This is a genomic window from Pseudoalteromonas ardens (assembly GCF_030125445.1).
GTDB classification, from domain to species: Bacteria; Pseudomonadota; Gammaproteobacteria; order Enterobacterales; family Alteromonadaceae; genus Pseudoalteromonas; species Pseudoalteromonas ardens.
The window spans coordinates 173014-230684 of the sequence record NZ_JASJUV010000007.1 but is presented as its reverse complement, the minus strand read 5'-3'; the positions used below and the strand labels follow the sequence as shown (position 1 = coordinate 230684).

Sequence of the window (57671 nt, the reverse complement as noted above, 5' to 3'; positions counted from 1 at the left end):
GGTGTTGATCTGCTCCAGCAAATCGCGCATATGCAAGCCTTCTATCGAGCGGCACGACCCCTTGATTTCGTCATTGTCACCCTGAGCAAAAATAATCGCCGGACGATGGTATTTCTCTTTCAGTCTGCCCGCCAGGATCCCAATTACCCCCTGGTGCCAGTCATCCTGATACAAACACACTGCATCTGGAATACTCTGCTGTGCTGCAACCAAACGCTCAAGTACCGCCTGCGCTTCTTGCTGCATGCCCTGCTCTATTTCTCGTCGTTCCTGGTTCAGGCTATCCAGTTGCGCGGCAATGCGCCGTGCCTGATGCTCTTCTTTAGACAATAAACAAGCAATCCCCAGACTCATATCGTCCAGCCGCCCTGCGGCATTCAACCTCGGCGCCAGTGCAAACCCAAAGTCACTGGCGTTAAGCCGGGCTGCAGTGCGATTTGCCACTTCAATCAAAGCACGGATCCCAGGCCGGGTTTGTCCTTTACGAATACGCGCCAGTCCCTGATGTACTAAAGTGCGGTTGTTGGCATCCAGGGCAACAACATCCGCGACCGTCCCCAATGCTACGATATCCAGCAAAGATGCCAGGTTAGGCTGGGTCAGGCCCTGACGCTCAAAATAGCCCGCGGAGCGCAAATGATGGCGAAATGCCACCAGCAAGTAAAACGCCACACCAACACCCGCAATCGATTTAGAGGGAAACTGACAGTCGTGGCGGTTGGGATTAACGATGGCATCGGCATTCGGCAGTTGCTCACCCTGCAAATGATGATCGGTGACCAGAACAGCAATGCCTGCCTGCTTAACGATGTCTATTCCTGCCAGACAAGAGATACCATTATCAACGGTGATCACCAGTTGTGGAGCAAGCTGAACAATTTGCTCTGCCAGTGCCGGGCTTAAACCATAGCCCAAACTAAAACGGTCAGGAACCAGGTAATCGACTTGCTGCAGGCCAAACAGACGTAGCCCCTCCATCAACACAGCGGTACTGGTTGCGCCATCGGCATCAAAGTCACCCACAATGAGTATACTTTGCTGCTGGTGTAATGCTGTTTCTAGTAACGCACAGGCTTTATCCATATCCCGGAACAAACGAAAATCCAGCAAAGTCGCTGCACTGTTATCAAGCTCCTGGGCCTCTTTTACACCCCTTGCGGCATAAATTTGTTTAATGACAGGGTGAAGATGGGCGGGTAAATGACTGTCATCGACACGTAATCTGGGTCGGATCTCTGTTTGCATAACACTCTCTGAACTACCTGATGACGTGAAGTAATACCAATTTGCTTAATTAAGTGATCTATTTTGAGGCGAGAAAATAGACTCGGTATTAAGTGAAATTGATATCAACCTCCACAAAGCAAAAAAGGCCCGCAGGCCTTTTTAGAAACGCTGAGAGTATACCTCAGATTTAAGATTTTTTGCTCGCCTGATCTAACATTTTTGCCAATGCGTCTGCTGGCTGATAGCCCGGGATCATGCTGCCATCTTCCAGCACAATAGCCGGAGTACCGGAAATGCCAAAACTCTGACCTAGCTGGTAGTGCTCAGCAACCGGAGCCTGACAATTTTTCACGTCCGGTACTTCGTTGCCTGCCTTCGCTTCAGTCATGGCTGATGCGGCATCGTCCGCACACCACACATTCATCAGGCTCTTATAACCATTGCCACTCAAACCACCGCGAGGGAACGCAAGATACTTAACGGTAATGCCCGCCGCCAGGTAATCATCCAGCTCACGGTGAAGCTTACGGCAGTAGCCACAGGTAATGTCAGTAAAGACCGTGATTTGGTGTTTCTCATTTTCCGCCTTGTACACGATCATCGAATCCTGGTACTCAGCGACACCACTTTTACGTACACCACTAAGTGCATCTTCAGTGATGTTACGACGGTTCGCCACATCAATCATGGTCCCCTGAACCAGATACTGACCGTTAGGGCTTGCATAAAATACCCCTTTGTCTGTGATCACAGTCTTAAGGCCAGAGATGGGGCTGTCTGACACACTTTTGACTGACAAGCCCAGATCCGCAAACTGAGATGCGATGGGGCTAACCGCCATTGGTGAAACTTCTTCTGTTGTCTCGGCAAAGGCACCGACACTAAAAGCGAGCGACGCTGCTAAAAGTAACTTTTTCATGTTTTTCTCGTAAAATTGCTCTTGTTAATCACTAGGACCGGATTACTGCAAATAAATTCCATCACGACCTAGGATGATGTTGCTGATGAAGCGATTTGAGTCGTTCACTGGCAACATGCGTATAAATCTGGGTTGTCGACAAATCGCTATGGCCTAACATCATTTGTACAACGCGAAGATCCGCCCCATGATTTAGCAAATGTGTTGCAAACGCATGACGCAGCGTGTGTGGCGATAACGGTGACTTAACGTCTGCCAACATAGCATAGTGTTTGATACGATGCCAAAAAGTTTGCCGGGTCATGCCGATACCGCGCTTTGAGACAAAGACAAAATCATTCGCATGCTTCACCATTTGAGCGCGTCCAACCTTTAAAAATTGTTCGACCCAATGCAATGCTTCCTCACCCATCGGGACCAGTCTTTCTTTGCCACCTTTACCACGAACCAGTAAAACAGCCTGACGCAGATTAATTTGTTCCATCCGCAGCCCCACCAGTTCGGTAACCCGCAATCCCGTCGCGTACAACAATTCCAGCATAGCTTTGTCTCTGAGACCCATAGGATCTGCCACATCTGGCGCATTGAGCAGAGCCTCAACTTCCTGCTCACTGAGGGTTTTCGGCAACGACTGTGATAACTTGGGCTGCGCGATATGTGTCAGAGGACTGGCTGAGAGCACCTGTTTGCCCACCCAATAGGCATAAAAGCGCTTGAGGGCACTCATTGCCCTTGCGGTACTGCGTGGTTTCAACCCCTGGTCGACCCGATAGGCCAGATACGCCTCCACATCTGCGCTATTGATGGCCAGCAATGGTTTATCATCCAGATTAGCCACGACATAACGGACAAACTTATCCAGGTCAGCCCGATAGGCAGCCAGGGTGTTGTCACTGAGTCCTTGCTCAAGAAAGAGCGCGTCCAGGAAAGATTCAATCAGCTCACTGTTACTATGCGTGGCTGGGTCAGATAATTCTATATCGGTCACGGGCCGCCTGTATCAATTAGTTACACCATAAGGTAGACTTCGCGCCATATGATAACAGCCAATTGAGCGAAGACTACTATGCAGATCGGGTTATTTTACGGTTCAACTACCTGCTACACAGAAATGGCAGCAGAAAAGATGCAGGAGATCATGGGTAAAGACATCCTGTCGCTCCACAATATCAAGGACGAGCCTTTGAAAAATGCAGAGCAGTTCGACTTTGTGATCTTCGGTATCTCAACCTGGGACTTTGGCGAGTTACAAGAAGACTGGGAGTCTCACTGGGACGACATCGACCAGGTCAACCTCGCCGGGAAAACCATCGCATTATTTGGCATGGGTGATCAACAGGGCTATGGACAATGGTTCCAGGACGCACTTGGGATGCTACACGATAAAATTGCGCCACAGGGTGTCAACTTTCTTGGGTACTGGCCCAATAGCAGCGACTATGAATTTGAAGCGTCCAAAGCGCTAACTGAAGACAAAAGCCAGTTTGTAGGCCTGGCACTGGACGAGGACAGCCAGTACGAAAAAAGCGATGAACGAATTGCCACCTGGATTGAGCAAATCATGACTCAATACAGCGAGTCATTGTAATTTATCCCCTCTCAGATCTGCCATACTCATTGTTGGCAGATCAAGCTCATCTCTATTACATCCATTAACAAAAAATATATACAAATAGTGCTTTATAGTTCAGTATGGATTTTGTACAGCAACTGCAATTTTGCCTTCATCGCAGCAGCTGTCGTTCATTAACTCAATTATAAAAGGACTAATCATGAAGCTTAACCTAAACAAAAAGAACTATAAGAACTTGTCTCAGCAACCGCAATCAATCAACAACAAAATGACGCCTCGCATTGGTGGTGGTCAGGGTGCATGTTCAGGCGGTGCAGCCTGCCATATGGACAAACAAATCGAAGGTGGTGGCTCTGTCTGTATCACTTGGTAAAACAGGCAGGATAACGGGACTGTAAACGTCCCGTTTTATGTTGTACTCCGTGTCCAATCCTACTCAGAAATCCTCCGTGTTCTGCTTTTGTTTGCTGAACTTTCCCGGAGAACACCCAAACCAGCGCTTAAACGCCTTATTAAATGCTGCTTGTTCGTTAAACCCTAACTCTCTTGCCAGCTCGGCAAGTGCCATGGTGCCCAGGAGGTCTTGAGTCCGCCTGAGTCGCTCTTCGGTCAGTAACTGCGAGTAACTGGTATTGCATTGCTTAAGCTGCCTTTGTACCTGACGCACCGATTTATTTAATTCACCAGCCAGCCTGTCCAGCCGACAATCACTGAGATCGCGACGGGCAGCCAGCATGATACGAAGCTGTGTCGCCACGGTATGATGCTGCTGAAGTTGTGCCAGCGCTTTGTCTGACAGACGCTGTAACGCCTCATGCATAACGCAATTCGCCCGCCTGAACGGCAAAGACAGGTAAGCGCGCTGAAACACAATCTGGTTGCAATGCTGACTGCCTACCACAGGGCAACCAAACCACAGCGCCAGCTCTGAGCTCTCAGCCCTGCTCAATGAGCAAGTTAAGTCGACCCGCTCTGGTGAGGCCTGTTGCGTTAACAAGGCACGCACTAAGGCAACCCAGGCGGTCATATTACGCAAAATCACATGACGAGAAGTTCGTGAGTTAGGCACCCAAGCAATAACAGCCCGCTCATCCTGCTGATGAAATTGCGCTTGTCCTATACTGGCCACAAGCTGGTCGTATCTGAGTAGCGCCATCAGCGCCTGATGCAAGTTTTCGCAGCTTTCAACCAGGTAGCCCAGCACGCCATAATCCGCAGACTGGATCTGCTGGCCCAGGTGAAAACCAAACAAAGGATCGTTAGTCAGCTCAGCCCCTGCTTGCAATACCTGCTCATACTCAGCCAAAGGGATCCTCGCCTCCTGCTCAGCGTCCGTGTTACTTTCGTGCCTATTGCTGTTTTCGTGCAACCAGCCTAGCTGCTCCAGGTAGTGGTGCACACTGCTGAAATAGTTTTTATCTAAAGTGTTTTCCATGTCGCATTTGGACAAAATTACGTCGCCTATTCGCAAGATTGCCAGATAATCCTCTCTTACACTAGACAAAACTGTGTATAAGGAAAAACCATGGTCAATGTTCGCTGCCAAAGAAACATCGCCGCCACGCCCCATCAGATAATGGAGACCCTGCTCGATCACCCGAGGTTAGATCGCTTTTTTAATGCCCAGTTCAAAGTCGTGCAAAGCGCTGTACATCCGGCCATTCGTGGTGGTAATGGCTGTATTCGTGAGGTGCGTATGCTGGGGCTCAGATTCTATGAACAGATCCAGCATGCCGATCCCGGTTCAATCCGCTATCAAATCGTCGGCGATTTCCCGGTGAGAAAACACCAGGGAGAGATCCGGCTGCGCCAAATCGACAATAACACCTCGACCCGGATTGATTACCACGTGCGCTTTGCTCCACCCTGGTACCTGCCAGGCTGTATTCTTCGTCGCCTGATCACCCGTGATATCAACCTCGCCCTGACGCGTCTGGAGGCCAGTTATGCTGTCCGTTGAGTGGATCTTGCTACTACTCAGTCCAGTCTTTGTGGTTGCTATAGTGCTGGAATATCACATTGCTCCCGGGCACTACCGACTTAAGGACAGTCTGCACAACGTGGTACTCGCCTTACTCCATCAAAGTGCTGACCTGTTGGCCCTGGGTGTTCTGATGCCGCTGTTTTATTGGTTGCATAAATTGGCACTGTTTGACATTCCCCTGACAGCACTGACACTGCTTGGCGCCTTTTTATTGCAAGACTTCCTTTACTACTGGTTTCATCGAGCTTCGCACAAAGTGCACTGGTTATGGTTAGCACATGTGGTCCATCATAGCTCTGCACACATGAACTTTTCGACGGCCTTTCGCCAAAGCTTGCTTTACCCCTTTGTCGGCATGTGGCTATTCTGGACTCCGATGATCTTACTGGGCTTTGTGCCTGAGCTGGTCCTCGCTGTCGTTGCCATTAACCTCGCTTTTCAATTTTTTGTTCATACTCAACTGATTGGTCAACTGGGCTGGCTGGAGCACGTGTTTAATACCCCCACACATCACCGAATTCACCACGCCAGTAACGCCTGCTATCTCGACAAGAACTTTGCAGGTGTGCTGATCATCTGGGACAAACTGTTTGGCACTTACTCGGACGTACAGCATCAAGAGCAGATCCGTTACGGTATCGTCGGCAGTGCGCCGCAAGATACGCTGCTATCCATCAATTTCCATGAGTGCCGGGTGTTGCTCAGCAAACTGAAAAAAGCTAAGGGATTCAAAGAGAAACTTTACCAACTGCTGTCAGCCCCAAGACATTTAGAGTAAACAACATCAGCCAGCCCGCATAGTTCATTCAAAAAAAGACACTTAATAGTTTACTTTTCCACCCAAAAAAGTAAACTGCACAGTGTAGTTTACTTTTGGATCACACAATGAAAAAGTGGTTTGTTATTTTCGCCATCGTGTTTGGCACTATTACAGGGGGCTGTTCTATGATCTCTAATCTTAATGCACAAGTGCCATCTCAGGGCTACCAGTCAGAGCATTTTCAAAAAGGCCGGTTTCAAAACCTGCACCCAACCGTGCCTGCCAGCCTGAGTAAAACGTTGGCGATCACCTGGCGATTTTTTACTGAAACCAAAGTTGCAGCAGAGCCTGAGCAAGCACTGCCTGTTTCATCGTTAACCCGCGCTGAGTTAAACGCTTTGCCCGATGTCGGCGTACATATCGTTAAGCTTGGTCATTCTTCGGTATTGCTCAAAGTGAATGGGGCTTACTGGCTGTTAGACCCGGTTTTCTCCGAGCGGGCATCCCCCTTTTCATTTATCGGGCCGAGCCGCTTTCATCAGCCACCTATCTCGCTTGATGAACTGCCACCCATTGATAAGGTGCTAATTTCTCACAACCATTATGATCACCTGGACAAACATGCGGTCAAACAACTCAATGCAAAAACGGCCCAGTTTTTAGTACCACTTGGTGTGGAAGGAGATTTGCGCCGCTGGGGTGTAGACGCTGAAAAAATTCATTCATTTGACTGGTGGCAAGAACAGCATGATCAGGACGTGATGGTGGCATTTACCCCCACCCAACATTTTTCCGGGCGTGGCCTGAGCGATGCAAACCGCACATTGTGGGGCTCCTGGGTCATTAAAACCAACCACGAACGCCTTTACTTTAGTGGCGATTCTGGCTACTTCCCCGGTTTCAAAGACATTGGTGAGCGCTATGGCCCCTTTGACTACACACTGATAGAAACGGGCGCTTATGATGCCGACTGGGCCGATATTCATATGACCCCAGAGCAAAGTGTGCAGGCACACCTGGACCTGCGCGGCAAAATCATGATCCCCATTCACAACGGGACCTTTGATCTGGCCTTTCATAGCTGGTATGACCCTTTGGAGCGTGTACATAGCGCAGCGCAGCAGCAAGGTGTTGTGCTCAACACACCAACACCCGGAGAAATCATCACCATTAATCAGGCCTATTTAAACCAAACCTGGTGGCAATCACTAATGGCGCAAGTGAACCGCTAAAACCAACCTGAGACCCTTGTCACTGGCACTTATTTATTCTGCGTCGTGCTTGATGTTTGGCGAGGGTTTCACCTTTTAACAAAAACAGTAACGATAGCTTGAACGCATTTGCATCACAGATATCGGTCCTTTTACAGCAATGACTGACCACACTTAGCATTAATCCCCTAGCCTACGACTAGCATGAAAATGTTTCACGCGCATTTGTGGCTAATTTATAGACAAACAACCATCCTCTCTCTCATCATAACTGCCACTATAAAAACAATAAGGAAAGCTGTTATGACACAACGCGTCTATGAACTGGACCTGCTGCGTTTTATTTGTGCGCTGGGTGTGGTGATCTTTCACTACACCTACACCGGGCATATGGAAGGGTTTGCCCCAATCGCCGACTTTGAGACAGTCCGTGAAGTCACTCGCTATACCTATATGGGTATTAACTTTTTCTTTGTCATCAGTGGATTTGTGATCTTGATGAGCCTGCAAGGGCGCACGCTCAGAGAGTTCTTAACCGCGCGTTTTATCCGGCTTTACCCTGCCTACTGGGCAGCACTTACCATCACTGCGCTGGCCACTTTGCTCTGGGGCAAAGATGTGTTTAAGGTCTCGCTTGGGCAGTACCTGACCAACCTCACCATGGCACAGGAGCTGTTTTCCGTTGCATCGCTGGATAGCGCTTACTGGACACTGTACATCGAGCTCAAGTTTTATCTGTGTATGGTCTTGCTGGTCGCATGCGGACTCATGCCCTATCTCAAAGCCATACTGGCACTGGTCCTGAGCGTCAGTTTGCTAGCGCTGTTTTTGCCCTGGAGCAGTAACATCAATATGTTCGTGGCGATGTTCCCGCACTGGAGTGGCTACTTTGCCTGTGGCTGTGTGTTTTATCTTGTACGCCGTGATGGATTGAACTGGCAAGGGGCAGGTCTGCTGGTACTATCGCTGGCATTTATGATGACACAGTCGGTGTTGTTTGGTGCGCTGATGCAAAGCTGGTTTAATATTCCCTTTCACGGACCCACCATCGCTCTCATCAACGGGATATTCTTTGCATTGCTGTGCCTGACCGCTCTGGCAAAACGTCACCCATTCAGATTTCGTCGCTGGTACTACCTGGGCATACTCACCTATCCTCTGTACCTACTCCACCAGCATTTGGGCTACATGCTGTTTAATCGTTTTGGTAACGAACACAACATTGCCATCCTGGTTGTGTTCACCACACTCGCAATGATAATACTAGCCGGGTTACTCCATTATGGGATTGAAAAACCAGTATCAAGCTGGCTGACACGTCGCACCAAACGCAGTGTTCAGCCGGAACAAGTGGCTAATCAAGTTTAATTGTAGCCACCCGCATCAGTTCAATGCGCCTAACGCTCGGCAGAATAGGGATCTTCTGCCATCAAATAGGCTCTCAGGTCGGCTTTCTGAGGATGGTTATTCAGCCACGCACGAATATCGCGTAATCGCTGGTAAGTTTCATCACCAAACTTATCCTGATAGATATCAGCAAAGTTCTGTTGGCTGGTGTCTTCGCGGATTTGCTGCTGCCACTGCTGGGTTACTAGTTGGTTCAGCGCGCCAGCCAACCCCTCAGCTTTCAGCAAGTGCCACTCTCCTTTATCAAGCCAAATACCGCCAGTGGCGACACTGTAATCTACCCGGTGTGCGCTACTTGCACTGATCCTGAATTTACGCATCAAAGTCCCCGACACTGGACAAAACAGCGCGCGCTTGCTGTCTTCTGCCTCATTGCCAAACTCAATCTGTTCTGCGAATTGATAATCAGGGTTACGCTCTTTCCAGGCGACATAATCCTCTATCAGAATCCAATCTCCCTGGCACTGGTCACAGCTATGCGCCCGAAATAAGCCTTCAATAAACCCAGGGCGCAGCTGGCCTTCACCACAACTTGTGCACTTCATTATATCTCCCGATCCATTATCCATGTGATACACGTGAGTCAGTGTAAAGCAAATAAGCACAGGCCTCAATTTGCGCATTTCGGCAAGTGCGCAAACATTATCAATCGCGCCTGATATACGCTGAGTTTCGTCGCCAACACCACTGTGTGCATCCCGAGATGCTAAACTGATTGACCTGTAACCGAAGCGAGAAAGCACCATGACAACACGTATCACCACACTCAACCACTATCAGCAGCGCCTGCTGCGAGTGATTGACTATATGTATGATCATGTTGATCAGGACCTGGACGTGAATACACTGGCTGACGTGGCCTGTATGTCCTGTTACCACTTCCACCGCATATTTCGTGAGTTTATAGGAGAACCGGTGAACGCCACAGTAAGACGTATGCGCATGTTGAAGGCGGCATCTTACTTAGTTCGCAGCACACTCACACAGCAGCAAATCGCCAGGCGAGTTAACTATGGCAGTGTTGAAGCCTTTAACCGTGCATTCAGCCGCCATTATGGTATGACCCCCAATCAATTTCGCCAGCAACAGCAAAGCGATACCCTGCAAAGCGCTGCGTTTTATCCGACTCAACCACAGGAGTACAATACCATGTACCAGGTAAAACAAACGCAACAAAACGCACTGTTCCTGATTGGCCTGGCCCATCAGGGCGACTATATGCAAATCGGAAAAACCTTCGAAAAACTCGGGATGATGGCAGGCAGCGCAGGCCTCATTAACGAGCAGACCCGTTACTTTGGCATTTACTATGACGACCCACAAACAGTAGAACAGCATAACCTCCGAGCCATGGCCTGTATCACCTTGCCTCCTGACATTGAGTTCGATCAAGACACCTTTGAGGCCATCACCATTCCTGCGGGTAACTTGGTGTCGGTGACTTTCAAGGGGGATTACAGTGAGCTGGAACAACCCTACAACTGGCTGTTTGGCCAATGGCTACCACAAAGTGGGCTGGAATTGGTTGACCACCCGCCATTTGAAGAGTACCTGAATGATACCCGCGATACTGCGCCTCAGGAATTACTCACCCAGATCAATTGCCTGGTACAGGCATAGACACTTGCTGCGCCAACGCGCCCAGCAGTATTTCAACCAATTCATCTGCCTGTTGCTGCGATGATGCTTCGGCATAACAGCGCAGCTCGGGCGCATTGCCCGATTGCCTCAGATGTACGATACACCCATCTTCGAGCACAAAACGGACACCATCCAGTGTGCTGGATATCGTCGGCACGCCATCACACTTAAGCACTTTCGCAAGCTTCTGCGGCTGGGCCTGCAACGCAACTAACAACGCTTCTGAATTGGCCAGTGCAACCCCTTGTAAACGATTGCTGGCAGTGAAACGCACAGCATATTGACGCACTAGCTGAGCCAATGTGACGCCACGTTGCCTGGCCAGATACACGATGGCCAGCAGTGGGAGTAACGCATCCCGGGTCGGCAAACGTTCAATGACTTTATCGTTCATCATGACATCCGAACCCAGCAAAAACCCTCCATTGGCTTCAAACCCGGCAACTGTGGGGTATATATCAGCCAAATGAGTAAGTTGTTCAATCACATATGGAGAGCCTATTCGTGTGCGCCTAACCTGCTTAAACTCTCCACACAGCTCCAGTGAGGTAGTACAGTTCAGTGGGACACTCAGCGCCTCAATATTCAGTGCTTTGGCACATAACAGCCCCAGTATATCGCCTCTAAGCCAATGCCCTGAATGGTCGGCTATCATGGGTCTGTCCCCGTCGCCATCAGTACTGAATACCAGATCTAACCGATGCTCACAGGCCCATTGCCGGGCAAGGGATTTATCTCGTTCGCTGACAGCTTCAGTATCAATCGGGACAAACTCACTGCTGCGTCCCAGGCAAATCACCTTGGCGCCCAGTGCCTCTAACACAGCAACGTATAAATCACGTCCGGCGCTGGTGTGCTGATAGACACCAATGGTCAGCTCGGCGCATAAGTCAGCCGGAAAAACATCCAACATACGAGATAAATACGGTAAACTTATCTTATGATCAGGGTCTGGCAGAGGTTGTATGTTCATTGGGCTTGGGACAGCCCGACAAGCCACAATAGCCGCTTCATCGGCTTTGTCTATTTCACCATAGGGATGATAAAACTTAAGCCCATTGCGGTCAAAGGGAATATGACTGCCAGTCACCATGACCGCCGCCATCTTATTTCGTTGTGCATACAAGGCCAATGCGGGCGTCGGCAACACTCCGGCAAATTGCACTATCATCCCTAAGTCATGTAACGCACTGATACAATTTTGCGCTATCTTAGGGCTGGAAGGACGGTTGTCCATACCCACCACCACCCCACTAAAGCCATAACGAGGTTGCAGTTGTGCAATCATAGCGACCATAAAAGCCTGACACACCTGGGCCGTAAATCCATCATTGAGTCCTCTGGCACCACTGGTGCCAAACTGCACACCACTTTGCGCAATGCGCTGTGCGCAATTAACTGAGGTCATGCGTCCCCCGGGTATAATCATCCTCAAACCGGATAATATCATCCTCTCCCAGATAACTGCCCGATTGCACCTCGATCAGTTGTAAATCAACTTTACCGGGATTGCTGAGCCGATGTACCACAGTGGCTGGAATAAACACCGACTGATCCTCGCATAACAAGCGACGCTCTTCACCGATCTCCACTTCAGCAGTGCCTGACACCACCACCCAATGTTCCGCCCGGTGATAATGCAATTGTCGTGACAGACTATGTCCGGGCCTGACCGTGATCCGCTTCACCAAAAAGCGCTGATCCTGATCAACAATGTCATACTTGCCCCAGGGTCGGTAAACTTCTCTGTGGTCAGTTACTTGTGCTAATTCACGCTCTTTCAGCTCATCCACCAGCGACTTAATCGTCTGACTCTGATTGCGGTGAGCCACCAACAATGCATCTTTGGTATCAACGACCACCAGATCCTGCACCCCAACGGTTGCCACCAGGCGCTCCTGTGCGAAGACCAGGTTATCCCGTGTGTTCAGCGCCATGACATTGCCAATATGGGCATTGTTCTGGGGGTCTTTGCTTAGGGTTTGCCACAGCGCTTCAAAGCTCCCGATGTCGTTCCACTTCGCATTCAGGGGAACGACTGCAGCATGCTCTGTGTGCTCCATTACGGCATAATCTATTGATTCGGAGGGGACCGTTAAAAACGCCTCACGATTGACACGGATGAAATCCAGATCCGCGTGCGGCTGTACCATCGCCTGTTCGCAGGCCTGCAAGATATCAGGTCTGTGCTGGGCCAACTCATTTAAGTATTCACTTGCCTTAAATAAAAATATACCACTGTTCCAGAGATAACCGCCTTGCTCAAGATAGCCTTGTGCTGTTTGCAGATCAGGCTTTTCAATAAACGCTGCGACCTCAGCCCCCATATCATCTCTGGTATCATGGGTAAGGGGCGAACCACATTGAATGTATCCGTACCCTGTATGCGGGCTGTCAGGCACAATACCAAAGGTCACCAATTTACCACCCTGCGCCAAAGTCAGACCCCGTTCAATACTCTGACGGAATGCCGGGACATCACCAATGTGGTGATCAGACGCCAGTACAAGCAATATTGGGTCGTCACCTGTTTTGCAAGCTTTGAGCGCTGCCAGAGCGATGGCTGGTGCCGTGTTGCGCCCTTCTGGTTCTAATATAATCCCACCCGCCTGATAACCAATGGCGCGCATTTGCTCGGCACAAATAAAACGGTGTACCTCATTGCAAATCACCAATGCTGGCTGATGACCATCTGGCTCAAGCCTCAGTAAAGTGTCCTGCAACAGCGTGTGCTCAAAGCCCAGCTGCAAAAACTGTTTAGGGTAGCGTTCGCGCGACATGGGCCATAACCGGGTTCCGGAGCCACCACACAAAATAACCGGTAATATCATATTTACTCCCAGACACCCTAACTGTATCACTGTTCAACTTTACCCATTCACCATTTTACTCGCAGAGTATCTGCCGGAGCAATGCTTCGTGCTTCACTCACGGTTCACGCTGATGTACTACACTCTGTTATCGCGTTACTGACCCCCAGATTGATAATCCGATGTATGATATGATCTTGCGACGCCTTTACTGGCAACCAAGGAACTGTCCAAAACCCAACTGCACCCCGTGCAGGTCCAAGGAGCTTTAACATGTCGGGTACGACCCCCATTCATTCCATCGCCGTGTTTGTTTTCTTTTTTATCTTCTTATTGCAAACGGGCATTCAGGCTCAAGCCAAAGTCATGCAGCAACCAAAACTGGCCATTGTTGGCTCGGGACCCCTGGTCGCTAAAGGATCCAGCCAGTCTATTCCAATTACCTATCAGCACATCGATGCCGTGGATGTGGAATTGCTGCGCCTCAACAGTGCACATGACTTTCTTAGCCGTTACTACCTGACAGACAAGCTCTATCCCAGTTCACTGGATAGACTGCAATACACCTACGACAGTGTCTTTGCCGACCGATTTACGCTGCCCAACAGCACCAAAACAAGCACCCAGTCCGCCCGATTACCAATCCCCAAATCCCTCCCCAGTGGCTGGTACATCATCGTATTAAAAGCCCCTGGCATGTTTAATGATTTACAGGCAAAGCACCTGTTACTCACCGACTTGGGCATACAGGCCAAAGTGTTTAAACGCCATGCCAGCTTTCAGATAAATCGGCTGTCCAATGGGTTGCCGGTCGCAGGTGCCAGGGTTAAGGCCTACCGCAAGCATGAACTGCTGCGCGAGGCCAAAACCGATACCCAGGGCACCGTACATTTTGACATCACACTGAACCGCGATGACATCATCGTTGCTGAGTATGGTGAGCAGGACGAACCTGATCTGGCATTGCTGCCCATCAAGGAAGTCCCACTGGATTTATCAGATTACCAGATTGGTGGCCGACCCTATCAGGAGCAGGAAGCCTACATATACAGCAACCGAGATTTGGTAAAACCGGGTGAGACTCTACCCGTAAACATTCTTTTGCGGGATGCCGATGGCGTTGCGATTGTTGAGCAGCCCGTTACGCTCAGCGTAACCAATCCCTTGCAAGAGGAAATGCTCCGCGAACAACTCATCCCTCAACAGGGCGGCTTCTTTAGTAAACACCTGCATACAGGGAAAAGCTGGCCAACCGGGCGCTACAAAGTGTCAGTAATGCTCGACCCCACTGCGCAGTCCGCAATCGGTCATTTTGAGTTTCAATTGGAAGAGTTTGTGCCTGAACGCATGGATTTGACCTTCAGCGGACAACAGCCATTCATCAGTGCAGGCTCCTCCTTGGCGGTCTCAGTACAAGGGCGTTATTTGTTTGGCAGCCCCGCGGCAGGCAATACCTTGAAAGCCAGTCTGGTTCATTCTGCCGTGCGCCACTATCCGGGTCCCTATGCCGCTTTTTTTGTGGGCGAAGACTTTTACCTGAGCAACCATTTTCAGACCCTGCCAGATCAGCGCTTATCTGAACAAGGAACACTGGCACTGACCCTGCCCACAGTGCCTGCCGGGGCACTCAAAAGCCCGGTAAAAACCCAGGTGAATCTAAGCCTGCTTGAGTCCGGCGGCGCGGCGGTGCAACGCCAGCTAAGCTACACCAGCTGGAAATCACACCCACTGCCGGCGGTGAAACCCGCACAAGCAGAATTTAAATACGCCACGGACGCCGAGTTTGAACTTGCACTGTTGAGTCCGGACGGTCAGCAGTTAACAAGTGGTGAGCTGGAGGTCGAACTCAGTTACGACCAGGGTCGTTACTTCTGGTTTTATGAAGAAGGCATCGGCTGGCGTCGCCAGTCTCAGCCACAGTGGCGCAGTGAAGCCAGGCAAACCGTCAACCTAAACCAGAACACTCACACCGTGCGCTTCCCGGTAGATTGGGGCAACTATCGGCTAACCGTCACTGACGTAAACAGTCAGATCAAAACCGTTTATGACTTTTACGCTGGCTGGTATCGGGGTTACCAGCAACTGAAGGCCAAACCACAACACCTTACTATACAACTGGATAAAACCCATTATCAGGCCGGTGAAGTCGTGACGGTCGAATTGGATGTCCCGACTGATGGACAGTTGCAGTTGGCGCTGGAGACCGACAAAGTACTGTGGTCACAAAGCCACACCGTACGCAAAGGAAAAACGACGCTGCGCGTCCCATTAGATAAAACACTGGCACGCCACGACCTGTATCTCAGTGCGACCTTGCTCAGTGGCCAATCCAGCACGCTGCAACGTCATTTTGGGATTGTCCCCGTCAAGCTGGCGCGCGAAGACCGCGAGCTGGTGCTTAGCCTGACTTTACCAGACAAAATAGAGCCACTCAAACCACTCACCGTCGAGATCCAGGCTGACAATGTGGCGGGATCTGAGGCCGACCAGGGCTGGGTAACTTTGTCCGTAGTGGATAAAGGGATCCTGAACCTGAGCCGCTATTACCCGGTAGACCCGCATCATTACCTGTTCAATCACCGCCGTTACGGAGGTGATGTGGTTGATTTATACTCTCGACGCTATGATAACCGCCCCGACCCGTTTGCGCAGTCCCGCTTTGGCAGTGACAGCAATGAACGCAGTGACAACCGCAATGATAACCTGGTCGAAAGCAAAACCGTGATCCTGATGACTCAGCCGGTGCAGCTGATTGACGGCAAAGCAAGCATCACGCTCGACATGCCAGACTACAACGGCGAAGTTCAAATCGTTGCGACCGCGTTCAATCAATCTCAGGTAGGTCACTACGTCGACTCCCGACCGGTCAGCGCCCCTGTTATTTCAGAGCTCAGCGTTCCGCGCTTTTTAGTCCCGGGTGATGAAACTTCCGTCACGCTGGACTTGCATAACGTCAGTGGCCATGAGCAGGCCTTATCGGTCAGCCTCCAGCCTTCTGGCCCTGTTCAGTTTACCGAAGACACCTCTTTTACAATGACGCTGGACGACCAAGCGCATTGGAGCAAGACTCTGCGCCTGGTGGTTGCCAACACTCCCTTGTCACACACAGCAACAGTGCAAATTGAACTGCAAAGTACAGACATCACACAAACACGTAGCTGGTCTGTGCCCATCAAAGCCATTGAGCCTGACATAGTACAGGCCACCAGCCTGATGCTCTCTCCCGGACAGAGCCATCAAATCAGTCCGGCACTTTGGCAGGGATTGCACGTCGATAAAACAGATGCAGGTACTCTTTACGCCAGTCATACGCCCAGATTACCTATTCGGGAATATGCCGCCGCTTTGCGTGCCTATCCCTATGGCTGTGCAGAGCAAACCACCAGCAAGGTCTGGCCGTTTCTGCTCGAACACCCGCAGCTTGATGGTGCTTTACAACAGGCACTGCAAAGCAAACTGGCTGAAGCTGAACAACTAAACGACCCTCGCACACTGGTCAGTCAGGCAGTGCAACGACTCAAGACTATGCAAAAGCCCAGTGGAGGTTTTGCTTTGTGGGATAGCCAGGGCGCAGAACATCCCTGGTTAAGCGCTTATGTCACAGAATTTTTGACCAAGGCGCAAAACCGTTTTCCGGGCACAGTCCCGCATAGTATGCTCAACCGAGCACACTATCGCATGCTCAGATATACCCGGGATAGCCTGGTTGATGACCTTAGCCAGGATGCGTATGAAGCAACCGCGGCAAAGAGCTTCGCGGCTTATCTTGCCAGTCAGCGCGGTCAGGTGAGCTACAGCGACTTAGAGTCCTTGCGGATCACCGACTATCCCTCCAGGTTAAGTATACTGCACATGACGTCGGCACTGGCCAATGTCGGTGCTACCCAACAGGCTGCGTTACTACTCAGACAAGCCAGCACACTTAATCGTACTGGCACCTATTTTGCCGATTACGGTTCTGCCTTACGTGACGACGCCCAATCAGCGCTGATACTGGCGAAACTGGCAAAGCATGCTGCACTACGCACTCAGTCACGTGCGCTGCAGACAAGCTTGCTGGAGCAACTGCCAGATCAAGCCCTGAAAACCTGGCTCAGTACGCAAGAGCGTGCTGCTTTGCTGCGTACTGCCGTACACGTCAATAAGGCCGACCCAGACAACCCGGTGCGACTGGAAATTAATGATCAGCAATTGCAACACCCTGCGGTGATCAGTCATACACTTGCGCAAACGATGACACTACGCAACCCACATGACGAACCTGTTTATATCCAATTGATGGCTAAAGGCCGTCTCAAACTGGATCCCAGTATCGCTAATGAGATTAGCCCGTTTAACACTCTGGAAACCAAGCGTATGGTCAGACGCTTGTTTGACTTAAACGGTCAACCTTTGGATAAGGCCCGTTTCAAAGTCGGTGAGCGTGTGATCGTGGTGCTTGATGTACAAACTAAAGAGCCCGTACCGGATGCACTCTTAATTGAACGTATACCCGCAGGATTTGTGCTTGAGAACCCGGCATTAATGCAAGGGTTTCCAGTCTCACAATTACTGCCTGAACACGTCACATTGGCCCCCACAGAGCACACTGAGTACCGCAACGATCGTTATGTTGCAGCACTCAAGCTCACGACCCAAAAATACCAGTTTGCTTATATACTCCGAGCAGAAGTGCCTGGAGTTTACCAGGTACCACCCAGTTATTTGGAATCTATGTACCGACCCCATAAACATGTCATTTACTGGCAATACCCGTATCAATTAGAGGTCGAGCGCTGATATGTCACAGGGGCACCAACGTGATATCGGCTAAGCCAATGCGATCTCCTGGCTACCCCGGTCGAATTATTCTGACGATTGGGGGGCTGGGTCTGCTGTTACTGAGTTGGCTGGACTGGCAATACCCATTGCCCCAGCCCTACCCGGATGGTCCTGCCACTGTGGTTACGGCACGTGATGGACAACAATTACGTGCCTTCAGCGACAACCGAGGCGTGCATCGCTATCGGATTTCCCTGGAACAGGTTGATCCATTTTATGTGACTGCCCTGCTGGATTACGAAGATCGCTGGTTTTACTATCACCCTGGCGTCAACCCACTGGCACTGTGCAGAGCACTGTGGCAATGGCTGGTCCATGGCCGGATTATTTCTGGCGGTTCAACCCTGACCATGCAAGTGGCCCGGCTACTTGACCCACATGAACGCTCAGTTCCCGGAAAACTAAAGCAAATTGCCAGAGCCATACAACTGGAATGGCACTATAGCAAAGCAGAGATCCTCACTTTATATCTCAATCTGGCACCATTTGGCGGAAATATTGAGGGCGTTGAAGCCGCATCGCGACGTTACTTTAACAAGCCCGCCAGGCACTTATCGATTAACCAGTCTGCCTTATTAGTCGTATTACCCCAAAAGCCGTCCTACAACCGCCCGGATCGTTACCCCGAGCGCGCCAGAGCCATGCGTAACAAAGTACTCCGGCGACTGGCCGACAGCCAACTGGTGAATCCTGAGCAGCTAGGGCTGTTGAGCCGCGAGCCTGTGAGCTTATCCTCCGATGCTCAACCGCCTCTGGCCCCGTTGTTAAGCCGTCAGCTAAAACGCCAATATCCGGGACAGCATGTGATCCGTACTACTCTGGATCATACGCTACAGCAGCGCCTCAGCAAATTACTGACGCATACAAAACACAGGTTGACCGGAAAAAGTTCAGCGGCTGTTCTGATAGTGCATAATCAGCACGCTGAAGTATTGGCATACCAAGGCTCCGTTGATTTTCGCGACGATAGTCGGTTCGCTCATGTCGATATGATCCGCGCGGTACGCTCCCCAGGTTCAACATTAAAACCTTTTATTTATGGGCTGGGACTGGATCTGGGCCTGATCCACAGTCAAAGCCTGATGAGCGATATCCCCAGCAGTTTTGACGGCTATAAGCCGCAAAATCTGACCGGACAGTTTAGTGGGCCGGTGAGCGCCAGCAAAGCTTTGCAACACTCTCTCAATGTGCCGGCTATTCAGTTGCTTCACCGGATCGGTGCAGAGCGTTTTGAACAACAACTGAGCAATGCCCAGGTTAAGCTACATCATCAACATGCAAACCTCGCTGTCGGACTGGGTGGCACCGGGATTGAACTAATCGAACTGGCAAGGTTATACAGATCACTGGCCAGTCAGGGCAAAGTCAGAGACTTATCTCTTATCGCACACCACCCGCACTTGCCGCGCTCAGACTATGCTTTGCTTTCTCCTGCTGCCAGCTGGATCACATTTGAAATGCTTAGCCAGTTGTCGGCACCGGATCGAGTCGTCCCCAGCAATCGTCGCAAAATCGCCTGGAAAACCGGCACCAGCTATGGTTACCGGGATTTCTGGGCAGTTGGCGTCAGCGCAGACTACACGGTGGCAGTCTGGGTAGGACGCCCCGATGCCAGCCCAATAGTCGGATACCTCGGAGCAACACGCGCTGCGCCTTTGATGTTTGATGTCTTTGACTTGCTTCCCGCTGATGTGCACAGGCTCGCTTTACCTGCTCAGGTCAAGCCAGTACAGATCTGCTGGCCGGGTGGTCTGGCACACCAAAATACCCCAAACAGTGCTTGCCAAACACAGTTATCAGCCTACACCCTCAATGGCATGACACCGCCCACAATGCACAGCCAGGGGCATTTTATGACTAAGCCCGGCTGGCCTGATGACCTTGCCAGCTGGCTTGAACGACACAATGCCCCGACTCAAAACACGGACAATCAGCGGATCCGTATCATCCAACCACGCAGTGGTCAGCATTATTATCGCCAGCAAGTATCAAAAATAGAGTTAACGGTATCGGGGGGAGGTGATCCGCAAGATAAAGCAGTTCGCTGGTATATCAATCATGAACCACATGCGTCAACCACGCTGCCTTTATCTGATTATCAGGGCAATGTGGTGATCACGGCTTGCTTTGCCGAACACTGTGACCAGCAAAACATCGTCATACATCCCTAATGTAAGCATTGTATTATTGCATTGCGGTTTTTAGATAGCCCACCACAGTGTGTAAATCAACCAGGCGCTGTTGTGCCTCTTCTTTGCTTATTCCCTGGATAGCCTCATAATCATCAAGGAAAATGGCACTGTCATAGTCACCCGTTGTGGCATTTTTAACGTATACCAGCACGTAGCAATAACGCAAAATAGAATCCAGATAGCGGAAAAATTCGATGTCGTCGGCACTGAGGTCCGGTTTTACTCCGCTGCCAAGCCGATTTATAAACACCTGCTTAACATAAACACTTTGACTTCCCTTTATGTACTTAACAACACCGTAACAGCCACTGTTATTTATTGATTCAGAGAAGATATCTGCGACTGGAAGTAAGTCTGGCTGATGCATAATCCCGTTCCTGATAACATTAGTTTCATATAATGTTAGAACAAAATTACAAAATGACTATAAAATGACATTAATAAAACCCCAAAAGAGTGCGTAAGCCCCCTTTTGGGGAAAGTTTAACCTGATAGTGAGGCAGCTACATTAATGCATTACCTGCGTCTGTTAGACACTGCGTGTTGCCAGTGCCGGAGACACTCTGGCCGCCATCCACGCAGGCTGACACACAGCCAGCTGACCAACAATAAGAATAACCCCTGCGACCTGAAGTAAATAAATAACGGGTACAGGTGCCATATCAAAGTGATTAACCAGCTGAACATTCGCAAGCAGCGCGCAGATCACACCTAACACAATGCCGATGAAGGTCACAATTGCATTCTCTGCCATACAGTAACGTAAAATGTCTCCCCGACTGGCGCCCAGTGCCCTGCGCGTACCTATTTGCTTGCGACGTTTTACAATGGTAAAACGCGCCTGACCAAAAATTCCCAGCAATGTCAGGAGCACCAGCCCCACAATGACCCAGTACAGAGTCTTGATCGCCGCAGTCTCGGATTTGAACTTGTCTTCACGCATCTGCTGATAGTCCATCACTTTATCCAAATGGCGACCCGGTGTCTTCATAAGCTGCTCTACGACCTGTAGTTTTGCCTGCTCAAGCTCCCCTAGCCGGGCGCGTACCAGGACCTTATAGTCACTGCTGATGTGCCGTAACGGAACCAATACCGTATTGGCATGGGAATACCAGTTAGGCCAGACTGATTTCAACTCTTTGACCACGCCCTTCACAATGTAAGGCTCATAATTCAAATAAACAGTAGTGCCCAATATCGCACGCCAGTCATCCGGGTAAAAGCGCTCTGCAAACCCTTTAGATACAATCGCTTGTGTGACATCTGCACTATAATCTATCGAGTCTTGTACCTCACCTTCTGTTGGCGCCTCACCTGCGATTAACTCCAACCCCATCGTGTTGATGGCATGCTCATCTCCGGTGTAGTAACCCGTATAGATATTCATGTCTTCATCAGTTGGGCCCAACCCAGTCAGTGCATAACTTCCCCAGTCGCTCAACGGGAATGAATTCATGACAGTCACATTTTCAACACTGGGTAAGCTACGAATATCCCGTAAATCCTGTTTGACCAGCGCGATCATTTCTTCTGGTTCACTGCTTTGTACGTTGGTCTGAAATGTGAAAATCACGTCTTCATCCAGTCCACTGGGTTCAATCAGCAGTGCCTCCTTTTGGATGATCAGATATACCGCATTCACCAAAATCGTAAAAGTGACAGCAATTTGTAGTATCAATAATAGTGGCGCTGATTTAGCACGCCACAGAGTGTTTAGTATCGGTTTTAAATCATTCATTGCCTGGCTCCTATAAGCTCTTCAGCTGAGCAGAAGGCTGCGTTTGCGCCGCCCGATAGATTGGCCACAAGCCAAACAAAGTGCTACAAAGCACCGCCAAAACAACGGTCATCACCACCAATGGAAAGCTCATTTGCATTAGACCCGCAGGCAAGTGTGCAAATATATCTGCAGTTATGCGCAGACCCAGTTGTGCCAGGGCCAGCCCCAGGAATCCCCCTAAGATGCCAATCAACACAGTTTCACAACCGAACTGCAGTGCGATGTGTTGCTTACTGGCCCCCACAGCTCTGCGCAACCCCACCTCTGCGCCTTTGCCGTAAAACTTTATCAGCATCAGGCCCATACAATTGAGCAGGCAAGCGACAAGAAATGCAGCGGCTAACCAGACAGCAATGAAGTCGTCATCTTCCACCACATGGTCTTCAATGAGCGACTCATTGATATTGAAAATCTTACTCAGGTTCTCTCGCGCAAATCGCCCACCTCTTTTTTGCTCTTCGACATAGGCATTAATATAATCCATGTAATCGCCGCGATGCATAGCGGCTTCCAATTCAACCCAATAGCGGATCCATACACACTCAGATGCCAGGAAGGTTTCCAGTGTGCCATCACCCAATGGCGCCCAGCATTGCCAGCCCATTTCGCCTTTCGACAACAGATTGTTGTTGACCTGAAATTGAAAGGGGGTGAACAAAGGGAAAGGCAAATTATGCGCGTGATGTGGTCCGTGAAATACCTGAGGAAGGGGCGACCAGCTGTCAATCACCCCGACTATTCTTGCCAGGTGTTTTCCGATATACACGTGCTGTCCGACTGAGTTAGCACCCGAGAATAGCCGGTCGTTTGTTTGCCTGTCCAGGATAACCAATGCAGCCCCTTCCCGGTCCGCTTGATCTGACCAGGGAGCACCATACAAAAATGGCACATTAAACATGGTGAAAAAATCATTATTGACGGAATTGAAGCGCAGCATTTTGGCTTCTTTGTCGGTTTGACTTTCACTGCGCACCATACTTTTGTACATCACCGCCGCACTTTGCCGCAGGCCTTTGCTGTCCTCTAACAAATTCATGGTGTCCATATAGGTCAGCATAGGTGGGATCACTTCCTCCCCTTTAGCCAGTTGATACGCTTTATCCGGACTCCAGCTACTGAGGCGCACGGAGAAAACTCGCTCACTTTTTTCAGGTAAGGGATCTTGTGCCATCATAATGCTGACGGTCGAGGTGATCATAGTGGCCGCAATGCCCATCGCGATCGTGCCAATCATCAGAATACTTAACAACGGCGTCTTTTTCAGACTGAGCCAGGCAAGTTTGAAGTAGTAGCCGATTAACATACCCACCTCCCCGAAATGGATTGATTAGGGGGCTTAATAGGTACAAACAAGGTCGACCGATTTGAATTGAATCGCATATTTATTCCTTTATTATTTTAATTATATTTCCTTTAGATACAGGTCACATCATGTGACCTGTACTTTAAACACTGCGTGTCGCCAGCGCCGGCGAAACACGCGCAGCCTGCCACGCAGGCTGAAACACAGCACATTGACCAGCAAACAGGATAATCACTGCGCCTGTCGTCAAGTAATCGGCCGGTACCGGCGCGAGACCGAAATAGCTCACCAGCTGCGTATTGACCAAAACGGCACAGAGTATGCCAATGACCACGCCAATCAACGTCACAATAAAATTCTCTAACATATAGTAACGCAACACCTGAAACTGATTGGCCCCGAGCGCACGACGGGTGCCAATTTGCTTACGGCGCTTCAAAATTGCAAACCGGGCCTGACCGAAAATGGCCAGCATAGTCAGGAGCAATAATCCCACCAGAACCAGTTGCAACGTTTGCAACTCAGCTACATCTGTTCGGTAGCTTTCCTCTCGGATCTGACTAAACGGTTTGAGCTTATCGATTTGCCTGCCAGGCGTCATCAGCAGCAGACCTTTGACATCCAGCATTGCCTGATCCAGCGCAGCCGGCTTTGCTTTTACCATAATGCCCACTTTGTCCCGAACTTCAAATGTGGGGGACAATACAGCATGCTCAAAGAGCCGCCAAAAGCTCCAGACCGCCTTGAGATCGTCCACAACACCAATCACCTGCTGTGGTTCATTGTGCACATACAGAGTCTTGCCGAGCACATCACGCCAGTTATCAGGATGCAATGTTTGCGCGAGCGCTCTGGAAATCACCACTTTCCCGCCAGACCGTGCCCCAAAAAAAGAGTGCGAGACATCACTTCTTTCAAACCATTGGCCTGCGACTAGTTGCAAATCCAGGGTATCGAGGCTGTCATAATTACTGCCGTAATAACCGCTCGAGGTGAGCTTGTCTTCATCAGCCGGGCCATAACCAATATCAACAGAGCGACCATACCCACTCAGGGGCACAGAGGTCACAGGGATGGCATTATCGACACTGTCCAGGCCTTTAATATCGCGTATTGCTTGCTCAAACTCAGCAACTCGGGCTTCCCCGGTTTCCTGTAAGTTGATAAACAGGGAAAACACCTGCTTTTCGTTGACACCACTGGGCGCTGTCACTTTTTCGTGCTTTTGCATCACCATATAAACGGCATTGACAAAAATGGTAAATGTCACGGCTATCTGTAACACCAACAGCAAAGGAGACGTTTTACTGTGCCAAAGAGATTTAAGAATGACGGTAAAATCCTTCATGACTTCCTCCTACAAACTCTTAAGCTGACTGGATGGCTGGATCTGCGCTGCACGATAAATTGGCCACAAACCAAATAACACACTGGTCACCACAGACAGAATCAAAGTCATCAGCATGATCTTCAGATCCATTTGCATAATGGTGACATTGAGATAGGTGAATATTTGCTGGATTAGCTGCAAACCCAGCTGCGCAAATATCAGACCCAGTACGCCCCCTAATATACCAATCAGAAATGCCTCACACAGGAACTGCCAGCAGATGTCGTTACGACTGGCTCCCACAGCTCGTCGTAGCCCTATTTCACTGCCTTTACCATAAAACTTGGTCATCATCAGGCTCATGCAATTGAGCAAACAGGCCAGTAAAAAGGCAAACGCCAGCCACACTGCCATGTCATTTTCGTTACTCAGCACCTCAGCCCAGCGCAGGTATTCATCAATGGTGAATAAGCGACTGAGATTTTCTCTGGCAAACCGACCTGCCGATTTTTGCTCATCAACATAGGCATTGATAAAATCCATATAATCAGCTCTGTCTTCGGCTGACTCCAGTTCAGCCCAATAAAACAGCCAAATACAATCAGACGCAATGAAAACGCTAAAATCGACATCTTCAACGTCTTGCCAACAGGACCAGGTTACGTCGTTATGAGAAAAAATTTGTTGATTAATCTGATATTCCAGCGGTACAAACAGCGCCTCAGGGTCCTGATATGCCTGTGAAGATAAATAATAGAATCTCGGGATCGGAAACCAGTCGTCCATCACACCAACAATTTGCATCAACGACTCACCCAAAACAATATGGCGGCCCACCGAGTTGGCGCCTCCAAACAACTCATCATTCAGGGCTTTGGTGATCACAACCACCGGATTACCTGAACTGTCATCCTGTTCAGACCAGGCATTACCATATAAAAATGGCACCTGAAACATAGAAAAGAAATCGTTGTGGGTGGTGCGTATCATACGCATTTGTGCATCTCGGCGATTTTGCTCCTCAGCCCGGCTCATTATTTTAAACAGCCCGATGGCCGTTTCCTGCTTCGCCTTCGCGGCCGCTTTGAGGCCTCGGACATCCCGGTAAGAGACCATTGCGGGTATCTCTTCCTGGCCATCGACCATCAGATAAGGCTGATCAGGCCCCCAGGAGCTTAGTTGCACAGTAAACAATCTGTCACTTTTTGCTGGCAGGGGATCTTTGGTCATCATATAACTCACGGTATATGTCACCATCGCCGCAGCAATCCCCAAAGCGATAGTGCTCACCATAAGCACACTCAGCAATGGTGTTTTGCGTAAGCTGAGCCACGCCAGCTTAAAATAATAACTCAACATATGTGTTCCTAAGCAATCGCCTGCTCTGGGGCAAGACGCTCACTCAGCACACCGTCTTTTATCTCTATGATCCTTTGTGCCTGACTGGCCTGCTCCGTGTCATGTGTCACCATTAAAATACTCGTACCTTTGGCGTTGATATCTTTAAGCAGGGACATAATGCCATCAGCCATCTTTGAATCCAGGTTACCTGTGGGTTCATCCGCCAACAAAAATGCCGGGCTGCCCGCCAATGCCCGTGCGATTGCAACACGCTGCTGTTGACCACCAGAGAGCTGTTGTGGGTAATGATCTTTTCGACTTGCCAGACCGACCTGCTGCAAGGCGTCCATAACTCGCTGTTTGCGCTCACTGTTGCTAAAGCTGCGATAGCGCAGCGGCATTTCGACATTGTCGAATAAATTCAGTTCCGGGATCAGGTTAAACCCCTGAAAGATAAAGCCGATTTTCTCATTTCGTAAGCGCGACTTTTGCTTATCTGACAGGCCTGTGACATCGTTACCATCGAGCAAATACTGCCCTTCGCAATATTCTTCCAGCAATCCTGCAATGTTCAGGAAGGTTGTTTTACCTGAGCCAGAAGGACCAATAACAGCAACAAACTCGCCCTGCTGAACTTCCAGGTCAAATGGTTGCAGCGCTTGAGTTTTTACCGTATCCGTGTAATAAGCCTTCGCCAGTTTTGACATTTTAAGCATTAAAATTTCCTTATGGATTGTCTTTATTCTTGTAATTCTGGAGCTCGTTCACTCCTACAGCGACAGGCACACGAGACATGCCTGCCCTCAGGACAACGCGCTGGCAGCTTGAGAAGCTTATGTCTAAAATTAAGCACATAAGCAATCCGCCAGCGAACTCAAGAAGGTACACAAAAAAACATTTAAAGTCACGTTTTTTAAACGTTCCATTAAACTAAAGATGTCTCTGATTTTATCTACTACATTTGTTGTAGGTATTTGAAAGTAATAATTAAGCGTATTTTTAAGCGCTTAGATTTGTTAACAAAACAAAGTGCTGCTTACCCGCTTGTCGCGCACATAGTTTTTCGCTTATTTGACTTGTCTAAACGAGGGAAACATGACCGATATTATTGAGCCATTCGTACATTATCTGAACCAATTGCAAGCAATACTGGCACGCGACGACATTAAAGATGAGCTACTAATGCGTCGTCTAAGCCCTGACATGTTTCCATTTCACCAGCAAGTTTCAACCGCCGCTGCACTCTCGTTACGATGCTGCTGTCCTTTATTTAACAGAGAAGTCGCGAACTTCAAGCGACCCATTGTGAGCGTCGCAGATTTACAAGAAGAAATAGACGACACTCTGGACTATCTAACGCAATTACAAGACGTCTCATTGGACGAGATGCCCACAAGTATTACTTTTGTGGCGGGGTTTACCAACCATACTCTGGAGCCTGAGAAGTACTTTCAGCTTTATGCCTGGCCCAACTTTTTATTCCACTTCTCAATGGCATACGCAATACTGCGCGCCGCAGGCATTCCCCTGGGCAAAGGCGACTTTGATGGCTTTCATCGCTACCCCGCAGGATTTTCATTTCCTTCCTGAACAGACCTGGCAAGCCAACAAACCAGGGATGATAACAAAGGTGTCTCTTTGTCCCCCAAAGTTGGCTTTGCTGCTCTGACGTAGTTCACGCAACGAACAGCACGTCAGCAGACTCCCGGGTAACCCCTAACGGCCCTTAACCTTCCTAAAGTTATGAGCTTGTTTGCCGATACATGTCTAACTTTAAGTAACAAGGATAAGGTTATTTATGAAGCTACACTTTCACACTTACCCCAATCGGACAGATCACCTCTTTGACCGGCAAACCCGCAGTGCTCAGGAAGCACAGGATACAGATCACGCAGCGATTGCCGACTCAGGAACACCTATCACAGACGAGCACTTAAAAACATTGCTCCCGGAAACCCCGAACCGTCCAGCCTCGCCGTTCACTTACCCAAGACCCAGTGCTGAACGGTCTGACTATGTTGGCTTTAAGCGTTTTCATATTGTCAGCCAGCATAGTGCAGACACGGAACATGGTCAGCTGAGTAAAGAGTATGCTTATGGCGACCTGAGCGACACAGAAGACATCAATGCGTTTCTCGCCCAACTTGACCGTCTGTCACCCGAGCAAAGGAATAAACTCGAGCACATTAAACCCAGTAAATCTCTGCTATCCATCGCTGAACGGCTAGATGATGAAGCGCTGTCTCAACTTGCAGATATATTAATAGACGCTGGCAGTACACCTATTTTTTCTGAACAAAGACGAAACCAGGTGCCAGACCAACTCGTCGACGCACTTGCGGCTTTGTCTGATGACGTGCTGGGAGATACCATTGCAACCCTTGCCAGTCTGCGCGAACAAGGTGCAAGCTATCAGGCCCCAACTTCACCGGTTAGTCTTGATGAGCATGGTCAGGAGCACCTGCTAATGGCCTCATATGACCGCGAGAAGTTCTGGAAACATAAGATCAATCAACCCGTGGAAGAGATTGAGCTGCTGCATACCTTCAGTGATTTACTGATCAGCGGTAAATTTAAAGGCGAAGATCTCAGTACGCTGAATACCCACCTGCAACAAAGTACCTTTGAGCAAAGCCGCGGCATACTGGATATGGCCACAGTCATTAAACCTTTTGAGAAGCACAGCATGCTCGAGATGCTGGATGAAGCTGACAAAGACAGCGAACCGAACATTTTTGCTTACCTGAGTCAGCAAGTCGACCTGTCTGCCCACCGTCAATACTACCAGAGCGAGAACAACGATATGGTGGTACAACAGGATCTACCGCCGAGTGACTCTGATCGTGGCCGACTCTACTCTGATATTTTAACTGCTTATGATGAATATGGGCTGGGGTGGATCAATGATGCACTGGAACACGTGGCAGATACGCCGCCACAAATACAACGGCAACTGTGGAGTCAACTGTTGGATGATGCAGCGCAATTTGAAGATCAGTTTATCCGCTCAGATGCGTTGGAAAGCTGGGCAAATCAGGCGATCACTCCAATTTTGCATGCATTTCATGATCAACAGATTGAGCGCATTCGCGAATTTAACAGTGAACGTGAAGTGCCTGATTACCTTGGTAACCTCACTTACTTTGGCAGTATGCGTCAAGCGACTATCTCAGCCACTGATACGACAGAGTCCATACAGAGTCGTGCCGTAAACAATAACCATTCTGGAGAAGAATAAAACGGGCGCAGGGAATGCGCTTTTTGTTATCCGGGCGCACGGTGCAAAGGTTGCAGCCAAATATAATTAGGATATGATACCGAACACTTAACCAAGCTCATTACACTAATAACTCACAGAGCATGATGTATGACCAAAAGATTTTTCACACTGGTACTGCTAGTAACGGTATTCGTTTCCCAGGCATGGGCCTCAACCTTTAAACTCGACAGACATAGAGTAGTTCTGGATCAGGACATGCGCCGGGGCGAACTGCGCATTTATAACACCTCTGATAGCCTGCAAAGCTACCGGATATCGCTTATCGACATGCAAATGGATAAAGAAGGCATATTGAAGTTTGCACAGCAATATGAGTTTTCTGCCAAACCTTACTTGCGAGTCGGGCCACGTGTTGCCAAAGATGTTTTACCCAAACAATTTCAGAAAGTTCGGCTAATGAAAAAAGGCAAAATCCCGGAAGGAGAGTTTCGTGCACACCTCATGGTTGAAGCACTCAGTGGTGATGACCCAACGGAGCAAAGTGGCGCTATTCAGGTTAAAGCCAATTACAAGGTTGTCATTCCCGTTTTCATCAAAAACACTTCCTCAGTCACTGAGCTGTCGATTGGCGACATTAAATTCAGTAAAGATGCCAGCAATCTGATAGTCAGACTGAACAAACAAGGCCCGGGGCACACCAGTGCAAACCTGGTAGTCAAAGAGGCTGAAGAAGAGCTGTTTCGGGTGAATCAATTCAGCCTATACCCAGAGCTCAGTCAACGGGATATGACATTACCGATTGAATACAAAGAGGTTGCCAGTAAAAAATTGACAATTCAGCTGGAAGATGTGGAGTCTAAAGAACCACTAAAAACTCTCGACGTCACCATTACAGAGGACCTGCTGAAGTAATGGCTGTCGGCTTATTGACTGGATTATGGTTAATTGCTTCTGCGCAAAGTGTCGATACATTGACATATCTTAAGCAACAACAACGCCAGGCTAGTCAATTTAATGGAGTCAGTATCAATTTATTGGCGCCCATGACGTTTCCCCAGTTAAAACAAACGCCCGCAACCTGGGATGGTGCTTTTTGTAAGGCCAATGGAAAAAAAAATAAAAAAGCCGTAAAAAAGTCACTTTGCCCTGGTTTAAGAGGCTACAAAGCAGAGTTTGAAATTAGCGGTGAGCCCAGAAGCTACGTGGACATACACGTTTTTGGCAATGAAACCAAACAGGGTCTTACCTTTACAGTACAGAATAAATCAGGAGGCTTTAGCAAGCGCGTAAGAATAAAAAAAAGTGGAGTTGGCACATTTAGTGCAGGAGGTATTATAACGCTCAGTAACGCTCATGAAACAGGCAGCGGAGAATACGCTTTCAGCTACACAGTTACTGCGCTATATCAATAATAATTAAGGAAATAAACAATGTTTAAAAAAGCCTCCAGCACACTTGCACTGTTAGTTATGAGTTTTGGTTCAGCCGCAGCGACTTATCAGGTTGATGTTAACCTGGTGGTTGAGCGCGCACCACTGCAAATTGCACAAACAACCGCTATGAGCTTTCCTGAGCTTTTGGTAAACGAAGCGTCGAAAAACGGTGACTCTTGTTACGCCATAGAAACGCCAATGCCAAACCCAATCGCATCAGCCCTGTGTAACGATGCTAACGTTGGCGGTAAACGTGCTACTTTTACCGTATCAGGCACGCCTCACGCACAAGTTGTCTACACATTTTCAGCACCCGATCAGACGCAGGATGGACTTCGCTTTACCATGACAGACATGACAGCAGGTGCTCAGCTTGATAACGCAGGTGAAGCCAGCGTCTCATTCGCAGCAAGCATTGTACTGGACGACAAAGACGTCGCAATCAATGCACCTGGTACCAAATCATTTAGCTATGACTTTGTTGCAGCTTACCAGTAATATCACCAAGTTCCCTTAAAGGCCCGGCCCAGCCGGGCCTTTATCATGCAGTATCTATACGTTTTATTCTTTCTATTGTCATTTTATTGCACGCACACTTCAGCCCGGGAAGTAGGCGATATTGCCGACTTTGTGTTTGCTGATCTGTATGTCGACCAGCAAAACTTTCCCGAAGGGGCAGAGTTAATCACCGACAACTACGAAGATTATTATTTATCCCAGAATAACCTCAATGCCTTGCTCGTTAGCCACCTCACTATTGACTCGACAGGCAACCGCTTATCCGGTGAAATTTGGGGTGAACAAATCAATATTGAACTGGATGAAGCACACTGGGTCACGTTAGATGGAGAGCCCCATATCCGGCTCGACGTGTTGTCGGCACTCGGCATTGAATCAGACTTTAATACGCGCACTCAGGTGCTGGTTTTTGACACCCGGGAAAGGCACCCCAGTTCACAGGAAAAAAAACGCGAGGCGCGAAAAAATATCCTTGCTGCAATGCAGCGAAAACGCGCTAACCAGCTTGTTTTGAACGACCAGTATCAATGGTACACAGCACCTTATGTCGATGTGCAACTGTCTGCATCGGATAGCAAACAAAATTCCAGTGCTTCAGCCTATGTTTCTGTTAATCAGGATCTAGCACACCATCAGGCACAAATCATACTCACTGACTCTGACAACGATAAACGCAACGGGCGCTTCCAGCTCTCCCGTACTCTCACTGAACTGAGCGAATATCAGTTTGGCGACTTACAAGGTCTCACAGGCGCACTGCTGCAAACCGGCGGAAGCGGTTTAGGTGTGCAATATGGGGCGACGCACAGCAGCGCGAGCAAACCACTCATCATCCAGGGCTATGCAGAGCCCGGTAGTGACGTCGAGCTCTATCGCAATGATGTACTGTTTGATCTGGTGCGGGTAACAGCCAACGGTCAGTACCGTTTTCGACCGCTCCAGGTGTTTAACTCAAATCACAGTTATCACTTGATGATCCAGTCACCAGACGGAAAACGTGTTCGCCGGGCAGTCTCCCATCAGGCGCATTCTGGCTATAAACCCGGGCAGTGGTATACCAACTTGACAGCCTACACAACCAAAGCATCAATACTCAAAAAAAGACGCTTTAACCCACAGGAAAAATACCTCAACTCGCAATTGAACTATGTTGTCAGTGCCCGGGACGAAATAAACCTTGGTGGCGAATGGCTGGAAAACACCCGCCAGAAAACATTCTTATGGTATCTGGGCTGGGAACGGGCAAATAGAGCAACCGATGCCAAATGGAGCCTCAAAGCAGGCGGACATGAGCAGTTCCATTATGATCTGAAATGGCTGACCCCACTGAGTAGCACACAAACTTTAAGCCTTGCGTCCCAGCGAGGTTATGGTCAGTTTGGCAAGGAAAACATCAATACGCTGAATTATGAACAGACATTCAATCGCTGGCAGCTTAGTTCAACTTTAGGCCTAAGCCAGATAAATCAATTACATTATAAATCTGTTGATGGCTACCTCAGCTACCAGGCCGACTCAGGCAGTGTCAGCACAAACGTCAGCCAAATAAGAGGAGATGACGCACATGAGCAGCAATACTCTATGATTGGTAGCCTGTTTGGCAATTGGGGCAGAGCGAGGTTTAATTGGAACAAGTCAACCGGCTTGTTTGAACAACATTCGCTGGCCCTGAGTTACGCCAATCAGTTCAGCGGCTATCACGGTTCTTTGCAACTGCGCCGCTCCTTCACTCAGCGCCGAAATACCACATCGTTTTCGTTATCAAAAACCTTCGATGCGATGGCAGTCAATGCCAGTGCCACCTACCATGAAAGCAATGGCTGGCAATTTGGCTTATCTTGCTCATTTTCGTTTTACGGGCCAAGGCCGCTCAGCACCATCAGCAGCCAAAGTGGTCGACAAAGCAGTTCCGTCAAGCTGCGCGCGTTTTACGATCGTAATAACAATCAACGATTTGATGAGCAAGACCAGTATTTACCTGATATTGCCGTGATGATGCATGGCAACAAGGTTGACACTGTCCCTCATCCACAAGCCAGAACAGTACTTCACCTACCCGCAAATCGTCCTGTGACACTGGAAGTAGAACACAATGAACTGGACGTTCTCTACTTACAACCTCAGTTTGGACTCATAGAGGCCGACCTGCATCCAGGTGCTCAGCCCATTGTTGACGTTCCGTTTCACCTGCAATTCGAAGCTGAGGGCATCATTTCCCTGCGTAATGCCGACGGCAAACTTGCGGACCTCACTGGCCGGGTGGCGCTGCAACTGACCCGAGAAATCAGCGGTGAACAAACCATCATCTACACAGAATCAGATGGTTTTTTCTTTTTTGACAAGTTAAAGCAGGGAAAGTATCACCTTGAAGTCTCTTCACACTATCTGGCCCAAAAGGCGCTTACCTGTGACCCTTGTCAATTACGCTTTACGCTGGATGAAAACAGCGAACAGCTGGTCATACTGGATGATTTGACACTGTTTCCAACTCCTCCGGAGCAACCCAAAAGCTAGCGCTTGCGCCAGCTAAACTGACGCCGATAGGCACTGGGTGTCATACCTGTTTGTGCTTTAAAAAACTGATTAAAATAGGCTGCACTGAGAAAGCCGCATTGCTGTGCCACCACCCCGATAGGCCGATGCTCAGTAGCCAGTAAATGCTGTGCACGCTGACAGCGCAGCAGCGCGCAATACTGCGAAAAAGAACAGCCGAGCTCTTGCTGAAACCACCGCTTTAACGTCGCTGTGCTGACATTGATGTGCGCTGCACACTGGGCCTGACTGGGCGGATCATCAATCCGACGGGCAATGAAGGCCTGAACACGCGCTAACCGCTCTGAGATACGCGAATGAGCAAGCCGGATCCCTTTGGCTGGACAGGCGCGCAGCTCAGTCAGTATCTCACATAGCAAAGTCAACCGACCAACCGGACTTTTCGTATGAAGCGCAAGACACCGTTCACGCACCTGCACAGCAGCATCCCGACTGAAGACCAGCCCACTTTCAATACGCTCAAGCCAGCCTTGCAAGTCTGCCAGCTCCGCAATGGCGCAGTCCAATAATGCCTTAGGCCATAACACCACCACGACCAGCTCAGCCGTGTCATTGGGTGCCTGACTGTCCCAGGTATGGGGCACTCCGGGTGCAACCAACGCCAGATCAATGTCATCAAACTCATGAATGGCAGTGCCGATAAATCCGCTGCCTTGTGCTCCGATAGTCAGGATCAGCTCAAAGCAATCATGCAGATGCCACTCAAACATGACCTTTTGTTTTTCGATGTATTTAACTTGCACTGATTGATTCAGTGCAAATCGGATCGGTACGGGTTTTCCGGTATTAACAGTCAATTGGAGCCGATATATATAAATAATGAGCTAATAACTAAAATATTAAGTGGTTTGTTTGGCAAAGTAAATGCTCTCTAATGTACCTGGATGTAACGATGAATTTTGTTTTTGATTTAGATGGCACGACCGTATTCCATGCCCAGCGCATGCATGATGACATCAAAGAGGGCCTGTTAGCACTGGAGCGTCAGGGTGGTCAGTTATACTTTGCCACAGCCCGGCCTCTGCGAGATACACTACCTGTATTGCCTGAGTGCTTCTGGCATCACCCCATCATCGGCTGCAACGGTGCCATGTTCAGTCAAAATAAAGCAGTGGTTAACGCACATTGCTTCGATCCAATGCAAATAACCACCGTGCTTAACTGGCTGGACAATCACGAGATTGCGTATTTATTTGACGGTCACTGGCAGTATGCCATCTCGGATAAGCCGCACCATTTTCATCAGCATGTGGCCGAACTCGGAATTCCGCCTGGCTGTAACCAGGCCCTAAGGCATGAGCCCATAGTTAAATTACTGGTGCTGGAAGACCAACATCATGATCAGGTCAAGCATATGTGCGAACAGACATTGAGCCATTTTGAAGTCTATCACCACAATGGCCACCATTGCTTTGATCTGGTCCCTGAGCGCAGCAACAAGCTCACAGCACTGCTGGACCTTGGCCTGAATATGCAGCAAACCATGTGTTTTGGTAACGATGTCAATGATATTGCAATGCTGGAAGCTGCCCGGCAAGCCTATGTTGTCGGCGAACAGATCACACCCAATTGCGACTATATTCAGTTAAAACAACAAACTGTGGCATCGACCTTGATAAACCTGGCAAAAGAAATGAAACATGATAGCCAGCTGTAAGTTCAGTTGAACAAACCGCTAAACCATAAAAGGAGAGAAAATTCGCCGCTGCTGAGAGCGGCGAATAAAAGGTTAAGGCTGACTTGCAACCAGTACTCTGTCTAACAACACCGAGCTGCCAAGCTCTGCTCCATCATCAGACATATCCGAAGCATGTGCTGCCTGCATTAAACGCTCAAAGCTGCTCTGTACAGCACTTTGTTCGCTCACTGTAAACAACCTGCCTGCCACATCCTGAGGGGTTAACACCACCGAATCGGCAAACTGAAAATGCTCCAGTTGATAGGCGTCCTGCGACGTTTCATCAAAATAGTTAAGAACAGTCACACTGCTTGTCGCAGACAACTCGATAATCAGATCCGACTCTGATTGTTTAAACTGGACGTCTGTAGAGCGCGCTGATTCAAATTTCAAAGTCTCTGAGCGGGATGCCGACTCATCAAAATTGTTGATCATTACATGCCCTGCCTGAGCACCGATCACATAGGTATCGTCACCACCGCCGCCGATAAGGTAGTCATTTCCACCACCAGACATGATCCAGTCATCTCCTTGCTTACCATCGATCATATCAGCACTTGAGCTGCCCAATAAGGTGTCATTGTTAGCCGCTCCCGAGAAGCGTGACTCAAACTGCGTTTCATCAGGCAAGTTATCATACTGAACGGAGCGCTGCCTGCTGGGGTTTGCCATGCCAAATGCAGAGAAGATCTGATCCGCAGAAATGCTCGAACCGTCCGAAAGCTGAATTTGCTCTACCACAAAATCACCGCCAAGGAACCAGTTTTTAACCGTTAACTTATCACCGCCAGAGCCGATATTTAGCACCAGGTTATCGCCCGACTTTTGCAGACCACGTGCAACATCTGAAAAACTAATCCCTTGTAGCTCAATTACATCATCGCCACCATGGGTGTTGTCAATCACATCCTGACCATCACCAGCTCGGAATAAGTAACGGTCATGGCCTCGGCCACCTATCAAAACATCATTGCCTTTCCCACCCGACAGCGTGTCATTGCCAGAAAGCCCTTCAAGGATTTCATCCCCCTCGGTGCCGCTCAATGTATCGTTTCCGGCAGTCCCATAGGAAACCGGCGTTGCGGGTGCTTCCGGGTCCGGTAATGGCAAGCCAAAGGCACCATAAATTTGCCCCGTATCAAACATGCCACCGGTTTCGAACTGGAATAGCTCGACAATATTATGACCACTGGCAAAAAAGCCTTCTATCGTCAGTGTGTTCTCATTACTGCCGTTAATCCTTAGTACAAGATCATCCCCGGAACGGGTAAGGCCAGACGCCACATCCGAAAACGTAATGCCATTTCTAAATATGACGCTATCAACACCATGACTGTCTCGGATAACATCTTTGCCGCTGTCGTAGAGGTAATAGTCATCATCACGGCCACCCAATAAGATATCATCACCAGCACCGCCTACCAGATCATCCGAGCCTGCGCCGCCACTCAAGACATCATCGCCATCGCTGCCAGTCAGGATATCCGAATTACCACCGAGGTTTTCCACTGAAGCGGTGTTGTCTGAGCCATTACTGTCACCGCCGCCAGCTGGATCTCCAGTACCCGGGTCGACAACGACATTTTGCTCTATCTCACTACTGCTAAGCAATGTGCCATCTGCAAACTGTAACGCGTTGATTTTGTAATGCTCTGAACCCATAAACCAGTTTTTAACGGTTATAGTGTCGGCTTCACCTGCGATTTCAATCACCAGATCTTTATTCACTTGACGGAATACGAGATCTTCTTTTCGGATCCCCTCACCAAAGCGGATCACATCATGCGAGGCTTCAGATTGTGGGCTGGGCATGCGAGGATCCCATTCAGTAATCGTGTCCTGACCGTCACCCTTGTTGAAAATATAAGTATCATTTCCCAGACTACCGAAAATTTCATCATTCCCTTTACCACCCTCAAAGGTGCCTGATACCCGATAAAAATCATGAAAGTAAGCCATTAATTTATCATCACCTTCTCCGCCTAGCAGGTGATTATCATCAAAAAAGCCAGCTCTCAGTTCGTCGTTACCGGTACCGCCATCCAGATAACCATTGCCCTCAATGAGGTCGTTACCTGCACCACCGTATAGTTTAGAGTAAACCTGACCGTGAGAAATAATGGTGTCGTTGCCACCCAGGCCATGGATCTCAACAGCTGATTGAGATTTTCCGTATAACTGGTCGTCACCTTCAGTGGCCGTATTCATCAACTGGAACAGATCTTCATAGGTCAACTCCTGGCCGTCAGAAAACTCTATTACTTCAACCGCTTTATAACTTTTGCCATCCCCCCAGAAGTAACCATCCAGAAATATCTGACTGCCATCTTCTTTCGCAATAATGGTCAGGTGATCTTGCTCTCTGACGAATCGCACATCAGCCAGGGTGATCCCATCTTCAAATACAATGCGGTCGTTTTGTGAACCGGACTCTTCAATAATGTCCTGTCCCCAGTATTTAGAAAACAGGTAAGTATCTTCGCCTGATCCGCCTTGTAATATGTCGTCATCATACCCACCGTCTAGTCGGTCATTGCCGAAACCGCCAATCAGCTTATCCTGACCTTCCCCTCCGACCAGGTAGTCATCATCCTTGCCACCATCCAGCGTATCGTTATCATAGCCGCCAAACAGCCTGTCAATGCCCTCTCCTCCATTAAGAGTGTCATTGCCTCCTCCGCCGTAAAGTGTATCCCGGCCTTCGCCACCTTCAACCTGATCGTTTCCAAGCCCACCTGTCAGGTGGTCATTGCCTTGCAAACCCTGGATGGTATCGTCTCCAGCTCCACCCTCTATCAGATCCGGCTGAGTAAACCCGACGATCACATCATCAGATGCCGTAGATGCTAATATGTTGGCCTTGATCTGTTCATAGGTAATCACTTCACCATTGGCAAAATGAAATTCATCAATATGTGCAGTGATGCGCATAACACCGAATTCAGTCTCAGACGCAAAGAAACTTTCGACCAGCAATGAGTCCTGACCATGTTCAATCAACAAGGAGTCATCAACACGCTTAAACACCATGTCGCTGAGCAATATGCCGTAGCCAAATGAAATGACATTGTGTGGATCATAGCGCCAATCAGCATTGATGAGATTGCCATCTTCATCAAGGTAGGTCTCAAAGCTCTCTGATGGTGCGAGTAACTTGTCTTGCCCCCACCCTTGCTCAAAGTAGAAGACATTATCACCCAATGTGTCTTTTAATGTATCGTTACCCGTACCACCCGAGATAAAGTCGTCGCCGCTGCCACCTTCCAGATTGTCATCACCGGCACCCCCAAACAAGGCATCATCGCCGGAGCCCCCGTTGAGCGTATCATTGCCTTCATCACCAAACAGCTCATCATGACCATGATCACCGTGCAAAATATCCTGGCCAGTGCCACCGTATAAATCGTCATTCCCTGACTTGCCACTCAGCTGATCATCACCTGCATGACCATACAGTATGTCATGCTCATTGTAGTTACCTTCCAGCGTATCGTTCTGCGCGTCTCCATTTACCGTTAACAACTGCTCCTTTACCTCTGAAGCAGTCATCTCAGTGCCATCGTGAAACTCAAATACATCAATTTGCTGGTGCTGACTGGTAAGGTAGTCGCGAATGGTAATGGTCTCGCCACTGGGCGAGATTGTCAGTACGACATCCTTATTTTGACGCGAGATATGAATCTGCTCTTTTGTGACACCCGGACCAAACACGATTTTATCGTGTGCATCTGACTTATATTGCGAGTTATCATTGATGATGATGTCATTGCCATCTCCCAGATCCCACAGGTACACATCATTACCTTCGCCCCCAGTCAGAGTATCGTTGCCCTGGCCACCACGCAGTATATCCTCACCGTTATAACCGCTTAACAAGTCATTCCCTGCTTCGCCGTTTAACTCATCGTCCCCAAAGCCTCCATTTAACGTGTCATTACCAATATCACCGAACAAGATATCATTATCGGCACCGCCAAACAGACCGTCATCCCCCGCACCTCCTGTGATAAGGTCTTCTCCGGCGCCACCATATATACGATCATCGGTTTGACCGCCCGACAGATAGTCTTTTTTACTGGTTCCATTTAATATGCTTTGCGATGATGTACGCCTTACAAAACTCAATTCGGCTAACGCTGCACGTTTGGCAGGGTCACGCACAGCAGCGACAATCTCAGCCTGCATGCGAGGATAGAAATGCTCGAAGACTTCTAAGTCCGACTTGCCATTTTCTTGTAACAGAGCAACTTCAGGAAACATTTCTGATTCACTGATCACGCTATCGGTAATGGCCAGCAATTTACCAAAGTCACTGTTTTCCAACTCTGCTCTCTTTTGCGTATCAAGCAATAGAATACGCAGCTCATCTTTAACCAGATGATATATATCAACCAGCATAGAGTGACCAGGCTCAGAATAATGATTCAGTATATCGATATATCTGAACAGATAGTCGCCATGTACTTTGCCATCTTCTATATCAGTAATAAGCTGGCTCACAGATGCTTCTAATTCCACCGTGTCATCGTCGAGAAAACCAAGATATGGTGCCAGCGTAGAAGTCGATAGCATCTGAAAGTAAATACCTTCCAGCGTTTCGTCAAAGAGTGCTTTTCCTTCCCCCTCCAGAAAACCCAGCCGCCAAAGTGTGATTTCTTCACCCCAGAGCTTTTCGATAAACTGCACGTAACCAGAATTAATACCTTGTGTTGGAGAGTCGGCTGGAATACCCGTCCACTGCCAAATTATGCTCGCCATCATGTTACGCTGCACAACCGGATCCGTTTCTTGTGCAAAGGCGCGCACCATATTTTTTAACTCGTCGCCTTCTTCAAGTAACATGGCATATCGCAGCGACGCCATGTTGCCGTAGCCGTCAGCGTCGGGTAACGCCATTATCTCAGCAGGGATTGTCTTGTCTTTACTCTGGTGAATTTCAATAGGAATGGTATTAATCGTATCTCGCTCAAACCATAAGCTCTCCGTTAATCCTTGGCTGCCATCCTCTTTAGTAAAATAACCAGCACCACGATGGTCTACCCCATTGGGATCCACACCGCTGCCACGCGCAGTCTGTAATGACAACTCTGTTACATTCAGCTCAGCAAGGCTAAATAACTCCCCTTCATCACTGACGCCATCACTGTTTAGATCCTGCCATACTTTTAGCTCGGCAAAACGCTCGTCCTCAGCATTAATGATGCCATCACCATTACTATCAAACTCCGCCAGTGCCTCATAGCCATCTCTTGCAAGTGTACCGTCGGCCAATCGGGTTTCTGTACCAAACAGTTCACCGCCGCCGTTGACTATGCCATCCTGATTTCGATCTAAGAACAAAAAGCCATCGTCAGGTGCCAGCCAACTCACCCTTTCCGCAAAACCGCTATTGTCTAAATCAAAGTGCACGCCATTTTCAAGTGATTTAGTTTCAATGCCATCCCCATCTAAATCCAGTGCCAGTGGATCTTTGTTCACAGGCGGAGGCGGGGGAGGCGGCTTAGGCTTGCGCTTTGGTTTCGGCCTTGGTTTTGGCTTTACCACATTGCCGCTGTCGTCATCATCTCCATTGCCATTACCAGTACCACTATCAGGCTGGTAGGGAACGTAAGGTGTACCATCCGGATGAATCAGTTTACCCGTGATCACATCTCGCAGCACCAACGTCGAATAGTCCACAAACTCACCGGTATGAGTGTCTATCAGCTCAACACCGGGAGGACGTAAATTGGTAGAGGCGTCTTTGTAACCTCCTTTAGTGATCGAGCCATCGGTATTAACCCAAAGTTGATCACTGGGGTGAATATCCTGCCCCATATAAATAAGGTAGGGTTCTATTGGAAGGCCAGTACCAATTTTACATTCAAACCCACCGACCGGAAAATCCGCCGAGTCCAGCTCGGTTTTAAGCTGACCAACAAGATCATTAAATTTGGTGAACATGGCTTTTTTACGATCGTCCGCCAGCAGGCTATGCTCACCCTTGTTATTGACATCGACAACATTATTGAGATAGTTATTAATCTTGCCCTTTTGCTCACTGAGTAACGAATACAATTGCTTTTTTTGCGCCAGTGTCATTGATTCCAACACTTTAAACGCTTCCGCAAAACGGCGCTCCTGCAACCCATATGACCTGCCATCAGCCTTGCCATCATCGTTGAAGTCCTTGGATCTATTACTGCCAAACAGCACTTCATAAAAAGCATTATGAATGTTACCGCTGACAATCGCAGCTGACAGGTTTTTACCTACCATAGCCTTGGTGCCGCCATTAAAGGCCAAAGATAATACTGTGGTACGCTGCGACTCACTCAGCCCATCCCAGTGGGCTTTGGCATCGGCTTGACTTATTTCCTGGCGGCTCGCCAGGGTTTTAATAATTTGCTTTTCATAATCCTGCATGGCCGTGTCGAAAATGGGCTTCATGGCCTCTTTGGCTGCAGAGTCATCACCAAACTCACTAAAACTAAAGGTATCCTTTGCTTTGGCCTTTAATTCGGGAGCGGTAATTTTATCTTTATACTTTTTTAATATATCATTTATTTTTTTGGTGTTGGCACTGAGCGTACTTTTATTCCATTCTGCTTTATCGATGACCTTTTTAATTTCACCTTTAAATAAGCTATAGTTATCTTTTCCTATATTATCATTGCTATAACCCAGCTTATCCAGCACTTGTATAAGCACATCTTCATTTCTAAGGTTGTAACCAACACCAATTGTTGGTATCCCTTTATGATCAAAGTAGATGTCTTTTTCAACACCTTCATATTTTGATATAAAATCAAAAATATTATTTTCACTAGTCAAAACACACTCCTTTCGCGATTAAATAAAAACTAGTAGTTATACCAAAAACCACACCAACTCTCTTCTGCACGCCCTTTATCAATTGATTTTATATAATCCATTTTAACATATACCTTAGCCCCCAAATCAGCGTGCTTTAATGTGGCTACGACCCCGTTTTTTGTAAAACTAAATACTTTATTTTCAAAAACAGTTAACCTGTTCTTACTTCTTTTTCCAATAGACTTTAATTCTCCACCATCACCAACAGTATAATAATCCCTATGATAACCGTGCTCTAAAGCTTTTTTAAAAACTCCATCCTGGCCTAGCTCACGCCATCTTTTTAATTTATCATCCACATCCTCTTCATAACCAAGTCCCTCACAAAATACATCCGGCCTGGAATATCTTACCAAGCTCTCCTTATTTCCATCTCCATCAATATCTAAATAAGTCATTTCCATCTTTATATAACCACTTTGATATTTTTTCAGTTGCTCCTGCCAGTTGGTTTGCTCTTTATGGTTAAGCTGCGCTATTTGCTTATCCAGCTGCTTAAGCAGCTCCCCCTCAACCGATTTAAAGGGCAGCGTTTTAAATCCAGAGTCGTTCAGATTAGGGAGTTTACAGCCGCGAAAATCTTCCCTCGGCGTGCGGTTAAGCACCTTGAGGTAAGCCTGACATTCTTTATCGCCCCAGCCGTAGGTCGTCATCCTGAAGTTGGGTAGCGGCGTGTCCTGACCATTGATCTGGGCTATCCGAGCCTGATATGCACGGGTAAAGCAAGTGTCTGTCTTGCACTGTGCCAGCACGGATTTATCCCACTGTCGCTGCTCAGCCAAAAAGTCTTCTTTGGCGGCCATACAATCCCAATCATCTTCACGACGCAGAATTTCAGCATCCTGACAGAGCCAGGCTCGCTGGTTATGAAACGCCACATTCAACGCTTCATTGGCTGCTGTTAAAGTGGTTGACTGACATATTCGTTTATCCAGCTCAGACGTCGGTTGTTTACAATTTGCTCCCACCGCCCAGACATAGTGGGGCAGTAGCAACAAGGTACTGCTGAGTACAGCCAGTTTGGTGAAACTAGACATAATGCTTCCTTATTTTGGATTAAGTGTTGCGCCTTAACGCTCGCGGGCACCTTCGTCCAGGTGCTGTACAACGGGTGATAACAAAAATTCGATGATCCGACGCTGACCAGTTTTTACTTCCGCAGATACACTCATACCTGCGCTGAGCGGCACAACGCGGCTATCAACCAGGATAGTCTGTTGATTGATGGCTACTTTGACAGGAAAATACAGGCCGAGCTGCTCATCTTCTACCGCATCTGTAGACACGTCGAGTACTTCACCTTCGATGATCCCGTAACGGGTAAACGGAAAGCTGTCGATTTTCACCTCAACAATCTGCCCCTGATACGTAAAGCCAATGTCTTTGTTTAATAACCGTGCTTCTACTATCAGTTCATCCTCTGCCGGTACTATGGTCAGTAATTGTTGAGCTGGGGTGACTACTTCACCGAGTGTGCTCAGTGCCAGCGCCTCCACAGTGCCAGACACAGGTGCATACAGCTTATTTTGGTTTAACAAAAACTGAGATTTTGCCAGTTCTTGCTGCGCATTCACTAACTCCTGCTGTAGCTGGTTGAGCTCAGCCTGAGCTGTGCGTATTAAAGTCGCTTTTAACGTTTCCTGTTCCTGCCGTGTTGCTTTTATGGTGGCCTGCAAGGTTTCTATGGTTGCCAGCTCAATATGACGCTGTTCACGATTGTGAATCGCCGTTTGTTTGATTTCCAGATACTCTTCTCGCGAAACCAGTTTGTTAACTTGTAGCCGTTCCAGCGCTTGCGCTCGTTCCTCAACCAAAGGTAGTACCTTGTCCAGCTGAGTCAGCTTCGCCCGTGCGCCGGCCAGTTCGGCTTCATACCTAAGCAATTGCGATGACAGCGAGGCCCGCTCACTATGATACTCGGCCAGTTCTGCTTCAAGCAGCGCTTGCTGTGCCGGGTTGAGTACTCCGGTGCTTGGTGGTTTAACCTGATTAAGGCGCGCAATAAGTCGCTGTTTACGACGGATCTGCTGAGAAAAGTCCTGTGTTGACAACCTGATACGCTGAAAATTTGACTCGGTAATGGCCGGGTCGAAAGACACCAGTAACTGGCCTTGCTCAACCCGCTGCCCTTCATGCACATGGATCCCCCGCACCACAGCAGTTTCCAGCGGCTGGATCACTTTGACCTTTTGTTTGGGGATCAGCTGACCCTGTGCAATTGCCACGATATCTACCCGGCCAACACAGGCCCAGATAATCGCAATGATTAAGCAAACTAGTAAAGTCCAGACAATCGCCCGTGCCCCTTTTGGCGGCGGTGCGGCCTGGATCTCTAAAGCTGGCGCCAAAAATTCATATAACTGAGCGTCCGACTTGCGACTCATGGCGTCACCTCCGGCTCCAAAGAAGCGTACTGCACCTGTCCCTGATGCTGAATATGCGACAAGTGCGCATAGTGGCCCCCCTTTCTGAGCAGCTCAAAGTGGGTGCCCTGCTCTGCAACTTCTCCCTTGTCAATAACCAAAATACGGTCGGCATTTTGCACTGCACTCAGGCGATGGGCGATAATAAACACAGTGCGGTTGTTGGCGATACGTGCCATATTGTTGGCAATGATCTGCTCAGACTCATAGTCCAGTGCACTGGTCGCTTCGTCGAAAATGAGGATAGGCGGGTCGTTCACCAGTGCCCTGGCAATTGCCAGACGCTGTCGCTGACCACCCGAAAGCATGCCGCCTTGTTCACCTATCTGGGTATCATAAGCTTCTGGCAGTTGTAAGATAAACTCTTCAGCGCCAGCCAGCCGGGCCGCTTCGATTACCCGCTCCAATGGCATCGACGGGTCGCTCAGCGCAATATTGTCGCGCACGGAGGCATTAAACAAAAAGTTTTCCTGCAACACAACGCCAATTCGGGTCCTTAACCAGGCCGGTGGTAATAAACTGATATCAATACCGTCGATAAATACACGACCCTGGTGGGGTAAGTACAAGCGCTGGATCAATCGGGTTAATGAGCTTTTTCCAGAACCTGAGCGCCCCACAATCCCAATGACCTCGCCCGCTTTAATGGTCAGGTTTATGTTATTCAAAACAGGCGGCCTGTTCGGTGCATAACGAAACTCAACATCTTCAAATCGCACCTCGCCACGCAGTTTTGGCAGCATCATGTTATTTGAGCCTTGTGTTTCGGTGGGTGTATTCAGTACGTCCCCCAATCGAGCCAAAGATATTTTAGCTTGCTGAAAATCCTGCCATAAATTTGCAAATCGCATGATGGGCGCAGCAACACGCTGTGCAAGAATATTAAATGCAATAAACTGACCTATGGTAAGCACGCCACTAGTAACAGCAATGGCACCAAAATAGAGGATCAATAACCCGGTTACTTTTGTTACATACCCGGACAACTGACCATAAATATTATTAAGCTGAAACGCCTGAAATGAGACCCGGACGTAATTTGCCAGTTTTTCATCCCAGCGCTGCCTGAGCTGGGGTTCAACCGCCAGAGATTTGATGGTTTCGATGCCATTGACAGATTCGACCAAAAACGAATGATTTTCTGCACTACGCTGAAACTTAGCCTCCAGCCGGGTTCTCAGACTTGGTCCCAACAGCACCGCAATCACAAAGTAAAAAGGCAGACTGGCAACCACAATCCATGTCAGGCCCGGCGCGTAATAAAACATGATGGCAAAGAAGACCACAGTAAAAAACATGTCCAGTACCACGGTAAGGGCTGATCCGGTCATAAACTCCCGAATGGTATCCAGCTCTTTTATACGGGCAACAGTATCTCCAACCCGACGTGACTTGAAGTAGGCCAGCGGTAACGCCAACATATGTTGGTAAAGTTCACTACCCAGACTAACATCCACACGGTTGGTGGTATGACTGAACAAATATGAACGTAAACCAGTCAGTATTACTTCAAACGTGATCACAAATAAAAAACCGACGGCCAGTACATCGAGCGTTGTCATGCCTTTGTGTACCATGACTTTATCTATTGCGACCTGGAAAAAAATAGGCGAAGCCAATGCCAGCAATTGAATAAAGAACGAAGCCAGCAGCACGTCTGTAAAATACACTTTATATCTGGCCAGCGCGGGTAAAAACCATTTGAAGCCAAACTGAACCTGGCTTCCACCTTGCCTGGAACGTGGTGTCAGCATCAGCATTCGGGGCTTAAATTCAGCAATAAACTGAGCGTGTGAGAACTCTTTTGGTGGCTGTTGCAGGTCACTGTGCTGCACTAAAACCCCTTCAGGGGTGACTTTAGCGATAACAACAAACTGGCCATCCAGGGTTTCAGCCATGGCCGGAAGCAAGTCATCATTAATTTTTTCTAATTTAACAACTTTAAACTTGGCTTTATATCCAACTGAACGCACCGCCCTCAGGATCTGAATATCAGAAAACTCATCATCAGCACCTTCATTGACCACAAACTCATGACGGATATCGTTTATATTTATGGACTTTCTATGAAATTTACCGATTAATGACAAGCATAGAATGGCATTATCGAAACGCGTTTGCGCAGACCTTCTTTCATTATTATTATTAACTTTCAAAGTTAAATTTCCTTTTCCCAAAAAGGGACGTTCCTTTTTCGCAGACTTTATCAATCAACTTTTTCAACTTCAATAAAAAAGTACCAGATTATGACTTAAACATAAGTTGTTGAAAGAACTTGTATATTAATCATCCCGCAGTGTGACTTTTTCTTCTCACCGAACCTAGTTTGCAGTGCCCATGCAGCAAAGTTTAAAGCTTCAATATCCTTCCCCCTCAAACGCGATTTAATGCTAAAATCGCGGCAATTGAATCTAATGAGCACCCCTTATGCTGTCTTGTAACAACATCACCATGCAGTTTGGCGCTAAGCCGCTGTTTGAAAATATCTCGGTCAAATTTGGCGACGGTAACCGCTATGGTCTGATCGGCGCCAATGGCTGTGGTAAATCAACTTTTATGAAGATCCTCAGCAAAGAGCTTGAAGCCAGCGCAGGTAACGTGTCCTATGATCCTAATGAGCGCATTGCCAAGCTGAACCAGGATCAGTTTGCCTACGAGGAATTCTCGGTAGTCGATACCGTTATCATGGGTCATAAAGAGCTGTGGGAAATAAAACAGGAACGCGACCGCATCTACTCACTACCAGAGATGAGTGAAGAAGACGGCATGAAAGTGGCCGATCTGGAAACTCAGTTTGCTGAAATGGATGGGTATGCGGCTGAAGCCAAAGCGGGTGAGCTACTGTTAGGCGTTGGTATTCCGACTGAGCAACATTACGGACCTATGTCAGAAGTAGCACCGGGCTGGAAGCTGCGAGTGCTGCTGGCACAAGTACTGTTTGCCGAGCCGGACATCATGCTGCTTGACGAACCAACCAACAACCTCGACATTTATACCATCAAGTGGCTGGAAGATGTGCTGAACCAGCGCGACTGCACCATGATCATCATCTCGCACGACCGCCACTTCCTGAATTCGGTGTGTACACACATGGCCGATATCGACTACGGCGAGCTACGTATTTACCCGGGTAACTACGACGAGTACATGCTTGCGGCCACTCAGGCGCGGGAGCGTCTGCTGGCTGACAACGCTAAGAAAAAAGCCCAGATCACTGAACTTCAACAGTTTGTATCACGCTTCTCGGCAAACGCTTCAAAAGCAAAGCAGGCCACGTCTCGTGCCAAACAGATTGATAAGATCCAGCTGGAAGAAGTGAAAGCCTCAAGTCGTCAGAATCCGTTTATTCGCTTCGAACAGTCCAAACAGCTGTTCCGTAATGCACTGGAGCTGGAAACCCTGTCACAAGGCTTTGAAGATGTGCTGTTTAGTGGTCTCAATGGCTTAGTTGAAGTGGGCGAAAAAGTCGCGATCATTGGTGAAAACGGCGTGGGTAAAACCACCCTGCTCAATACCCTGGCTGGCCGTATGGCGCCTAAGTCGGGTGAGTATAAATGGTCGGAGAATGCCAACATTGGGTACTATGCTCAGGATCACGCGGACGAATTCGAAAAAGATCTGGACCTGTTTCAGTGGATGGAGCAATGGCAGCAGGAAGGTGACGACGAGCAGGTGGTTCGCGGTTTCCTCGGCCGTATGCTGTTCTCGCAGAACGACATCAAGAAGTCAGTGAAAGTGATTTCCGGGGGTGAGCAGGGCCGAATGTTATTTGGCAAACTGATGATGCACAAGCCAAACATTCTGCTGATGGATGAACCAACTAACCACATGGACATGGAATCTATCGAATCACTGAATATGGCACTGGAGCAATACGAAGGAACCTTGTTCTTCGTATCACACGACCGCCAGTTCGTTTCCTCTTTGGCAACTCGTATCTGGGAGATCAAAGACGGTCAGATCATTGACTTCCAGGGTACATACGACGAATACCTGGCTAAGCAGGCCGCTGAGCAATAAAGGCGATTTTCTGGCCGCGCCCTGCGGCCAGACTCCCCACACAAATCACTTTTCAGTTGCACTCCTGCCATTTCCACCCCACTTTCCATTTCGTTTTTGCCATGTGTATTAAATAGAAATAAGTATAAAAATCAGAACTTTGAGATTAGCCTTACCGCCAAATCGTTCTAGAATATTTCTATTTTCCTCACTTTGTAAAAATTCGCTAGGATTTCTCCCGTTCAGGTTAGGCAAGGTGAAGCCGTCTTTTTTACAGGAAAAATAATGATGAAAGCGACTCTTCCCTATTCCACCAGCTTACTGCTATTGATCAGTACACCCGCACTAGCCGGCAAACCCCTTCCGCCCATTGAACCCATCATGGTGACTGTCCCGGCGGGCAGCTTTGCCATGGGCAGTACAGAAAGCGAAAACACTCAACCCGTGCGTACTGTTACTCTGCCCGAGTTCAGCTTGGGGAAGTACGAGGTCACCGTCAGAGAGTATCGACGCTTTGTAGAGGCCACCGGCTTTGAAGCTCCGCAGGCGTGCTATCACCAGCTGGACAACTGGTTCATCGGCAACACGCCCGGCAGCTGGGATAATAACAGCCTGACTCATAATGAGTTTCAGCCTGCTATCTGCGTAAGCTGGGCAGGTGCAAAAGCCTATGTTGACTGGCTGGCAAAAACGACCGGGAAACCCTACCGTTTGCCCAGTGAAGCAGAATGGGAATATGCGGCACGCGGCGCTGCCACAAGCCGGTTTTATTTTGGCAATGACCCGAAACACCCTTCTGTCTGTCAGTATGAGAATACCGCCGATCTGAGTGGCGAAGATGAGCTACAACGCACCACTAACAGCTCTTATGTCAACTTCGTTGATGGCTTTGCCGATTGTGTTGATCATGCGACCTATGCCAGCGTCGTCGGCATGTACAAACCAAACCCTTATGGTCTGCATGATATGCTGAGCAATGTTGCAGAGTTTATGGGTGACTGTTATCTAGACAACTACAATAATGCCTACTCTGATGGTCGCACATTCCTGTCAGAGCAATGTGAAACGCGCGCAACGCGCGGCAGCAGCTGGCACTGGAATATCTGGCCTGTGACACAACGCGGCGGGATGCCTGAAGACTTTGCAGGCGCCGCCGAGGGCTTTCGCATTGCACTGGATGGCCAGGCCCCCAAGCCCGGCAAAACAACTCGTCAGTTCGAGCAACAGCTCGCCTTTGCGCAACAGCAGGAACAAAAACGTCGGGATCAGCAGTTTGCTTATCCCCAGCCTGTCACTAACCTGAGGCTTTCCCAAACCGATGGTACAACGGTGCTCAGCTGGGATAGCAGCAAAGAGGCTGATATTTTTGGCTACCGGATTTACCGCAATTACAGCGCTGGCTCTATGTTTGAATTGATTGCTGACAACGTCTTCGACACGCAATTTATCGACGCCAATGCCTCGCCCAATGTCTACGAATATACCGTAGTAGCCGTACGCCGCAACCTGCAAAGTAACTACAGTAACCTGGTCAAAACCCGCGGTACAGCGCTTGTAGTACCGGGCCGCATCGAAGCTGAATATGCACACACCGTCACTGGCGCGAATACCGCCAGAACCTCAGACACGGAAGGAAGATTAAACCTGACCGGTGGCGGTGGCATTGCTGAAGATGCAGAGATTGATTACCAGATCACTGTCAGTCAGAGTGGTCACTATCGACTGAGTTATCGAATTGCCGGGCCACGCGATGGTAAAGGCTTTTCAGTCAAAATCAACGGGGAAACGGTTTCAAAACACACGGTCAGTGGCACCGGTGGCTATCATGACTGGCAAACACAACAAGGAGAGCGTGTTTACCTGAGTGCAGGCGAACATACCCTGAAACTTCAGTCCCACGACACCAACTGGAAACTCAACTGGCTAGCGCTGAAACGCGACTAATCATCAAAGCAGGGGAAACGAACTTTCCCCTGCGCTTGTAACCTATTCTGTTAAAGCCAGTATTCATCCACAAATTGCAACAACACAACGAAAACGCTCCCACAAGGTTGCCCATTCATTGAAATAAACGCTACTTTTTAACATAGGTCTGAAAAAGCGTTTCTTACTTTGATTAACCAGCAGACTTTATGGAATATGACTTAATATGCTAATCAAATATTGCCTCTTACTCACCGTCTTTCTCTGTTCATCGGGCTTAGGTGCGCGCTCGCTCTGTGACAGCCCCCAGTATCATGCTTTTGATTTCTGGATAGGTGAATGGCGGGTCATGTCAAAGGGACAGTTTGCAGGCAACAGTAAAATCACCAAAATACTTAACGGCTGTGTCATTTTAGAGGAATATCAGGCAGTCTCCGGGTATAAAGGTAAGAGTTTGAATATTTTCGATAAACAGCAACAACACTGGCATCAAAGCTGGACCGACAATGCCGGTTTGCTGCTGCAACTCAATGGCAACCGCTACAACCACGGCATGGTGTTGCAAGGCCCGGGGCTGGACAGTGAAGGCAAGCCTGTTTTACACCGGATCACCTGGCAACCCAAAAAGAATAACACGGTACACCAGCACTGGCAGTCCTCAGGCAATGAGGGCAAGTCCTGGGAAACGCTGTTTTATGGTATCTACCATAAAATTCAGTGAAGGGTAACCAGGCTCGCGCTCAGCAGGGCGTTGTGATAACCATGCTGTAGGTAAAAGGGCACACACTTACCTGTGCCCGTTTACATGAGCCACGATTACTGCGGTGGAATTGCGGGCCAGTATCCCAGTACGAAATTATCCATTTCCCCTTTAATACTGACGCTGCCATAGCTACGAACCCGAACAATCATGCGAGATAACGGTCGCGAAGAGTCGACCGGGTAAACCTCATTCAGTTGAAAACTGCCCACCCCCAGCATACGCTCTGCACAATGGCTGTCATGTGCACCGGTCCTGTAATAGACATCTGTACACACTCTGACGGCCGTGTCTTTTTGCGCTTCCATCAGCTGTACAGCCAACTGGGTATAGACTTTATCTGCATAGAATTCAGCGCCCCAGCCAAAGTAGTGTGTAAAGCCAGCCTGGCGCCACGGACTCATCTCAAACCCCAGACTTTGCTCACCACTGATGACCTGTAGAGCCTGATTGATCAGAGAAACGTCTTGCGGCGAACGGGTTGTAAATCCACCCGTATCCGTTTCAAACCCCGACGTCGAGATCGTCACCAGACCATCCGGCAAGCTGGTACCCAAAAGCAGTGTCAAACTATTTAAGGACACCGCCCCGTCCGCGGTAATACGCAGCTCAGTAGAAGTAATATCTGTGGTCAGGCCATCACTACCCAGGTCAACAACAATCGGTACCACAGCAGTACTATTTGGTGCGATGTAATAACTGGGCGCAAAGGCAGCACTGTGATCGACGTCGCGAAACTGCTTTTGATAACTGGCACTGCCGTAAAGCTGCGCATTTACCGGCTGCGAACCTGAATTAGTAATGCTAGCCTGATAGATCATATACTCCGGGTGAGTATGAGAGAAGTCAGGCGCAGCAAGGTGAAAGCGCGTACCGTAACTACCGGATGCTGTCTGGTTTAAACGCAAACTTGCCACCCCATTAGCATGCGTCAAAGTAGGAGCATCACTAAAAAAGGCGTCAACCTGTGCCTCGGTGAGCCCCGAGAAGTCTTGTCCTTGCGAGAACAGATCCACTTCTGCATTGCTTTGATGGCTGCCCTCTTCGAGTGTTATTTCTAGATTATCCAGGTAGACGGTTTCATTGGGTAAAGCGTAGCTGTCAAGAAACCAGGTAACTTTGTGAATGGCTTTGCCCGCTGGCAAGGTCACCTGGCAGTCATGGGAATAAATACTGTCCTGATAGGTGGGTACTTCATCATTACGTGAAACATAAGACTCATACACATTACCATCGGCATATTCTATCTCAAACACACACTGCGCAATGGTGTAAGGGCTGCGGCTTGCGCTATCGGATAGTGGCATCGCAATATCAAACGATGCACTCAACCGACTCACCTGCGGCAGCGTTCGCATGATCAGCGCCTCAGTACCAACCCGATAGTGGCCTTCGCTGGTCATCGCCAGACTCTTTGCGCCGCTGATGGGTAACAGTGAAGTTGCTTCAAACTGGCTCAATGCGCCGTCTGCCACAAACAGACCGACATAGCCATCATCAAAGTTCTGACTGACAAGGGTTGTAGTGTCTGAAGCCTGAACCGCTGCGGCAGACACCATCAAACCAAGCAGGGGTAATACATATTTAGTCATTGTTTTCATTTCCTTTTTTATATCCCGCACACCTTATCGGCCCGCACTGAAAAACATTGAGCAAATACTCCATTTTTATTCCTGATTAAAAAATAGCATGGGTTCTTTATTCCAGATCCATTTTCTATTCACATTTAAAAAACACAATGTTAACCGCAAAATCTATTAGGTATGCTTCTGCATCCCTTGTATTCAAAGGGGATAGGTGAAATGACAAGGAGCAGCAAATAAAGTTAGTGAAATTAAGGATAAATCAATGTTAATATAAATTTACAAAATTATTTTATTCCATATGTCGATGCTTGTGACATACGCAGCTTAAAAAGGCAGCAGACCTGTTGGCTGCTGCCCTCAACTAATGAAGACAACACACTAAGGGATTAACATGGATCTCAACTTTACCGAAGAAGTAATGTATACCCTGCCCTTTTATCTGGGCCCGCTATTTATTCTGGCAACCATCAATTTTTTGCGAAAACAAAAAAACTATCGCCTTAATGACACCCTGACCAATGCCACCATTGCACTGGGCAATCTGGGCTTGTCGTTTATCTTTTTACTCGCCGTGGTTGCTCTGTACACCCTGGTCTACAACGAGTACAGACTGGTCGACCTGGATCAGAGCAACCCACTAATTTATTTACTCGCATTCCTGGTTTATGACTTTTTGTATTACTGGAACCACCGCTTTCATCATATGATCGGGCTATTCTGGGCCGACCATCTGGTACACCATACGGCGGAGAATTTTAATTTTGGGGTATCCATCCGGATCAGCTATTTCACTGAGCTGACCATGTGGATGACCTTTATCCCCATGGCATTTATGGGTATTTCACTGGAAGTATTCCTGGCCGCCAGCTATACCCAAATTATCTGGGCATTTTGTATTCACACCAAGTACCTGAAAAAAACCCCTCGCGCAGACAAAATTTTTAATACCCCCTCTTTGCACCGCGTTCATCATGCGCGTAACCGTCAATATATAGACAAGAACTATGGGGGTATCTTAATCATCTGGGATCGTTTGTTTGGCACCTATCAGCGAGAGTTAGAGAGTGACCCGGTGGTATACGGCGTGCGCGAATCTTACCCCAGCTTTAGTCCACTGGTGATCAACTCCTATTACCTCAAAACCATCTGGCAAAAAATTAAATGCTCACGCTCGGTGTTTGAGGTGCTTTGCTCTATTTTTGCGCCACCAGCCTGGCTCCCTAAAAACGCCAATAAAGCCGATTTCTACTCGCTCACCGCCAAAGTAAAGTCCAAAGACTTTAAGCCAAAAGACCCTTACATCTGTAAACGCACCAAGTGGACTGCTTTCGTACGCTTTAGCAGTATTGTGGTGCTGTTTACCTATCTGATGAGTTATTTTGGCGAGCTCCCCACATTGCCTTTAGTGAGCCTGTCCCTGCTGTTTTTCTGGCTCTGTCACTTTAACGGCTTAGTGTTCGATGGCGCCAAGCTAGGCCTGCCTATGGAGGCCGTCACGCAAGTGTTATATGGCCTCATTTTGTACTGGGCCATCGAGACCGATCAAGCGGCCTGGATCACCTTAGGGACTGCCACGCTGGCACTGATATCTCTGTGTAACTACGTCATCTATCGCACCCGTCCAACTGCGCCAGTGGAACTCAGCGCAGAGCTCCAGTAGATGATATCGACTAAAGCTAAGTTAATATGATTGAAGGAAAAAATATGGAAACAATAAATCAGAACTCGGACAGTCAAAGTGCCGGTGGAGGCGTCAATCGCGAGCATGGCCGCACCATAGCGCAAAGGTGGACCTTTGTCGGCCTGCACTTTGGCTTAGTGCTTTTCTGCGCCTGGCTGGCAGTAGCTGACGGCTGGACCCTGATTGGCCAACTGTTTGGCCAACAATGGACGCTGGTTGATAACGACAGGGCACTGCTTATGCTGGCCTGTGTGTTTGTCTACTGGCTACGCCATGCCATTACAGTGCTTTACCTGCTACAACGCAGAATTGACTGGGGAGAAGCTTTGGGTTTGCTGTGCTTTATGGCTTTTTTCGAAATAGGCCTGTTACTGGTCGGCGGTGGCGCATTCAGAAACGAGGTGATCCCTTTTGGTACTCTGGACATAGTAGCGCTGGTTCTGCTAATCGTTGGCTCGTATCTGAACAGTGGATCTGAGATCCAACGAAAGTGGTGGAAACAAGACCCGGCAAACAAAGGCCAGTGCTATACAGAAGGTCTGTTTAAACATTCAATGCACATCAACTACTTTGGGGATGTCGTGCTGTTCACGGGCTGGTGCTTACTGAGTTATAACTACTGGACGCTGTTGCTGCCCTTCTTTATGGCGTATTCGTTTATCAGTTTCCATATTCCGGCACTCGATGGCTACTTGTCTGAGCGTTATGGAGAGAAGTTCGACCAATACGCAGCCAAAACCAAAAAGCTGATCCCCTTCGTCTACTAACCTTGTCTGTCAGGCTCAGCGGCCCTCATCGCCTCTGAGTCTGACGTGTCATACCCTACCTATCTACCCGCAGCCATCAAATTGAGTGCCAGCAACTGTGCTTCATTCTGCATTCGCCAATCTGACGTTGCATGCTCACTGATATACTGTGCATAGAAGTCGCTATTCACGCCTGACTCAACTGGCATCTGACATAACAGCAACGCCACGTCGAGACCAATTCGGCGCTCTCCTGACAACTGAGCCAGCTCAAAGGCACGCAACGCCAGGGGCAAAAGTTCAGCCTGAGTTTGCACGGCTGCCGCGTACATGACTGACAAGTAAGCATTTTCTGCATTATCCTGACGCACACTGGTGATCAGTGATTCGGCCTCCTCAAAACGCGCTTCACGCAAATAATAACGAACCAGCGATTTACGGCTGGACTGAGCCACCCAATGATTCGGTGTAAGTGCCGTATATTCCAGCACGCGCCGATAGTGTGGTTCTTTGTCAGCTGGTTTGTCTGCAAAAATAGCATAGTGGAAAGGCACTTTAGCAAAGTGGTAAACCGGCAGCTCATAGTCCCGCATTTTCTCCTCTGCCAGTCTTAAATAATGATACTTGTCATCATCCTGCTGATTTTTACTCGCCATTATCGACAAGTAAGTCAGCGCATCTAACTCTCTGGCAATGTCCTGTGTCTGTCGGGCCAGCTGTGCGGAATGCAGCAAGCTCGCTTTAACCTGCCCATAATCTCGCTGCAAATGATGCAACCAGGAACGGCTGTGCCAGACGTCTGACTGAGCTCTCAGATCCTGACTAACCTCCAGCGCCTGCAATGCCATATCTAGTCTTATCAGACTGAGGTCGACCAGGTTTTTGCGTAACAAAATCTCCCCCTGATATGCCAGAGCACGCCCCTCTTGCTGAGTGTTAGCCTGCGCTTTGGCCAGCACGGCCAGTTTTTCAGCCATCGCCATCGCCTTCTCTAATTCGTGTACATCCAGATACGCATTGACCAATGCCCCCAGTAGGATCAGATCTTCAGGTGTCCGCTGATGAGCCTGCGTCAGCATGGCCAGCTTAAGGTCAGGTGAGTGGGCATGCTGCAACAAAGATGCAACGACCGGCTGACTGAGATGCTGATAGAGCTTCTGCTGCACGGCTTGTGAGGTTGCACCATGCAGCACTCCCTGCCACTGACCTGCCGGGCCTTTGAGCCAGAAAGTCAGATACCAAAGGGCATCAACCTGACGCACACTGGCTGTGAGGATCACCGGATGCTGCACTGCCACCTCAGGATACACCAATTCCTGCGATGTTCTGAAATTCGCCGCAGAAAGCGTAGTCAGGGACGTAAAATTCAGCTGTGTGGTGTCTTGTAGTTGCCACAGTTCAGGTTCTGCGCCTTCAAATGGCAAATAAGTTATTGAAAAGCTTTCCGATTGCGCTTCATCGCGCTGCAGCACAAAGACAAACGCCAGCAACACCAATAAGGAAATAAGTGATACCCCCAGCCAGTTGCTGACTCTGTGGCGTGCTGAAACGTCAGTGTCAGCGGGTGTCACGGTTATGGGCGCATGAACAGTGTCCGAAGTGATGAGAGGGCGTGTTATCGGGGCGGCGTTCACGCCTGTTACCTGGCGCTGCCACTGGTAACCTCGCTTAGCAAAGGTTTTGATGGCATCATTACCAAATAAAGCACGTAAATGACTGATATTCTGAAACACAGCCTGTTCAGAGACGACTTTGTCTTGCCAGACCTGGTCAAGAATTTCCTCTTTACTCAGTACTCTGTGGGTATTTGCCAGTAACAGAGCCAGTAATTTTGCTTCATTATGACGAATAGCAAGTGCGGTGCCTGCACGAAGCAAGATCAAATCAATACTATCGAACTCAAAGTCATCGAACTGGTAGCGCATAGTGTTATGTAATTGTTATTGTCCTATTCAGTAACAAGCATAACCCAATTATGATTAAAACACTAAAGGTG

42 protein-coding genes (2 of these 42 only partly in view) are annotated in these 57671 nt (G+C 48.7%); 21 read left to right on the top strand and 21 right to left on the bottom strand.

The features are described 5' to 3' along the window. From recJ to xerD, 3 genes are all read right to left on the bottom strand, one after another. On the bottom strand, window positions 1–1245 hold the 5' portion of the coding sequence (recJ, locus tag QNM19_RS19570) for a single-stranded-DNA-specific exonuclease RecJ (protein WP_049864048.1). 480 nt of this gene lie to the left of the window's left edge; the window shows 1245 of its 1725 coding nt (coding positions 1–1245); its start codon is at window positions 1243–1245; its stop codon lies off the left edge, out of view. A gap of 169 nt (window positions 1246–1414) precedes the next feature. Then, a complete protein-coding gene (gene dsbC / locus QNM19_RS19565; RefSeq protein ID WP_049864049.1) occupies window positions 1415–2146 on the bottom strand; it encodes a bifunctional protein-disulfide isomerase/oxidoreductase DsbC in 732 nt (243 codons plus the stop codon). A gap of 61 nt (window positions 2147–2207) precedes the next feature. Further along, on the bottom strand, window positions 2208–3134 hold the full coding sequence (gene xerD, locus QNM19_RS19560; RefSeq protein ID WP_049864050.1) for a site-specific tyrosine recombinase XerD: 927 nt from the start codon (window positions 3132–3134) through the stop codon (window positions 2208–2210). 78 nt (window positions 3135–3212) lie between these two features. Between xerD and fldB the strand changes: the two genes are divergently transcribed. Then, window positions 3213–3734, top strand: coding sequence for a flavodoxin FldB (gene fldB / locus QNM19_RS19555; protein WP_058796146.1), 522 nt, complete (start codon window positions 3213–3215; stop codon window positions 3732–3734). A gap of 184 nt (window positions 3735–3918) precedes the next feature. Further along, entirely contained in the window at window positions 3919–4092 is a 174-nt protein-coding gene (locus QNM19_RS19550; protein WP_156202181.1) for a hypothetical protein, read from the top strand. A gap of 63 nt (window positions 4093–4155) precedes the next feature. Here QNM19_RS19550 and QNM19_RS19545 read toward each other — a convergent pair whose 3' ends face one another. Beyond that, the gene (locus QNM19_RS19545; RefSeq protein WP_049863560.1) at window positions 4156–5154 is read right to left on the bottom strand and encodes an AraC family transcriptional regulator; all 999 of its coding nucleotides are present in this window, start codon (window positions 5152–5154) and stop codon (window positions 4156–4158) included. 90 nt (window positions 5155–5244) lie between these two features. On the opposite strand from QNM19_RS19545, the gene QNM19_RS19540 reads away from it, so the two are divergent. From QNM19_RS19540 to QNM19_RS19525, 4 genes are all read left to right on the top strand, one after another. Continuing rightward, window positions 5245–5679 carry an SRPBCC family protein gene (locus tag QNM19_RS19540; RefSeq protein ID WP_049863558.1) on the top strand — a complete coding sequence of 145 codons (435 nt, stop codon included), beginning with the start codon at window positions 5245–5247 and terminating at the stop codon, window positions 5677–5679. Continuing rightward, window positions 5666–6481 carry a sterol desaturase family protein gene (locus QNM19_RS19535; protein WP_049863556.1) on the top strand — a complete coding sequence of 272 codons (816 nt, stop codon included), beginning with the start codon at window positions 5666–5668 and terminating at the stop codon, window positions 6479–6481. Before QNM19_RS19540 ends, QNM19_RS19535 begins: the two co-directional genes overlap by 14 nt. A 107-nt stretch (window positions 6482–6588) precedes the next feature. Next, a complete protein-coding gene (locus QNM19_RS19530; protein ID WP_417712663.1) occupies window positions 6589–7695 on the top strand; it encodes an MBL fold metallo-hydrolase in 1107 nt (368 codons plus the stop codon). Between the two features lie 282 nt (window positions 7696–7977). Continuing rightward, window positions 7978–9042 (top strand): acyltransferase family protein, encoded by a 1065-nt coding sequence (locus QNM19_RS19525; protein ID WP_049863555.1) that lies wholly within the window; start codon window positions 7978–7980, stop codon window positions 9040–9042. A 29-nt stretch (window positions 9043–9071) separates the two neighbouring features. Here the strand turns inward: QNM19_RS19525 and QNM19_RS19520 are convergent, their stop codons facing one another. Next, window positions 9072–9626 (bottom strand): TFIIB-type zinc ribbon-containing protein, encoded by a 555-nt coding sequence (locus QNM19_RS19520; protein WP_049863562.1) that lies wholly within the window; start codon window positions 9624–9626, stop codon window positions 9072–9074. 199 nt (window positions 9627–9825) lie between these two features. Between QNM19_RS19520 and QNM19_RS19515 the strand changes: the two genes are divergently transcribed. Then, window positions 9826–10701 (top strand): AraC family transcriptional regulator, encoded by an 876-nt coding sequence (locus QNM19_RS19515; RefSeq protein ID WP_049863554.1) that lies wholly within the window; start codon window positions 9826–9828, stop codon window positions 10699–10701. Here QNM19_RS19515 and QNM19_RS19510 read toward each other — a convergent pair. Further along, the gene (locus tag QNM19_RS19510) at window positions 10679–12130 is read right to left on the bottom strand and encodes a phosphomannomutase (RefSeq protein ID WP_049863552.1); all 1452 of its coding nucleotides are present in this window, start codon (window positions 12128–12130) and stop codon (window positions 10679–10681) included. The genes QNM19_RS19515 and QNM19_RS19510 overlap by 23 nt on opposite strands. Next, window positions 12117–13553, bottom strand: coding sequence for a mannose-1-phosphate guanylyltransferase/mannose-6-phosphate isomerase (locus tag QNM19_RS19505; RefSeq protein ID WP_049863551.1), 1437 nt, complete (start codon window positions 13551–13553; stop codon window positions 12117–12119). The genes QNM19_RS19510 and QNM19_RS19505 overlap by 14 nt, the downstream gene beginning before the upstream one ends. 252 nt (window positions 13554–13805) lie before the next feature. Here QNM19_RS19505 and QNM19_RS19500 point away from each other — a divergent pair, with 252 nt between their 5' ends. Continuing rightward, complete coding sequence (locus QNM19_RS19500) at window positions 13806–18311, top strand: alpha-2-macroglobulin family protein (protein WP_049863550.1); 4506 nt, start codon at window positions 13806–13808, stop codon at window positions 18309–18311. Between the two features lie 38 nt (window positions 18312–18349). Further along, the gene (pbpC, locus tag QNM19_RS19495) at window positions 18350–20524 is read left to right on the top strand and encodes a penicillin-binding protein 1C (RefSeq protein ID WP_284027121.1); all 2175 of its coding nucleotides are present in this window, start codon (window positions 18350–18352) and stop codon (window positions 20522–20524) included. 13 nt (window positions 20525–20537) lie between these two features. Here the strand turns inward: pbpC and QNM19_RS19490 are convergent, their stop codons facing one another. From QNM19_RS19490 to QNM19_RS19465, 6 genes are all read right to left on the bottom strand, one after another. Further along, complete coding sequence (locus tag QNM19_RS19490) at window positions 20538–20912, bottom strand: hypothetical protein (protein ID WP_049863549.1); 375 nt, start codon at window positions 20910–20912, stop codon at window positions 20538–20540. Between the two features lie 162 nt (window positions 20913–21074). Further along, entirely contained in the window at window positions 21075–22283 is a 1209-nt protein-coding gene (locus QNM19_RS19485) for an ABC transporter permease (RefSeq protein ID WP_049863548.1), read from the bottom strand. A gap of 10 nt (window positions 22284–22293) precedes the next feature. Then, window positions 22294–23628 carry an ABC transporter permease gene (locus tag QNM19_RS19480; RefSeq protein ID WP_049863546.1) on the bottom strand — a complete coding sequence of 445 codons (1335 nt, stop codon included), beginning with the start codon at window positions 23626–23628 and terminating at the stop codon, window positions 22294–22296. 142 nt (window positions 23629–23770) lie between these two features. After that, the gene (locus QNM19_RS19475; RefSeq protein ID WP_049863545.1) at window positions 23771–24976 is read right to left on the bottom strand and encodes an ABC transporter permease; all 1206 of its coding nucleotides are present in this window, start codon (window positions 24974–24976) and stop codon (window positions 23771–23773) included. Window positions 24977–24985: 9 nt separating this feature from the next. Further along, window positions 24986–26317 (bottom strand): ABC transporter permease, encoded by a 1332-nt coding sequence (locus QNM19_RS19470; RefSeq protein WP_284027120.1) that lies wholly within the window; start codon window positions 26315–26317, stop codon window positions 24986–24988. A gap of 8 nt (window positions 26318–26325) precedes the next feature. Continuing rightward, window positions 26326–27015, bottom strand: a complete 690-nt coding sequence (locus QNM19_RS19465; protein WP_049863544.1) for an ABC transporter ATP-binding protein — start codon at window positions 27013–27015, stop codon at window positions 26326–26328. 379 nt (window positions 27016–27394) lie between these two features. Here QNM19_RS19465 and QNM19_RS19460 point away from each other — a divergent pair, with 379 nt between their 5' ends. From QNM19_RS19460 to QNM19_RS19435, 6 genes are all read left to right on the top strand, one after another. Further along, window positions 27395–27889: a DUF1993 family protein gene (locus tag QNM19_RS19460; RefSeq protein WP_049863542.1), complete on the top strand. Its 495-nt coding sequence runs from the start codon at window positions 27395–27397 to the stop codon at window positions 27887–27889. A gap of 208 nt (window positions 27890–28097) precedes the next feature. Further along, window positions 28098–29537, top strand: a complete 1440-nt coding sequence (locus QNM19_RS19455; protein WP_049863541.1) for a hypothetical protein — start codon at window positions 28098–28100, stop codon at window positions 29535–29537. 129 nt (window positions 29538–29666) lie between these two features. Further along, window positions 29667–30431 carry a fimbrial biogenesis chaperone gene (locus tag QNM19_RS19450; RefSeq protein ID WP_049863540.1) on the top strand — a complete coding sequence of 255 codons (765 nt, stop codon included), beginning with the start codon at window positions 29667–29669 and terminating at the stop codon, window positions 30429–30431. Beyond that, window positions 30431–30931: a DUF4402 domain-containing protein gene (locus QNM19_RS19445; protein WP_284027119.1), complete on the top strand. Its 501-nt coding sequence runs from the start codon at window positions 30431–30433 to the stop codon at window positions 30929–30931. The genes QNM19_RS19450 and QNM19_RS19445 overlap by 1 nt, the downstream gene beginning before the upstream one ends. 18 nt (window positions 30932–30949) lie before the next feature. Then, window positions 30950–31450, top strand: coding sequence for a DUF4402 domain-containing protein (locus QNM19_RS19440; protein WP_049863537.1), 501 nt, complete (start codon window positions 30950–30952; stop codon window positions 31448–31450). Window positions 31451–31495: 45 nt separating this feature from the next. Next, the gene (locus QNM19_RS19435; protein ID WP_049863536.1) at window positions 31496–33985 is read left to right on the top strand and encodes a hypothetical protein; all 2490 of its coding nucleotides are present in this window, start codon (window positions 31496–31498) and stop codon (window positions 33983–33985) included. On the opposite strand, the gene QNM19_RS19430 is transcribed toward QNM19_RS19435, so the two are convergent. Beyond that, the gene (locus tag QNM19_RS19430) at window positions 33982–34767 is read right to left on the bottom strand and encodes an AraC family transcriptional regulator (protein ID WP_049863535.1); all 786 of its coding nucleotides are present in this window, start codon (window positions 34765–34767) and stop codon (window positions 33982–33984) included. The two genes, QNM19_RS19435 and QNM19_RS19430, sit on opposite strands and share 4 nt — an antisense overlap. A 149-nt stretch (window positions 34768–34916) precedes the next feature. Here QNM19_RS19430 and QNM19_RS19425 point away from each other — a divergent pair, with 149 nt between their 5' ends. Further along, a complete protein-coding gene (locus QNM19_RS19425; protein WP_284027118.1) occupies window positions 34917–35681 on the top strand; it encodes an HAD-IIB family hydrolase in 765 nt (254 codons plus the stop codon). 72 nt (window positions 35682–35753) lie between these two features. Here the strand turns inward: QNM19_RS19425 and QNM19_RS19420 are convergent, their stop codons facing one another. The 4 genes from QNM19_RS19420 to QNM19_RS19405 form a co-directional block, all read right to left on the bottom strand. Beyond that, complete coding sequence (locus QNM19_RS19420) at window positions 35754–42515, bottom strand: calcium-binding protein (RefSeq protein WP_284027117.1); 6762 nt, start codon at window positions 42513–42515, stop codon at window positions 35754–35756. A gap of 29 nt (window positions 42516–42544) precedes the next feature. Next, window positions 42545–43555, bottom strand: a complete 1011-nt coding sequence (locus QNM19_RS19415) for a lysozyme inhibitor LprI family protein (RefSeq protein ID WP_284027116.1) — start codon at window positions 43553–43555, stop codon at window positions 42545–42547. Between the two features lie 72 nt (window positions 43556–43627). Then, a complete protein-coding gene (locus QNM19_RS19410) occupies window positions 43628–44941 on the bottom strand; it encodes an HlyD family type I secretion periplasmic adaptor subunit (RefSeq protein ID WP_082225426.1) in 1314 nt (437 codons plus the stop codon). After that, a complete protein-coding gene (locus QNM19_RS19405) occupies window positions 44938–47136 on the bottom strand; it encodes a type I secretion system permease/ATPase (RefSeq protein ID WP_049864436.1) in 2199 nt (732 codons plus the stop codon). Before QNM19_RS19405 ends, QNM19_RS19410 begins: the two co-directional genes overlap by 4 nt. Before the next feature lie 271 nt (window positions 47137–47407). Here QNM19_RS19405 and QNM19_RS19400 point away from each other — a divergent pair, with 271 nt between their 5' ends. The 3 genes from QNM19_RS19400 (at window position 47408) to QNM19_RS19390 (ending at window position 51623) form a co-directional block, all read left to right on the top strand. Next, on the top strand, window positions 47408–49000 hold the full coding sequence (locus QNM19_RS19400) for an ABC-F family ATPase (protein ID WP_049864435.1): 1593 nt from the start codon (window positions 47408–47410) through the stop codon (window positions 48998–49000). A 264-nt stretch (window positions 49001–49264) separates the two neighbouring features. Further along, a complete protein-coding gene (locus QNM19_RS19395; protein ID WP_284027115.1) occupies window positions 49265–50923 on the top strand; it encodes an SUMF1/EgtB/PvdO family nonheme iron enzyme in 1659 nt (552 codons plus the stop codon). 205 nt (window positions 50924–51128) lie between these two features. Beyond that, entirely contained in the window at window positions 51129–51623 is a 495-nt protein-coding gene (locus QNM19_RS19390) for a hypothetical protein (RefSeq protein WP_157576704.1), read from the top strand. Window positions 51624–51718: 95 nt separating this feature from the next. Here the strand turns inward: QNM19_RS19390 and QNM19_RS19385 are convergent, their stop codons facing one another. After that, window positions 51719–53254, bottom strand: coding sequence for a hypothetical protein (locus tag QNM19_RS19385; protein WP_049864433.1), 1536 nt, complete (start codon window positions 53252–53254; stop codon window positions 51719–51721). A 385-nt stretch (window positions 53255–53639) separates the two neighbouring features. Here QNM19_RS19385 and QNM19_RS19380 point away from each other — a divergent pair, with 385 nt between their 5' ends. Together QNM19_RS19380 and QNM19_RS19375 are read left to right on the top strand one after the other, a co-directional pair. Continuing rightward, complete coding sequence (locus QNM19_RS19380) at window positions 53640–54908, top strand: sterol desaturase family protein (protein ID WP_049864432.1); 1269 nt, start codon at window positions 53640–53642, stop codon at window positions 54906–54908. Between the two features lie 44 nt (window positions 54909–54952). Next, entirely contained in the window at window positions 54953–55696 is a 744-nt protein-coding gene (locus tag QNM19_RS19375) for a DUF1295 domain-containing protein (RefSeq protein ID WP_284027114.1), read from the top strand. Between the two features lie 59 nt (window positions 55697–55755). On the opposite strand, the gene QNM19_RS19370 is transcribed toward QNM19_RS19375, so the two are convergent. Continuing rightward, entirely contained in the window at window positions 55756–57600 is a 1845-nt protein-coding gene (locus QNM19_RS19370) for a winged helix-turn-helix domain-containing protein (RefSeq protein ID WP_049864431.1), read from the bottom strand. 62 nt (window positions 57601–57662) lie between these two features. After that, a protein-coding gene (locus tag QNM19_RS19365) for an MmcQ/YjbR family DNA-binding protein (RefSeq protein WP_284027113.1) crosses the window boundary here: on the bottom strand, window positions 57663–57671 show its 3' end. 369 nt of this gene lie beyond the right edge of the window; the window shows 9 of its 378 coding nt (coding positions 370–378); its start codon lies off the right edge, out of view — the gene reads right to left on this strand; it ends in the stop codon at window positions 57663–57665.

Excerpts from the sequence above, each read along its gene's own strand:
- dsbC (WP_049864049.1), bottom strand. The coding sequence starts at position 2,146 with ATGAAAAAGTTACTTTTAGCAGCGTCGCTCGCTTTTAGTGTCGGTGCC.
- fldB (WP_058796146.1), top strand. The coding sequence starts at position 3,213 with ATGCAGATCGGGTTATTTTACGGTTCAACTACCTGCTACACAGAAATG.
- QNM19_RS19550 (WP_156202181.1), top strand. The coding sequence starts at position 3,919 with ATGAAGCTTAACCTAAACAAAAAGAACTATAAGAACTTGTCTCAGCAA.
- QNM19_RS19545 (WP_049863560.1), bottom strand. The coding sequence starts at position 5,154 with ATGGAAAACACTTTAGATAAAAACTATTTCAGCAGTGTGCACCACTAC.
- QNM19_RS19540 (WP_049863558.1), top strand. The coding sequence starts at position 5,245 with ATGGTCAATGTTCGCTGCCAAAGAAACATCGCCGCCACGCCCCATCAG.
- QNM19_RS19535 (WP_049863556.1), top strand. The coding sequence starts at position 5,666 with ATGCTGTCCGTTGAGTGGATCTTGCTACTACTCAGTCCAGTCTTTGTG.
- QNM19_RS19530 (WP_417712663.1), top strand. The coding sequence starts at position 6,589 with ATGAAAAAGTGGTTTGTTATTTTCGCCATCGTGTTTGGCACTATTACA.
- QNM19_RS19525 (WP_049863555.1), top strand. The coding sequence starts at position 7,978 with ATGACACAACGCGTCTATGAACTGGACCTGCTGCGTTTTATTTGTGCG.
- QNM19_RS19520 (WP_049863562.1), bottom strand. The coding sequence starts at position 9,626 with ATGAAGTGCACAAGTTGTGGTGAAGGCCAGCTGCGCCCTGGGTTTATT.
- QNM19_RS19515 (WP_049863554.1), top strand. The coding sequence starts at position 9,826 with ATGACAACACGTATCACCACACTCAACCACTATCAGCAGCGCCTGCTG.
- QNM19_RS19510 (WP_049863552.1), bottom strand. The coding sequence starts at position 12,130 with ATGACCTCAGTTAATTGCGCACAGCGCATTGCGCAAAGTGGTGTGCAG.
- QNM19_RS19505 (WP_049863551.1), bottom strand. The coding sequence starts at position 13,553 with ATGATATTACCGGTTATTTTGTGTGGTGGCTCCGGAACCCGGTTATGG.
- QNM19_RS19500 (WP_049863550.1), top strand. The coding sequence starts at position 13,806 with ATGTCGGGTACGACCCCCATTCATTCCATCGCCGTGTTTGTTTTCTTT.
- pbpC (WP_284027121.1), top strand. The coding sequence starts at position 18,350 with ATGCGATCTCCTGGCTACCCCGGTCGAATTATTCTGACGATTGGGGGG.
- QNM19_RS19490 (WP_049863549.1), bottom strand. The coding sequence starts at position 20,912 with ATGCATCAGCCAGACTTACTTCCAGTCGCAGATATCTTCTCTGAATCA.
- QNM19_RS19485 (WP_049863548.1), bottom strand. The coding sequence starts at position 22,283 with ATGAATGATTTAAAACCGATACTAAACACTCTGTGGCGTGCTAAATCA.
- QNM19_RS19480 (WP_049863546.1), bottom strand. The coding sequence starts at position 23,628 with ATGTTAATCGGCTACTACTTCAAACTTGCCTGGCTCAGTCTGAAAAAG.
- QNM19_RS19475 (WP_049863545.1), bottom strand. The coding sequence starts at position 24,976 with ATGAAGGATTTTACCGTCATTCTTAAATCTCTTTGGCACAGTAAAACG.
- QNM19_RS19470 (WP_284027120.1), bottom strand. The coding sequence starts at position 26,317 with ATGTTGAGTTATTATTTTAAGCTGGCGTGGCTCAGCTTACGCAAAACA.
- QNM19_RS19465 (WP_049863544.1), bottom strand. The coding sequence starts at position 27,015 with ATGCTTAAAATGTCAAAACTGGCGAAGGCTTATTACACGGATACGGTA.
- QNM19_RS19460 (WP_049863542.1), top strand. The coding sequence starts at position 27,395 with ATGACCGATATTATTGAGCCATTCGTACATTATCTGAACCAATTGCAA.
- QNM19_RS19455 (WP_049863541.1), top strand. The coding sequence starts at position 28,098 with ATGAAGCTACACTTTCACACTTACCCCAATCGGACAGATCACCTCTTT.
- QNM19_RS19450 (WP_049863540.1), top strand. The coding sequence starts at position 29,667 with ATGACCAAAAGATTTTTCACACTGGTACTGCTAGTAACGGTATTCGTT.
- QNM19_RS19445 (WP_284027119.1), top strand. The coding sequence starts at position 30,431 with ATGGCTGTCGGCTTATTGACTGGATTATGGTTAATTGCTTCTGCGCAA.
- QNM19_RS19440 (WP_049863537.1), top strand. The coding sequence starts at position 30,950 with ATGTTTAAAAAAGCCTCCAGCACACTTGCACTGTTAGTTATGAGTTTT.
- QNM19_RS19435 (WP_049863536.1), top strand. The coding sequence starts at position 31,496 with ATGCAGTATCTATACGTTTTATTCTTTCTATTGTCATTTTATTGCACG.
- QNM19_RS19425 (WP_284027118.1), top strand. The coding sequence starts at position 34,917 with ATGAATTTTGTTTTTGATTTAGATGGCACGACCGTATTCCATGCCCAG.
- QNM19_RS19410 (WP_082225426.1), bottom strand. The coding sequence starts at position 44,941 with ATGAGTCGCAAGTCGGACGCTCAGTTATATGAATTTTTGGCGCCAGCT.
- QNM19_RS19400 (WP_049864435.1), top strand. The coding sequence starts at position 47,408 with ATGCTGTCTTGTAACAACATCACCATGCAGTTTGGCGCTAAGCCGCTG.
- QNM19_RS19395 (WP_284027115.1), top strand. The coding sequence starts at position 49,265 with ATGATGAAAGCGACTCTTCCCTATTCCACCAGCTTACTGCTATTGATC.
- QNM19_RS19390 (WP_157576704.1), top strand. The coding sequence starts at position 51,129 with ATGCTAATCAAATATTGCCTCTTACTCACCGTCTTTCTCTGTTCATCG.
- QNM19_RS19385 (WP_049864433.1), bottom strand. The coding sequence starts at position 53,254 with ATGACTAAATATGTATTACCCCTGCTTGGTTTGATGGTGTCTGCCGCA.
- QNM19_RS19380 (WP_049864432.1), top strand. The coding sequence starts at position 53,640 with ATGGATCTCAACTTTACCGAAGAAGTAATGTATACCCTGCCCTTTTAT.
- QNM19_RS19375 (WP_284027114.1), top strand. The coding sequence starts at position 54,953 with ATGGAAACAATAAATCAGAACTCGGACAGTCAAAGTGCCGGTGGAGGC.
- QNM19_RS19370 (WP_049864431.1), bottom strand. The coding sequence starts at position 57,600 with ATGCGCTACCAGTTCGATGACTTTGAGTTCGATAGTATTGATTTGATC.